The sequence below is a fragment of the Psychroflexus sp. MES1-P1E genome (assembly GCF_002836055.1).
In the GTDB taxonomy this organism is placed as follows: Bacteria; Bacteroidota; Bacteroidia; order Flavobacteriales; family Flavobacteriaceae; genus Psychroflexus.
Genome location: NZ_PJBS01000157.1, coordinates 1 through 57,671, shown reverse-complemented (window position 1 = coordinate 57,671; position 57,671 = coordinate 1). Strand labels below are relative to the sequence as shown.

Below are 57,671 nucleotides of genomic sequence, written 5' to 3'. Positions count from 1 at the left end.
TCGTCGAAAGCTAACACGTCCTTTGAATTAAAACCAACTTTAATGGTTTTTCCCAGAACAGACTCATTAGTGACTACCGTTAAATGCTCACCATTGTCTAACTTTAGGAGCAATTGAGAATGAGTGCCAAGAAAAGTTCTCTTTAAAATCTCAGCTTCAGAAACATAGTCACAGTCCTTATTGACTGTAAGATTTTCATTTCTTATCGCATGGCAACAATCTTCTTTTAAGGGACATTTAAAAGCAATTTGTAGTCCCTTATTAAGCTGAATGGTATTTCCAAATAGTGAGGCGACATAGATAGATTGCGGTTTTTTATACAATTCAGAAGCCTCGTCCTTTTGTACCAATTTACCATTTTGTAAAATCAAAATCTCATCAGCAACTGCTAGCGCGTCCTGAGTATCATGTGTAACGAAAATTGCAGTGACCCCTGTTTTTTTAATAATATTAAAAACCTCATTTCTTAAGCGGTACCTCATCATAGAATCTAGATTGCTAAAGGGCTCGTCCAATATTAAAACAGAAGGCTTCGGCGCTAGGGCCCTAGCTAGGGCTACTCGCTGTTGTTGTCCTCCAGATAATTCATGTGGATAGCGTTTTTCATAGCCTTTCAGACCAACGAGTTCTAAGGTATCTAAAGCCGTTTCTTTCTTAGCTTTAGACGTTTTAATCCCATAAACAACATTTTCCAGAACTGAAAGATGTGGAAAAAGAGCATATTCTTGGAAGACCATACCTACATCTCTCTTCTCTGGAGCTATGTTTTTCTTTATCGAGGCCACCAGTTTATTTTCAATATGAATTTCACCAGAATCCAATTCTTCTAATCCTGCAATTAGTCGAATTAAGGTTGTTTTTCCACTCCCACTTTCACCAACAACTGCACAGATATCTCCTTTGTTGACAAAAAAGTTAACATTGTCCAAAGCTTTCACCTTCCCTTGATCGAAGGATTTAGTGAGGTTTTTTATGGTAAGAGTTGTTTGCATTCTTCAAAAGTAATTTATTTAAAAAAATAGCGGGGATTAAAGCCGTTAATATTATTAAAAGAGATGGAAGAGCAGCAGATCTAACCATTTCATCGCTCGCATATTCAAAAGCTTTTACGGCTAGGGTATTTACATTGTAAGGCTTCATTATAAGGGTTAAAGGTAGCTCTTTTAAGATATCTATAAATACTAAAATGAATGCACTGAGTAAACCCGCTCTTATAAGAGGGAATTCTATTTTAAAAAAAGTTCTAAAGTTTCCTTTACCCAAAACTTTGGAGGAATCGGATAAGCTTTTATCAATTTTTAGACTTGAGGATTCTAGAGGTTGATAAGCAACAGCTAAGAATCTTACCACGTAAGCATATACCAAGGCGATAAGAGTCGCATTCAAGACTAGTTTAGACGTAATTCCTTGCTCAATAAGCCATTTATCTAAATAAATACTTGGAATTAGGACACCGATAGCGATAATAGTTCCCGGTATGGCATACCCCATAACGCCCAGTTTTGATGTGGTTTTTAAAAAACTAATTTTATTCCATTTAGAGAAGAATAAGAGGAGGAGGGCGATCAAAACAGTCATTAAAGAAGTCAAGAAAGCGATACCGAAACTCTGTAAGGTTATTCCGATAAAATCTATACTCCATACCTTTGTAAAGGTTTGTGAAACCCAGAAAAGCAATTGTGTTACAGGAAGAAAAAACCCCATAAAAACAGGTAAAAGGCATATAAGGCTAAAGACTATTTGTTTTCTTTTTGTGGGTTTTATTCTTGAATTGTGCTGTTGTTTTGAGGTTTTAGCCGAGGTGAACTTTATGTGTCGTCTTTGCCATTTTTCAAAAATGATGAGTCCAAAGACGATGACCAAAAGTATAGCTGACAAATAGATGGCTGTTTCAGGTTCTCCAAGAGAAAACCAGGATCTAAAAATGCCTGTGGTAAACGTACTGACTCCATAATAGCTTGCAGCTCCATAATCATTTAAAACTTCCATTAATACTAAAACCAATCCAGCAATAATGGCAGGGCGAGCTAAGGGAAGAATTAATTTAAAAAATGATTTAAATTCAGTAATTCCCAGCATTCTTGAGGCTTCAAGTAAATTGGTTGCTTGTGCTAAGAAAAAAGTTCTGCTACTTACGTAGACATAAGGAAATAAAGATATACTTAAGACAAAGGACAAGCCATATATGTTCATGAAGTCAATATTGAAGTTTTCAATACCCAATAGTTCAACTGCGGAAGACAATGGTCCAGAATAACCAAATATTCCAGCATAAGAGTAAGCCATTATATAAGCGGGTATTGAAAGTGGTAATATCAATAACCATTCTAATTGTTTTCTAAATGGAAATTCAAACCTAGAGACCAACCAAGCAGTTGTCACTCCAAAAACGATAACGAATACAGAGCATAAAAGGGAAAGTACAAATGAGTTTATTAAATAATCTACAAGGACATAATCTACAATATGTGTCCAGCTTTCGCCTGGTCCATCAAAAAGTTTAAAGATGACCGTTAATATGGGAATAGCTACTGCTGCAACTATCAAAACCAAGAAAAGAGACCATTGATTAAGGTCTCTTTTAAATTTATAAAATCTGTCAGTTATTTTCAAGGGCTATTTATTTCCAACCTACTTTATCAAATATAATGACAGCTTCTTTATTATTTTCTCCTAATTCATTCAATTGAAGAGTATCTTCTTTAAAAATTCCCCAGTTTTTAAGAATTTTTGCTGGTTCAACATTTCCATTGATAGGGTATTCATAATTTGATCCTGCGAATATTTTTTGAGCTTCTTCCTGCAGAAGGAACTCTATAAATTTTATTGCATTTTCTTTATGAGGAGCGTACTTAGCAACACCAATACCACTTACATTAACATGAGTTCCTGATGTATCTTGGTTGGGAAAAAATATACCTACACTATTTCCAGCTTCTAGTTCACCCTCATCTTCAGAGTTTAATAATTTTCCTATATAGTAGGTATTTACTATGGCAAGGTCTCCTTCGTTATTAGCCACGGCCTTCACTTGATCTCTGTCATTCCCTTTTGGTGATCTAGCCATATTATCAACCAAACCAGTAGACCAATTTTCCGCAAAATCTTTACCACGATTCGATATTAGAGAGGCTAAAAGGGATTGATTATAAATGTTAGAAGAACTTCTCACCAGAATTTTATTTTTCCACTTTTCAGATGTCAAATCTTCGTAAGTTGATAAATCATTTGGATCGACTCTGTCTTTGGAATACACTATCACTCTTGCTCTTTTGGTAAGACCAACCCATTGTTTATCTGTATCTCTCAAGTTGGCTGGGACGATAGAGTCAATAAGTGAATTTGAAATAGGTTGAAGTAAACCTTCGGACTTAGCTCTGTACAATCTTCCAGCGTCTACAGTAATAAGAACATCTGCAGGAGACTGTTTCCCTTCCAATTTCATTTTTTGGATAAGTTCGTCTGCACTTGCGTTGACTACATTTAATTTAATGTCATTTTGCTTTTCAAAAAGTTTAAAAAGCGCCTGGTCCGATTCATAATGTCTATGTGTATAAACGGTAAGTTCTTCAACTTTCTCTTCTTTTGGTTCTGATTTACAACCAAAAACAAAAGCTATCATGATTATAGCATAAAAATAATTCTTCATATCTCTTTTTTTACAAATTTAGATATCTATATTTATTTAGACTCATTATTAATAAAAAATTTGATAAAAAAAATGGCCTCTTCGAATAGAGGCCACTAAACTTTTTGATAACAAGTACTACATTGCAGTAACATGTTTGGTTAACTGTGATTTTAAATTGGATGCTTTATTATTGTGAATAATATTCTTTTTTGCCAATTTATCAATCATAGACATGATTTGTGGAAGACTTTTGGTCGCCTCAGATTTATCTTCTGTAGATTTTAATCTTTTGATAGCATTACGAGCTGTTTTGTGTTGATAGCGATTTCTTAGTCGCTTAGCTTCGTTGCTTCTTATTCTTTTTAATGCTGATTTATGATTAGCCATAATTTTAAATATAAAATTTTAATAGTAGTCCGTAGGGGAATCGAACCCCTGTTACCAGGATGAAAACCTGGCGTCCTAACCCCTAGACGAACGGACCGCGTTAATAATGATTAATGAACTTATGTTGTAGTCCGTAGGGGAATCGAACCCCTGTTACCAGGATGAAAACCTGGCGTCCTAACCCCTAGACGAACGGACCTTAATTTAGCGAGTGCAAAAATAACTAATTATTTAAATTGAACAAATATTTTTCCTGAAAATTAATAAGCTTTTGCAAATAAAACGCGTTGCTTGGATTCTTTTCCTGAAAACACACACTTTCCAGTCTCTTTTGTTTGCTCTAGAGGAATACATCTAATGGTAGCTTTAGTCAGTCCTTTAATCTTCTCTTCGGTCTCCGAAGTCCCATCCCAATGGGCAAAGAGGAAACCTCCTTTAGAATTTAAAACATCTTTAAACTCTTCAAAAGTATCTACTTTAGTGATATGATCGTCTCTAAAAGTCTCAGCTTTAGAAAATAAATCGTGTTGAATATCTTTCAAAAGATTTTCTATAACCACTGTTAAACCTTCCTGATTTTCAAAAGTTTTGGATAATGTATCTCTTCTGGCCAGTTCTACAGTTCCTTTTTCTAAATCTTTAGGTCCAATAGCTATTCTTAACGGAATACCTTTTAATTCATATTCAGCAAATTTCCAGCCTGGTTTATGCGTCGTTCTGTTATCAAATTTCACTCGAACTCCTTTTGATTTAAGATCATTTGCTATGAGATTTGCCTTTTCGCTAACGAGTTCTAATTGCTCTTCATTTTTGAAAATAGGGACGATAACGACTTGGATAGGTGCTAAGTTGGGAGGTAACACCAGCCCTTTATCATCGGAGTGGGTCATGACCAAAGCCCCCATAAGACGTGTTGAAACTCCCCAGCTTGTTGCCCATACATATTCTTGTTTGCCTTGATCTGAAGTGAATTTCACATTAAAAGCTTTTGCAAAATTTTCACCTAAAAAATGAGAAGTTCCTGCTTGTAAAGCTTTTCCATCTTGCATCAAGGCTTCTATACAATACGTTTCCTCAGCACCGGCAAATTTTTCACTTTCAGACTTTATTCCCTGTATGACTGGTATCGCCATAAATTTTTCAACAAAATTTGCATAAAGATTATTGATGAGTTCAGCTTCTTCAACAGCTTCTGTTTTGGTAGCATGAGCTGTATGACCTTCCTGCCAAAGAAACTCTGTCGTTCTTAAAAATAAACGAGTTCTCATTTCCCATCTTACAACATTAGCCCATTGATTGATTTTTAAAGGTAAATCTCTGTAAGATTGTATCCAACCTTTAAACGTATTCCAAATAACGGCCTCAGAAGTAGGTCTTACAACTAACTCTTCATCTAGTTTAGCTTCTGGATCTACTCTTAATTTTCCAGGACGATCTGGGTCACTTTGTAATCTATAATGGGTTACAACTGCACATTCTTTTGCAAAACCTTCAGCATTTTTTTCTTCAGCCTCAAATAAAGATTTAGGGACGAAAAGAGGGAAATATGCATTCTCGTGACCAGTATCTTTAAACTTAGAGTCCAGTTCAGCTTGTATTTTTTCCCATATGGCATATCCGTATGGTTTTATCGTCATGCAACCTCTCACTGCAGAATTTTCTGCGAGATCAGCTTTTACAACCAATTCATTATACCATTTAGAATAATCTTCTTCTCTTCGTGTTAGGCTTTTTCCCATTTTATTTCATTTGGCACAAATGTTGCACCCGTGTTAATAGTTATAATAGTTAGCGCAAAACTAACTAAATTTGATAATAGAAATTACAAAAACCGCAAGTTATGATACAATCAAGCAAATTTTTTAGCCCATTTTTATTAGGAATGCTATCTGTGGTTTTCTTGACTTCGTGTTCGTCTTATAGAAATGTAAATTCTTCTAGTGACGGAATTTATGGATCTAGCGTCCCTTCAGAGACTAGAAGGTCAGTTTCTAATGAGAATTTACAACAAAAAAGAATTAATCCATCAAATGTTACGCAAAATACATCTGATACATATTCAAAATTTTTTTCTGATCAAGGTCAGATGATATCTGAAGCTAGGAACTCCAACAATGAAGTTTTTACAGACATAGATAATTATTCCTCAGATACCATAACTTACCCTAAGGAAGAGCGATATTATGAAGAGCCTATTTATAACGAAAATAATGCAGGTTGGGGAACCAATCCTTCATCTGTAACTATAAATTACATCGACAACGGATTTAACGGAATGGGTATGGGAGGTTTTGGTTTTGGAAACCCTTTTTTTGGAGGAGGATTCGGTGGATTTGGAGGAGGATGGGGAGGATTTTACGGCCCAGGTTTTGGCTTCGGTAATCCTTTCTTCGGGGGTTTCTATGGAGGTTTTGGTGGTTTTTATGGCCCTGGCTTTGGTAATCCTTTCTTTGGCGGTTTTGGCGGCTTTTATGGTAGAAACTATGGCTATGCCAACTCTTATAGAGGTAACTCAAGATCACGGAACTTATCTAGAAGTAATTATGCTAATAATAGATCTAATATCTCTCGAGCAAATTCAAGTAGATCGAGATCCAATGTGACTAGAGCATCGTCCAACAGGTCTAACGTAGGCAGAATTTCTAGATCCAATTCTTCTAGATATTCTAATAGAGTGAACAACCCTAGAAATGTAGGGGCTAGAAGCTCTTCCAATTATTCTAGAGTTGGAATCCGAAACTCAAATAATGTGAATGCAGGACGAAGCTCTACGTATAGGAACTCATCCTCTAGATCTACATCAGATAGAAGTGTAAGATCCTCAGGAAATTCTTCTCGAAGTTCTGGAGTAAATAGAAGCTCGGGTTCATCTAGAAGTTCTGGTGTGAGAAGCTCCGGTTCATCCAGAAGTTCTGGAGGAAGAAGTAGTGGGGGCAGAAGCTCTGGTGGTCGAGGTGGAAGAAGATAATGTAAAATTCAAAAACAATCAATGATGAAATATTTTTTAGTCCTTTTTATGCTTTTGAGTTTCAGTATAATGGCTCAAGATATCACAGATGCTCTTAGATTTTCCACTCAGGAAGTAAATGGAACCGCTAGATATACAGCTATGGGTGGAGCTTTTGGGGCTTTGGGAGGAGATATCTCAGCTATCAATATCAACCCTGCAAGTTCCGCTGTTTTTTTAACTAATAAATTTTCAGGGTCTGTAGATTTTACATCAATTAATAATGATTCCTTCTACGGAAATAATTCAATCCTCAGTTCTACTAGTGAGACTGATTTTGATTTAAATCAAATTGGAGCTGTATTCGTATTTGAAACCAATAATGAGAATGCAGTGTTTGATAAACTAACCTTAGGATTTTCTTATAATAGAACCAATACTTTTGATGATGAGTTGAGATTTCAAGGGAATAATTCTGAAAGTATTTCAGATTATTTTTTGAATAGAGCACAGGGAGTTCCCTTGGATTTATTAACACCTAGATCTGGAGAGAGCGTCGCTGAACTTTATCAGTTTTTAGGCGAGGATGAAGGGTTTGGCGCCCAGCAGGCTTTTTTAGGTTATGAAGCTTTTTTAATCAATGCAGAAGATCCACTAGATTCTCAAAATACAAGTTATTTGTCTAACGTTTTTGGTAATAATTTTAGTCAAAACTATTTTGAACAAACCAGAGGTAATTCTGGTAAATATACCCTTAACGGTGGAGGTCAGATCGGCGATAGAATTCATCTAGGAGTTAACTTTAATATTCACTTTTTGGACTACAGAAGATTAACTCGTCTCGATGAATTTAATTCAGAGTCCACAGGAATTAATGATATATTTTTTGATAATGAATTGAGAACTCGTGGGAGCGGAATTTCCCTACAAGTAGGAGGGATATTTAAAGTTACTGAGGGGTGGAGGCTAGGATTCACTTACGACACGCCTACTTGGATGAACATTTCTGATGAGCTTTCACAAAGATTAGAAACGCTTAGCGCTCGTCAAGATGTAGCCATCGTAGATCCAAATGTGATAAATATTTATCCAGATTACAATTTTAAAACACCAGGACGTGTGTCTTTAAGCACAGCTTATGTTTTTGGAGTTTCGGGCTTACTTAGCTTCGACTATAGCTATAAAGATTTTTCCGCTATGGAATTTACTTCCGACGGTTTTGATATTCAAAATCAAGATATTACAAACCTGCTAACAGGCGCTGCTACTTACAATTTTGGTGGGGAATATAGGATTCTTAATACTAGCCTTCGTGCAGGATACTTCCTACAAGAGAGTCCATATAATAATAAGGCACTTTTGGACGATACGGTTGGATATTCGTTTGGTTTAGGCTTTTCTTTAGGGAATACGACTTTAGATCTATCTTATCAACGTATGGAACAAGACAGACAAAATATTTTGTATCAAACTGATTTTTCTCAAGAAGCACAGGTTCAAAGTGTTTTTAATAATTATATGCTTACGCTCACGTTTGATTTATAAATTTCATAATATCAAAACTATTTTTTCTAGAGCATATCTTACAAAATCTTATTTTCGCTAAAAAATATTTTCAATGGACATTTTTTTAGTGATAATAGGATTAATCCTTTTGGTAATTGGTGGGGAGTTTTTAGTGAGGTCATCTGTTGCTTTGTCTTTTAAATTCAACATTTCAAAAATGATAATTGGACTCACTGTAGTCTCTTTTGCTACATCATCTCCTGAGTTATTAGTGAGTTTGCAAGCTGCGTTGTCCGGCTATTCTGATATCTCCCTTGGGAATGTCATTGGCTCAAATATTGCAAACATCGGTTTGGTATTGGGGTTGACTGCTATCATTTCGTCTATGGATACCGACACTGACTTTATAAAGTTCAATTGGCCGGTCATGATGATCTTAACAGGAATGATGTATCTCTTTTTATATACTGAAAAGAATATTTCAAGACTAGAAGGAGGGGCTCTTCTTCTAGTTATTATAGTTTTCCTAGGGGTACTCATTAAAAAAGCAACAACAAAAGGCGCTAAATCCGAAAGTGAAGTCGATCCAAGCCTAGAACAGACCTCTGGATTTAAAATTATATTGTGGTTGCTTATTGGAGCTGCTGGGCTTTATTTTGGATCAGAATGGCTTGTAGATGGTGCAGTAGGTATAGCTGAATCTTATGAAGTAAGTGAAAGAGTCATCTCGGTAACCATGATTGCAATTGGGACAAGCGTACCAGAGCTTGCAGCTTCCGTAATTGCTGCTTTAAAGCAGGAAAAAGGTTTATCATTAGGAAACCTAATAGGGTCCAATATCTTCAATATTGGTTCTGTTATTGGGCTTACTGCGATAATTCAGCCTATTTTTCTTCAGTCTGAAGAAGTTCTGACCAATGATATTTTTTGGATGATAGGCTTTTCACTTATTCTTGTCCCCTTGATTTTTATACCACCAAAAAAAGTTATTTCTAGATATAAAGGTGTTATACTATTTTTAGCCTACATTTTATTTATTCTACTAGCCTTTCGTTCTTAATAAAAAACAAGGGGTACGTGATGGTTTTAATTAGTTTAAGAGATTACCCCCCTTATTTTTGATATGGTAATTGAAAATTAATTACTTTTGGTGCGTAAAAATCAAAAACGTATTATGGCTATTTTAAGATTCAATGCATTAAAAGAAACACTTCATAGAACTCCTGTTAAGATTCAAGAGGACGAGAGACGTTCAGATATGTTTGGTAGAAACGTCTTTAATCAAAAGGCAATGCGTCAGTATTTAACTAAAGATGCTTATGAAAGCCTAAAAAACGCTACCGAGAATGGTCAAAAAATAGACCGGTTACTTGCAGAAAATATTTCTGCGGGTATGAAAGAGTGGGCGATTTCAAAAGGAGCTACACATTATACACACTGGTTTCAGCCACTTACGGGTTCTACAGCTGAAAAGCATGACGCTTTTTTTGAAACCACAGAGGATGGTGGTGCTATGGAAAAATTTAGCGGTTCTCAATTAGTTCAACAAGAACCAGATGCTTCTAGTTTACCAAACGGAGGAATTAGAAATACTTTTGAAGCTAGAGGATATACTGCTTGGGATCCTTCATCTCCAGCATTTGTTTGGGGTCCAACTTTATGTATTCCAACAATATTCGTGTCCTACACGGGAGAAGCTTTAGATTATAAAACACCTTTATTGCGTTCGGTTTCTGCTTTAGATAAAGCAGCCACAGATGTCGTGAGGTACTTTGATAAAAAAGTCAGTAAAGTCATAACGACATTAGGCTGGGAGCAAGAGTATTTTTTAGTAGATTCTGCCTTAGCTTCCACAAGACCAGACTTGATGATGTCTGGTAGAACACTTCTTGGTCACTCTCCAGCAAAGGGCCAGCAATTGGATGATCACTATTTTGGATCTATTCCGAGTCGCGTGCTCAATTATATGAGAGATTTGGAAAGAGAATGTATGCTTCTAGGGATCCCTGTAAAAACAAGGCATAACGAAGTAGCACCAAATCAATTTGAATTGGCGCCTATTTTTGAAGAAGTCAACTTAGCTGTAGACCATAACTCCTTATTGATGGACGTCATGGACAAAGTTGCAGAACGTCATTACTTTAAAGTTCTTTTCCATGAAAAACCATTTCAGGGAGTTAACGGGAGCGGAAAACATAACAACTGGTCTTTAGCAACCGATTCCGGTTCAAATTTATTGAGTCCAGGTAAAACCCCTATGAAAAACATGAGGTTTCTTACTTTTTTTATAAATACAATTAAAGCATTTTATGAAAACGAGGAACTTATAAGAGCAACAATAGCTTCAGCATCCAACGATCATAGGTTAGGAGCTAACGAAGCTCCACCTGCTGTGATGTCGGTTTTTATAGGCTCTCAACTTACAAAAGTACTTGATGAACTGGAAAAAGTAACAAATGGTAAATTGTCGCCAGAAGAAAAAACAGAACTTAAGTTAAATGTTGTAGGAAAGATACCAGAGATACTTCTTGATAACACAGACAGAAACAGAACTTCTCCTTTTGCTTTTACAGGAAATAAATTTGAATTGAGAGCGGTGGGTTCTACAGCAAATTGCGCAGATCCAATGACAGTTCTAAACGCTATTGTCGCTAAACAATTGATAGAATTTAAAGTTGAAGTCGATGGTCTTATCTCTGATAAGAAAATGAAAAAAGACGATGCTATTTTCAATGTTCTCAGAGAGTATATTAAATCTTCTAAAAAGATTCGCTTCGAGGGTGATGGATATGGAGATGCTTGGCAAAAAGAAGCAGGAAAAAGAGGTTTAAGTAACCATAGAACCACTCCTGAAGCCTTAAAAGCTAAAATCTCTAAAAAGGCTATTGATTTATTTGGTGGATTAAATATCATGAATGAGATCGAAGTCAAAGCTAGATATGAAATTGAAATCGAGGATTATTCAAAACACATTCAGATAGAAGGACGGGTCTTGGGGGATATTGCAAGGAACCACATTATTCCTACAGCTATTAAGTATCAAAATATCCTTATCGAGAATGTGAAGGGCTTAAAAGAGATTTACGGATCTAACTTTAAGGGTCAAGCAAAACAACAGATGAATATTATTGAAGCTATTTCAGAACATATTGAAAAAATCAATGAAGAAGTAGACCAAATGATAAATGCAAGAAAACAAGCAAATCTCATAGAAGATCCAACTGAAAAGGCTTTTGCTTACTGTGATAATGTGAAGCCTTATTTTGATGATATTCGTTACCATTGTGATAAGTTAGAGCTTTTGGTTGATGATGAAATTTGGCCATTGACAAAATATAGAGAGCTCTTATTTACTAAATAAGAGGAGATAAACTTTTTTTTAAACCCAGTGTTAGATATCTAATAACACTGGGTTTATTTTTTATAAATTTGCAACAAATTTCCTAAAATGAGTGATCAAGCAAGATATGCCAAGCGTGGAGTCTCTTCTCAAAAAGAAGATGTTCATAAAGCTATAGAAAATATTGACAAAGGCCTGTTTCCAATGTCATTTTGTAAAATCATACCAGATTATCTTGCGGGAAGCCAAGACCATTGTGTCGTGATGCACGCCGATGGGGCTGGTACAAAATCATCTCTAGCCTACTTGTATTGGAAGGAAACAGGAGACCTTAAGGTTTGGAAGGGAATTGCTCAAGATGCCCTTATTATGAATGTTGATGATCTGCTATGTGTTGGAGCTACAGATAATATTTTAGTCTCTTCCACTATTGGTAGAAATAAAAATGTAATCTCTGGAGATGTTATTGCTGAAATCATCAACGGTACTGAATCTATTGTTGAAGATTTGAGAGATCATGGTATTTCTATTCATACTACAGGAGGCGAAACTGCAGATGTAGGTGATTTAGTGAGAACAATTATTGTAGATTCTACCGTAACAGCAAGGTTAAGAAGAGATGAGGTAATCGATAATGCTAATATAAAGGCGGGTAATGTTATTGTTGGGCTTTCCTCTAGCGGACAAGCCTCTTATGAAACAGAATATAATGGCGGTATGGGTAGTAATGGACTTACTTCAGCTAGGCATGACGTCTTAGCTAATTACTTATCTGAAACTTACCCAGAGTCTTTCGATCCTAAAGTTCCAAAAGACCTGATCTACTCTGGCTCTAAAAGATTAACCGAAAAAATCTCAGAAGATCTTCCAGATGTTGGAAAAATGATTTTGTCTCCTACTCGGACTTATGCACCTATTGTAAAAAAGGTGTTTGCAAAATTGGGAAGGGCTTCCATTGATGGAATGGTTCACTGTAGTGGAGGAGCACAAACAAAAATCCTTCATTTTATAGAGAACCTTCGCATAATCAAGGATAATATGTTTGAACTTCCTCCGTTATTCAAGCTTATACAAGATGAAAGTCAAACCGATTGGAAAGAAATGTACCAGGTTTTTAATATGGGGCATAGGATGGAATTTTATGTTGATGAATCCATAGCTCAGGAGATTGTAGATATTTCTAAGTCCTTTAATGTAGATGCTAAAATTGTAGGGAGAGTAGAAGCTTCAGAATCAAAATCTCTTTTAATCTCTTCAGTTTATGGCCATTTTGAATACTCATAAATAAAATGAAAAGAGTTCTACTCCTTTTTTTACTCTCATTATTTATTTCGAAAAGTTTTGGGCAATCCTTTGGTGAGATCCAGAAGATCGAATCTGTTGGTGAAACTCTGGATCCTAATGGGCCTATGCCTTTAATCAATACTAGTTTCGATGTCTCGGGTAACTATGTATTTACCTATAATCAATTGATTCCTCGAAATGGTAGAACGAGCTTTTGGGAGCAAGTGAATGAATTTACGTTAGATGTAAGCGAAGTAGCTTTTGTAAATTGGAATGCAGGAGGAACAAACTCTATATCTGGAATGTACGGAATGAATACAGTAAGAACTTATAGGAATAAGGGGTTTAGATGGGATAATCAATTTCGGTTTAGATATGGAATTAACCAGCAAGAAGGTCAGGAGTTAATAAAAACGGAGGACGATTTGGAACTTATTTCTTCTTTTGGTTATGAAGTTTCTAAAAATTCTAATTGGTTTTATTCAGGTAAATTTAGTTATAAAACTCAAGTTTCAAGAGGTTTTAATTATCCAGATACTGAGGTTTCCATCTCGGAATTTATGGCGCCAGGCTATATTTTCCTTGGTATTGGAGCCAAGTATGCTCAACCCGACGAGAGCTTTGAACTTTATTTATCTCCAATCACCCAAAAATCCACCTTTGTTTTAAATCAGCGATTAGCCAATGATGGTGCGTTTGGTGTAAGAAGTGCAGTTAGGGATAGTGATGGAAACATTATAAGAGAGGGGAAGACCTCTAGGAATGAGTTTGGTATACTAGTCACCAATGAATTTGAGCAAAAAATTTTTGAGAGTGCGGTTATCGTAAACAGGATAAGTCTATATTCAGATTACATCAATAATTTTGGTAATATAGATATAGATTGGGAGCTAGTTTTCAATTTTAAAATCAATAATTTCATGCGTGCTACTATAGGTGCTCATATTAGATACGACGATGATATCAAAATTAGAGAGGAGGCTACTGATGGTACTATAGTTGTAGGTGGTTCTAGAATTCAGCTTAAGCAGCAGCTTGGCATAGGAATCGCTCTACAGCTTTAATCTATAGTCTTAGATTAATTGATTTTTATGACGGCTTCTGTTAAAAAAAATCCCCTCAAATACCCTAAATTTGCGATACATTAAAACCTTATGCTAGATAAACTAAACTTTATAAAACAAAGATTTGACGAGGTGAGTGATTTGATCATTCAGCCTGATATCATGTCCAATCAAAAGCGGTATATAGAACTATCAAAAGAGTATAAAGACCTCAAAGCTATTATGGATGAGCGTGAGGTTTATGTAGAACTCACCGATAACCTTAAGGAAGCCAATGATATTATTTCAAACGAGTCTGATGCTGAAATGGTGGAAATGGCAAAACTTCAATATGACGAGGCCAAAGTTGAATTGCCTAAGCTAGAAGAGAAGATACGTATGATGCTTATTCCTAAAGACCCAGAAGATGCAAAGAATGCCGTAGTAGAAGTAAGAGCAGGAGCAGGGGGTGATGAAGCTAGTATTTTTGCAGGAGATATTTTTAGAATGTTAACCAAATACTGCGAACATAAAGGCTGGAAAGTAGATGTTGTAGATTATAATGAAGGGACCAATGGAGGATACAAAGAAATCCAATTTGAAGTCTCGGGGGTTGACGTGTATGGAACATTAAAATATGAAGCCGGTGTTCACCGAGTTCAACGTGTACCACAAACTGAAACTCAAGGTCGTGTCCACACTAGTGCTGCAACAGTAATGGTTTTTCCTGAAGCTGAAGAATTTGATATTGAGGTCAATCCAAAAGAGGTAAGAGTAGACTATTTTTGTTCTTCTGGACCAGGAGGGCAGTCTGTAAACACAACTTACTCCGCAGTAAGACTTACTCACGAACCTACTGGAATTGTAGCTCAATGTCAAGATCAAAAGTCACAACATAAAAATAAAGAGAAAGCTTTTAGGGTTTTAAGGTCTAGACTGTATGAAATGGAGCTGGCCAAAAAGCAAGCTGAAGATGCTGAAAAGCGAGGCTCTATGGTGACTAGTGGTGACCGAAGTGCTAAAATTAGAACTTATAATTATTCACAAAGTCGAGTTACCGATCATAGGATAAACCTCACGCTTTATGATCTCGATAATATCATAAACGGGGACTTAGAGAAAATAATCAATGAGTTAAAACTCGTCGATAATACAGAGAAACTCAAAAATATTTCTGACGACCTATAATCAATTATGCAACTTCAAGAGCTTATTGAACAAATTCAAAAGAAAAAATCCATGCTTTGCGTGGGATTGGATGTTGATTTAGAAAAAATACCTAAGCATTTATTAGAGTTTGACGATCCTATCTTTGAATTCAATAAGGCCATTATTGAGGCTACCCAAGAGTATTGTATAGCTTATAAGCCAAACATAGCTTTCTATGAAGCTTATGGATTAAGGGGCTGGCAGGCACTTCAGAAAACGATTAATTATATTAACGAACATTATCCAGAGCAATTTACCATTGCAGATGCCAAGAGGGGAGATATCGGCAACACCTCAAAGATGTACGCTAAAGCTTTTTTTGAGGACTTAAATTTTGATTCTGTTACTGTAGCTCCATATATGGGAAAAGATTCTATAGAACCTTTTCTTCAATTTAAAGATAAGCATGCTATTATGCTTGGCCTTACATCCAATGAAGGAGCTAAAGATTTTCAATTTTTAGAAAACAAGGGAACTTTACTTTTTGAAAATGTTTTAAAAACTTCTCGAACATGGGTAAATTCAAGGCAGTTGATGTATGTTGTTGGGGCCACTAAGTCTAGCTACTTAAAAAAAATAAGACAAATCTTACCAGATAGCTTTTTATTAATTCCAGGGGTAGGGGCTCAGGGGGGAAACCTAAAGGAAGTCTGTGAGTATGGCTTAAACTCGACTTATGGATTGATCATTAATTCTACCAGGGGAATTATATACGCTTCACAAGAAGAAGATTTTGCAATTCAGGCAGCACTTAACGCTAAAGCGCTACAGGAGCAAATGGAGCCTTACATAACTTAAAAAGCTTATACATTTTACTGTATAAGCTTTTTATAAAGTTTTTAGAATAAACTAAGACTTACATTTCTTCTTTAGTAGCTTCTTCCATTTCTTCAGCACCTTCTTCCATAGTTTCAGCACCTTCCTCCATTTCTTCAGCACCTTCTTCCATAACCTCTTCAGTTGCCTCTTCCATAGCGTCCCCAGTCTCTTCAACTGCATCACTAGCAGTGTCCATAGTTTCTTCTACATCGTCTGCCGTTTCTTCAGCATCGCCTTTCTGTTCTCTACAGCTTACTACACCTAAACCTAGTAAAGCAGCCATCGTGATTGATAAAATTGATTTTTTCATTTTGTTTTGATTTTTGATTAAGTTTCAAAAGTATAGATTTTTCTTAAATATATTAAAAATTACTAGGATTTTTTATTATTTCTTTTGATCGGCTGATATGGTGACCTAAAGTTTCTTTATTCATCTTTTTTAATAGACTCATCATCATGTTCATGCGATGATTATTTTTGAAATGCTCTTGTTTCTCGTGAAGAAAATTCCAATAAAGATTATTGAAAGGACAGGCATCCTCGCCTTCTTTTTTACTAACAGAATACTGGCAGGATTTGCAGTAATTCCCCATCTTATTGATATAACTTCCACTAGAAACATAAGGTTTTGTGGCTACAATTCCGCCGTCTGCAAATTGACTCATTCCTCGAGTGTTGGTAAGTTCTACCCATTCTATGGCATCGATGTAGACCCCTAGATACCAGGCATCCACTTCATCGGGATCGGTCATAGTTAGCAAAGCAAAATTCCCTAAAATCATAAGGCGTTGGATATGATGTGCATAAGCATCGTCTAGACTTTGGTTTACCGAATGTTTCAAGCAATTCATTTTCGTATCACCAGTCCAGTAGAAGTCAGGAAGTTTGTTGGTATTTTGGAGCTCGTTCTTGGATTTATATTCTGGCATTTCTTGCCAGTAAACCCCTCTCATGAATTCTCTCCATCCGAGAATTTGTCTTATAAACCCTTCGATTTGAGAAATATCAATTTCTTCTTTGTGATCGTAGTAATAATCTAAGGTGGTTTCTATAACCTCTCTAGGAGAAAGCATTTTACTATTCATAGCAAACGATAGCCGAGAATGGAACAAAAACTTCTCATCTGTATGTAAAGCATCTTCATAATCTCCAAAGTGGATTAAAAGATGAGTACAGAAGTAATCGAGTACCTCTAGGCATTCTTTTCTTGATGTTGGCCATGGAAATTTTTCTTGGTCAATTCTACCCATAGTCTTTATGCCCATGGTCTCAATTTGTTTTAAGACCTCCTCAACATTTTTATCAAAGCCCTTAAACTTGGGGATTGGCGGTTTACCAGTCCATTTTTTGCGATTGCTTTTATCAAAGTTCCATTGGCCACCTTCTGGTTTCTTATCGTTAAGCATCATAATCTCATGCTTTTTACGCATGTCCCGATAAAAGTATTCCATCGTCATTTCCTTCTTTCCCTTGTAGAAGTTCTCTACATCATCTCTTTTGGTAAAGAAATGTTCTGAATCTTTAGCTTGACTTGAAATACTAAGGTTGTTGCAAATTGTTTTCAGATTTATATCCAATCTATACTCGTCTGGGTAGAGGTATTCAAAATGTTCTATCTCTTCCTCCTCAATAATCTTATTGATATTATCAGATAAGCTTTGTCGATTGACTTTATCATCGATTTGAAAGTAAATCACTCGATGTCCTTGGGATTCTAGGTCTCTTTTGAAATTCCTCATCGAAAGAAAAAAGGCTACCACTTTTTGAACGTGATGCTTTACATAACCGGTTTCTTCTTGACTTTCGGTCATGAAATAAATCACATCTTCAGATTTATTTTTAAACCAAGAGTGATTGAGGTTGAGTTGATCTCCAAGGATTAATCGTAAGGTTTTTTTCATTGTACTTTTTTTTCTGAATTTTATCTTCATCATCTTAACCCATCGAAAAGGTTTCAAAATTTCATAGCCCTGATAGAAGCGTTATCCTTGACGGAAGTAGTGCTTTAGCAATGGTTCTAGACAAAAGCGACTGCAAAGAAGCTTCTGGCTAGATACATATTGCTAGTGCTACGAGATCAAGATAAAGCTGATAGCAGGTTCTCGGCTATTAAAATAAACTATCCTGTAACCATGTTCGTTGGTATTTTCCACCACTATCGTAACGGTCGGCTTGATTTTTAATGTTAAATTTTCGATCTCGTGGATCATTGCCTACACCAGAGTTATACATCCAGTTGCCCCAATTGCTATGCACGTCGTAATCTACGAGCATAGATTCGAAATAGGCAGCTCCAATGCGCCAATCCTGTTTCCATTCTTTAGCCCAATAGCTATTTACGTTCTGGCGACCGCGGTTACTCATAAAGCCAGTTTTCTTAATTTCTATCATATTGGCATTTACAAAATCCTCTGGTGTGTTTCCATGTATCCAGTCTCTCAGGGCCTTTTTGTTATTTCCCCAATCGTAATCCTTATTTAATACACCTCCAAGCTGAAAAATTTTGTTGCCGTGTTTAAGTGATATATATTTAAAATAATCACGCCAGATCAGCTCAAAAATTAGCCAATAGGTATCTTGGTTTTTCTTCACTTGCTTCTCAAATGCTCTAACCTCGTGGTAAATGGAAACGGCTGAAATAGAGCCATTGCCCAGCCAGGCTGAAAATTTTGAACTATAGTCTGTGCCCAAAAGACCGTTACGAGTCTTTTTATAGTACTGTAACTTTTTGGTGTCCCAGAAATAATGTTCAATACGCTTCCAAGCTTCATTTTCTCCCCCTTTAAAAGGAAATGCCGATCGTGGATCGGTTTCAAAGTCTTCCAAACCTAAATCTGATAGATTGGGTGCTTGGTTTCTTTCTTCTAATAAATCATGGGTAGGTCGGGGTTGAGGGGCTGGAACTTCTGGTCTTACCTCACTTTGCTTTTCACATTTTTTTCTGAAGTTGGTATAGACTTCCGGTATGTCTTGGAAACTATCATAAGGCAAGTCTTCTGGGTGAAATAAAAATTGATTGTAGTTTTCTATAAAATCTGTGTTTGGAAGAGCTAATTTGACTTTTGCCTCAACTCTCTTCTCTTCTCGGGTCCATTCAGTTTGGTAAAAAACAGATGTAATCACATACCGTTCAGAGAGTTCTTTAAATACTTCAGAAGGATGCTTGTGTGCTATGTGAAGACTTATGTTTAAGTTTTGAAGGTTATTTGATAGTTGCTCAACACTTTCAATTAAGAACTTAGCTCTGTATTTTTCAGTCTTTTTAAAACCATACCGGGTTGTTTCAAAATGACTTGGATCAAAACAGTAGACGCCAAGAACAGCGTTTTCATTTTTACAAGCATCGTAAAGAGACTTTTGATCTCGAGTTCGTAAATCGTTTCTAAACCAAACAAGTGTTATTTTTTGTTTCTTCTGCATTTTTCGCTACAATATTTTACGTTATCCCAATTTTTCTCCCATTTTTTCCTCCAACTAAAAGGTAATCCACAAGTAGGGCAGATCTTTTCGGGTAAATTTGTTTTCTTGTGTGCCATGTTTAATTTAAGGCTTTAATATCTTGACCTGGTCTTGCATAGGCAAAACGTTCCATAAGTTCTGTACTTAAATATCCGTCCAATCCAATAATTCCTGCACTTTTTGCTTTAGATAAATTTAATAAGCCATCTTTTTCTTGGATCTCACTAGGGAAAAGGAGGTGTTGAATTTCTCCAATAATCAATCGACATCCATTTTCTTCGATGAAATATTCATTGATGAATTTGCAACCCATTTTAATGAGAGATTCTTTTACAAAAGGGGCTTTGAAATCTTTAATATATTCTTCAGATAAACCAACTTCTTTAAATTCTGAAATCCCCTTGTCATAATTGGCTGAGGTTTGGTGAGCTTTGTCTACAAAGCTTTCGTGAATATGGTTTACTGTAAACTGTTTGGTATCCTTGAGATTTTCGTAAGTATCCCTATCTACAGTTATAGGACGCAACATAAAGCTAAGCATAGGGGGGGTGCTGCCAAGGTGTATAACCGAATTAAAAATAGCTAAGTTAGTAGTTCCTTCTTGGGAAATAGTGCCTATAAGATTGCCAGATTTCACTCCTCCACAACTATTAATAAGGTGCATGCGTTCCAATTTCGGGAGTTCACTAATGTTTTTTTTGGTAAAATGAGTCATAAAAAAAGGTCGATGATTAGTCGACCTAAATTTAGATATTGTTAAACCTTTTAGTGTTAAAAATTAAACAAAATTAAGATACTTTTTCTTGATCTAATTTTGGATAATCGGTGTACCCTTTTTCACCTGGTACATAAAAGGTATCTCGATCCCAGTTTTGAAGCTCTGCATTTTTTTCAAAACGAAGGGGTAAATCTGGGTTAGAGATAAATAATCTACCATAGGCTACCATATCGGCATTGCCATCTTCAATTACTTTATTGCCACTTTCTTGATCAAATCCTGCATTAATCATCAGGTTTCCTTTATAAAGAGGTCTAAAGTGCTCGGCAATATTAGTAACTAGAAAATCTTTATCACTTACATCGTTAAAAGGTTCAGATAAATGTAAATAGGCTAGATCGTAGTCATTAAGTTTTTCGACAATATATTCAAAAGTTGGAATTGTTTCTTCGTCTGCTTCGGTACCAAAAACACCGTGCAAGGAAGGATTTAATCTCACTCCAATTTTATTTTCTGGAAAGAATACTTTTGTAGCTTCGATGATTTCAAATAAGATTCGAGCTTTATTTTCTTTCGAACCTCCATATTCATCTGTTCTGTGGTTAGATGTATTATTGAAGAACTGATGGATTAAGTAACCATTTGAGGAGTGAATTTCAATACCATCAAAACCAGCTTTCACAGCATTTTTTGCAGCTCTTTTAAAGTCTTGCACGGTTTCTTTCACTTCTTCAGTAGTTAATGCTCTTGGTTCTACGGTGTCCATAAAACCTTGGTAAGTGTAAGCTTTATCATTTGGATTCACTGCGCTTGGTGCTACAGGTTTATTACCATTATGAAAATCAGGATGGGACATACGTCCGACATGCCAAAGCTGTATAAATATTTTGCCATCTTCTTTATGCACAGCATCGGTTACTTTTTTCCAACCTTCTATTTGTTCAGGCGTATAGATCCCAGCTGTATTAATATAACCAATCGCTTCAGGAGACACTTGAGATCCTTCACTTATAATTAGACCTGCGCTAGCTCTCTGTGTATAATATTTGACATGCATGTCGGTTGGAGTATTGTATTCATTGTCGGCACGACTGCGCGTCAAAGGTGCCATGATAACTCTATTTTTCAATTCCAAATCACCCATTTTTATGGGTTTTAATAAGGCTTGTTGACTCATAATTAAACTAATTTGAAGCAAATTTAAGACTAAATTAAAATTTTATGAGTTAATGCCTTTATAAATAAAAGCTACTTTTGTCTGATTCCACTATAGATAAAAACTATAGTTAAACTATATTAAGATGGATACTTTTGAACACAATTTGAGTTGGTCTGATTTTCAAAAAATCGAAATGCGAGTGGGAACTATACTTAAGGCAAAGCCATTTAGACAAGCGATAAAACCTGCTATACAGTTAGAAATTGACTTTGGAGAGATTGGGATTAAACGCTCATCGGCTCAAATTACAGAACTCTATGACTCGGAGGAACTTATTGGAAAGCAAGTGATCGCTGTCCTTAATTTTCCTCCAAAACAAATCGCCACGATGATGAGTGAGTGTTTAATTCTAGCAGCAGTAGATTCTGAAGTAGGTACTTCACTTTTGTCTCCAGATCATAGAGTTAAAAATGGAACTCGGATTTCTTAATTTTCAATTTCAGCGTGCAAGAGAGTTAAGAAGTTGTGTCTACTTACTTCCTCTGCGCCAAGACTTTCGAGGTGTTTGGTATACACCTGACAATCTATAAGGCGAATACCATTTTTCTCCATGTTTTTAACCAAAGTAATAAAGCCGTATTTGGAGGCATTATCTACTTCTGTAAACATACTTTCCCCACAGAATACGTTCTTGTCTTTCAGCAACAGGCCATAAAGTCCGCCCACAATCTTATCATCCTGCCAGACTTCTATAGATTTGGCTATACCAGTCTTATGGAGTCCAATATAGCTAGTAATCATGGCATCTGTGATCCAAGTTCCGTCTTGTTTTTCCCTATTGATGTTAGCGCATTTATTAATGACATATTCAAAATTTTCATTATAAGTGACCCTGAAGGCTTTTTCATTAAAAAGCTTTTTCATGGATTTAGAAACATTTAATTTATTTGGAAAGAGAATCATTCTTGGGTCTGGGCTCCACCATAAAATTGGTTGACCTTCTTCATACCAAGGGAAAATACCATTTTCGTAAGCAACTTTTATCCGCTCTAAGCTAAGATCTCCCCCAAAGGCCAATAGGCCTTTTTCATCGGCAAATTTTGGGTGTGGAAAAATAATATCTGACGTAAGTTTATACATGATTTAAAAATAAAATATTAAAACTACTTCTTATACCAATTTAAACTTATAATATAGCTATAAATCATTTTACCGAAACGAATTCGGCACAGGCTTTTTTCGCTTGTTTCTCATCAAAAATAATTAGCGTAGCTAGGGCTATGCTAATTATTTTTAACTTCAATCAATCAAAAAACCTGTGCTGAGCTGCGTCGAAATATAATTCAATTTATTTATGCGACATTATAAATTTATTTTGGTAAAAATAATGCAAAGGCATTTTGCCTTGTCTGTTTTAAAAGTAAAAAGCTTCAGAGGAATTCTGAAGCTTTTTACTTTTAAATTGAATTAGATTTAGAAAGGTAAATCGTCCTCATCATCATCATTCAAATCTTGAACGGGTTCAAACTGATCTGAAGGTGGAACAGGAGGGGCTCCTGCTGTATTATTCTGCTCTGCATTTTCAATTCTCCAACCATTTAAAGAATTGAAGTATTTGGTTTCTCCCTGAGGGCTTACCCATTCTCTTCCTCTTAGGTTGATTCCAACTTTGACATCTTGACCAACATTATAGCTGTCTAATATGTTGGTTTTATCTTGAACAAATTCAATTAAGATATGCTGTGGATACTGCTCTTCGGTAGTGACCACCATTTCTCTTTTTCTGAAACCGTTACTTCCAAATTCTTTTGTTTCTCCTAAGACTTTAATTTTTCCTTGTACTTCCATAATTATTGTTTTGCGAGTAAAATATGTAAAGCTTTTTCAAGCTCATTTTTTTCTATATAGCTTTGAGCAGAGGCGTGAAGCTGTTCTTTCGAGTTGCTTTTAACCAGATGTTCTAATTCATTTTTGTTGATATAAAATTCATTCTCTTGCTCTGTAGGTAGATATTCTAAATTCCCTAATTGACCTAAATTATTCCCAGTTAAAACAGAGCTTAATCGCACTGATTCTGGAAGCTGATCTACACCAATACCTGTTTTAGAAATAGGTTTTTCAACTTCAAACATTCCTTGATTAGCTCTAGAATACCAGTTGCCACCCATTCTGGAGACCAAATCTATTTTATGTTGATCGATATGCAAGCCCTCATCTAATAAGTCTTCACGAATATGGATTTTAACCACTTCTGCAATGATCAAGTTTCCTGCACCACCTTCTTGACCTAAAGCAATAGTATCGTTTACTTTACATTCAAATTGGACAGGAGATTCTTTCACCCTTGGTGGAGTAACAAGATCTGACTTCAACATGGTCAAACCAGATTTGGTAAACTCATTAATCCCTTGATCGTATTCTGTACTCGATAAAGACATCTGCTGTACCATATCCCAGTTAACGACATTTATCACAACTTCTTTGGTTTGCATTGCATTTTCCAAAGTATGCTTTATGGAATTATCCCTCACTCTTCTCACTGGAGAAAAAATTAAAATAGGGGGGTTTGCACTAAAGACATTAAAAAAGCTGTAAGGTGATAAATTTGGAATTCCATTTTCATCTACTGTACTAGCAAAAGCGATGGGGCGAGGACCTATAGACCCTGACAGCATACCATATACTTTTTTGGTTTCTAATTCAGAAGGTAAAAAACTTTTCATATTTAAATTTTTTCCAAAGGTAATTAATCTCTATTGAAATTCTTTAAATAAGCACTAGGTTAGATCGCATTTCTAATATTTATTTTTCCATTTCGAAGAAACTAAAAACAGAATTACCATAGCGACGGTGTTCTTGAAAACTCTTTATGTGGTCAAGTTTAGAATGTTTCGAGTGCTCTATAATAAGAATTCCATCTTCATTCAAGAGTTTTCTTTCTCTTACTGCCGTTTCTATAGCCTCAAAATTTTCTAGAGATAAATCGTAAGGAGGATCTGCAAAAATAAGATCTGCTTTAAGTGGCGTTTTTTGTAAATAGTCAAAAACATCACTTTTAATAACATCTAAGGCCACCTCAAGTTCATCAGCAGTTTTACTTAAAAACTTAATACAGTCGTAGTTTTTATCAATAGCGGTGATTCGTTGAGTGCCCCTTGAAGCAAATTCAAACGAAATACTTCCAATTCCTGCAAATAAATCTATAACTTCTATGTCTTGAAAGTGAATTCTATTATTCAATATATTGAAAAGCCCCTCTTTAGCCATGTCTGTTGTAGGTCTTACGGGGAGTTTTTTGGGAGCAATAATACGTCTACCCTTTAGATGTCCGGATACTATGCGCATAAGTTAGATCAAATTATAATGTTCATTAAACCCTAGTTGATTTTCAAAATTATACGGAGTTTTTTTATTTGAAAACTCCATGGTTTTAATGTAGTTGGATAAAATTTGATAAGCTTTATTATCTTGAGACTTATCAAAATTACCTGTAAAATCTAGAATGAGTTCCTTTCTGTTCAAGTTTAATTCTTCAATGGTAAATAAAGCATAATATGCAAAATCTTCAGCAGTTTCGAAAGTAAAAGCGTTGGAAAGTATAAGTTGTTCATTTCTAAAAGCAGCAAGATAAAACATATGCTTTGTTGAATGAAGTAAAAGATACTCATTGCTGGTTTTACTATTTATAAGTCCTTTTTCTATAAGACCTGAAAGAAGGTGAGTAAAGGTAAAGGTTCCAAAAATATCGAAAAGATAATTGTTGATATTAATATAGGGAATATAAACTGTATTGGCCTTAGCTGAAGAAATTTCATCGAACGCAAAATCATCTCCCTCTATCAATTGACTGCTGTATTTCAGATAATGCGGTAGGTAATTTTGGTCAAAAAGGTCTTGAGGGACTATAGTAAATTGAGAATTTCCATAGATAACATCTACAGATTGGATGTGCTCTCTCTCTATAAAAGCCGTATTGATACAGGGCTTAATGAGATTAAGTAGTTCTGAAGTTGAAGACATAATCGGAAGCTGAAATACGTTATACTCCAAAGGAATTTGGTGTTCATCTAGAATTAAAAAAGAAAATCCATCTTGTAAAATGAAGATGGATAAACTTTTATAAATATGTTTTGAGTGACCACTCATTTAATTGTCACCAAAGTTTTTTGGCCAGTTTCCATTTGTATTTACTTGTTTCATAGAACCAACTTGGATAAAAGCACCGTCCACACCATCTACAGATTTTATTTGTTTTTCTTGAATAACTAAATCTATATCTTGGTCTGCAAGAATAACATCCTTAGAAGCTTTCACCTCAAAAACTGGGATTCTATTTTCATTTTCCTCAATATATCCAGCGCTCATCTCAAACTTTATATTATCGGTGTGTGGGATATACATAATATTTTTATATCTGTCTGAACTTCCAAAAATAGAATCTTTTACGGAAGCAAAGCTGAGGGTGTCTATCACCACATCTTCTTTATATTTATCTACTCCGTAGATTTCTCTGTATTCTTCATCTAGAAACGTAGTGTCTCTTCTTTGAGTAATCACAAATTGTGCTGTATCGACAAATTTCAATAGATCATCGAAATTACCGCCGTAGTTTCCTTCGATATCTCTATGCGCTAGTTGGAGATCGCGAATGTCTTTCATTCTTTCTACAACATCTATGTAGCGTCTATCTCGAGTTTTGTTGAATTCAACAGGGCCATAAACAGCTTGATAAGTAAAATAACCTAATACTCCAATAACAACCCACAAAACAATTCGTATTACAATCTTCATAACTTAAAATTAAGAATTTTTGATATTAGCAAACTTACACCTTTTTTTCAATCACAAAAGTATAGCACATAAAAATCGTCCTTATATTTGAAATTTAAGTTTTACCTCAATTTATATGGATAATCAAGAGTTTTATAAAGCATTACGATCAGATTTCGGGCATACCCCCACGTCAAAGCAAGATCTCACACTCCAACTTTTATCTAAATTTGTCTTAGAAACGTCTGTAGATCGTATTTTTTTATTAAAAGGGTATGCTGGAACTGGTAAGACAACCATTATAGGGACTCTTGTAAAGAATATCTGGAAAGTGAAAAAGAAAGTAATTCTTGCAGCGCCAACTGGTCGGGCGGCTAAAGTGATAACTAATTACAGCAAACAATATGCACAAACGATTCATCGTAAAATTTATCAGCCTAAAAGCACTTCTGGTGGAGGTGTCGAATTTGTTCCTCAGGTAAATAAACATAAAGACACCATTTTTATAGTGGATGAAGCTTCTATGATTCCAGATTTTCCAAGTGGAGATCAACTCTTTAATCGAGGTTCTGTTTTGGATGATCTTATGGAATATGTGTACTCAGGCGATAATTGTAAATTGATTTTTATAGGAGATACAGCGCAGTTGCCACCGGTAAAATCTAATCTGAGTCCAGCTCTAGACGAAAAGACCTTGTCTACACATTACCAGATGGACGTGATTCCCGTTGAACTTGATGAAGTCGTCCGCCAGCGTTTTGAAAGTGATATTCTTTTAAATGCGACCCGGATTCGAGAAACTATCGAAACAGAAGACTTTGAGGATTTCAAATTTAAATTGACCAACAATACCGATATGGTAAGGCTCATAGATGGTCATGAAATCCTCGATGCCATCAACGAAGCCTACGATAATCTTGGTCACGAAGAGACGGCTATTATCGTAAGGTCTAATAAACGAGCAAATCTTTATAACCAACAAATACGGAGTCGAATTTTAATGAGAGAGGATGAGATTGCGCCAGGCGATTTTTTAATGGTGGTCAAAAATAACTACTTCTGGGTCAAGCCTAAAAGTGAAGCTGGTTTTATAGCCAATGGAGATATCGTAGAAATTCTAGAAATTTTTGGATTAAAGGAATTATACGGTTTTAGATTTGCCGAAGTAAAAGTCCAACTGGTAGATTATCCCAAGATGAAACCTTTTGAGACGGTGATCATGTTAGATACGTTAAGCATGAATTCTCCATCTTTACCCTACGAAGACTCCAACAAACTCTATCAAGAAGTGATAAAAGATTACGAGGACATCACTTCAAAATATAAAAAATTCATGAAAGTGAAACAGAATAGCTTTTTTAACGCTTTACAAGTTAAGTTTAGTTATGCCATTACTTGCCATAAATCACAAGGTGGGCAGTGGGATACGGTATTTGTTGAACAGCCTTACTTACCAGATGGTGTTGGAAAAGATTACTTAAGATGGCTCTATACAGCCTGTACTAGAGCAAAGGAAAAACTTTACTTAATAGGATTTAAAGATGATTTTTTTGAAGACAACTAATTATAAGTTCATATAAAACCCATAAAACATGTTCAAGAACTTTAGAGCTATAGCCATGATTCCAGCCCGTTACGAGGCCTCACGATTTCCAGGAAAACTCATGCAAGATTTAGCGGGGAAAACGGTGATTGTTAGAACATATGAGGCCGCCAAATCAACTCAACTCTTTGATGAGGTTTATGTGGTGACCGATTCTGAACTTATTTTTTCTGAAATTGAAAAAGAAGGTGGCAAAGTGATTATGAGTCAAAAAGAACACTATTGCGGGAGTGATCGCATCGCTGAAGCAGTGCGAGACATGGAGGTAGACATTGTGGTGAATGTTCAAGGGGACGAGCCTTTTATCAATGAAAAAGCTTTGAGTTTACTTTTAAAAGAATTTGAAAATGATGCTGATGGTCTTATTGATTTAGCCTCTTTAAAAGTTAAATTAACAGAGGAAGATGATATCCAAAATCCGAACAACGTCAAGGTGATTACTGACTTAAAGAATTTTGCGCTTTACTTTTCTAGATCGCCAATTCCTTTTCATAGAGCAAAAGAGATAGAAGTTGATTACTTCAAGCATGTCGGTATTTATGCGTTTAGAAAAAAGGCGCTGACAGATTTTTATAATCTGCCGATGAGTCCGCTTGAGGCTGCAGAAAAAATTGAATGCATTCGCTATCTAGAGAATGGTAAAACCATAAAAATGGTAGAGACGTCAGAAGTTAGCATAGGGATTGATACTCCTGAAGATTTAGAAAAAGCGAGGCAAAAATTTAATTAACGACTCCCTCTTAAGGTGTGTCGTTTTAAGATTTTCTTTCCCTCGATTTTAGATTTTTGCGATTGAATAATTTTCCAAATTGAATCTGACGCATGTTGGCGAGTGGTAGCCATTTCTATGATAGGTCTTGGATAATCTTTTCCTAATTCAAAATTATACATGCTTTGTTCCATTGCGGTAAGTTTCCAAGGTTCATGCACAAACTCTAACGGGATCCCTTTCAGACAGGGGAGGTAAGTCAAAATAAATTCTCCGTCAAGATCATGCTTATATGAATTTTTGACAGGATTGTATATTCTTAAGGTGTGAATTCCCGTAGTTCCAGCTTGCATTTGTAATTGTGGATAGTGAATACCAGGCTCAAAATCTAAAAATAGACTTGCCAAATGCGAAGAGGCCTCTTGCCATGTTTGCCAAAGTAAGTGTGTAAAAAAAGAGACTAAAAGGGCCCGCATTCTAAAATTTAAATAACCTGTTTGTATCAAGCACTTCATACTAGCATCTACCAACGGAAAACCGGTTTCTCCTTTTTTCCAAGCTTCTGCCAAAGCTTTGTTGTAGGGCTTTTCAAGAACATTAAAGGCACTATTGAAATTTTGAAATTCTGCGTGGTATTCCATTTCAAATTTCTGAATAAAATGAGCTTGCCACCTAAGCCTGGATTGAAATTGGGAGAGTGCTTGCTTGTGTTTAGTTTTATCTTGAATCTCTATACTAGCTTGAATGACTTCTCTCATAGACAAGACTCCCCACGCGATGTAAGGAGAGAGTCGACTACAGGATTTTCTTGCCAGTAGTGGTTTTGAAATATTTTTTTGGTAATTGGTATAGCGATCTTGCAAAAATCCTTTGAGATAGCGAAGGGCTGTAGGTCGACCCCCTTTCTGAAAGTTCAGGTTTCTTTCTGTAGATAAATCTACTTGAATTAGCTGACCCTTCAAACTATCAATTTGATTTTGATTTTCAAACTGACCTAAACTTGCAGAAAAATACAGCAGGTCTTGAGACATGAAATTTTCCCACAAATTAATCCATGTTTTTCTGTTTTGTAGACCTCGAATCACACCATTATTTATGAACTCTTTCCACTGTATGCTAAGAGACTTGAACAGGAGCTTTAAGCTTTTATCTCTTTTAAATGTGATCTGAAGACCTGTTTCTTGGTGTGAAAAGACAGATTTGATCGTAAGTTGTTGGTGTATGGTTTTAAAAACATCTTCAGCCTTCCCTTCAACAATTAAAACTTGGGTGTGATAAGCTTCCAATTGTTTTTGAAGATCCTTTAGTGATTCTTTAATAAACCTAAAATGGCGTTCGCTATAGTGAGAATCCTTGAGAAGTATAGGCTCAAAGATATAAAGTAGGAGGACAGGCTGTCTTTCTTGCAAAGCTAAATGAAGAGGCGCATGGTCTTGCAACCTCAAATCTCTTTTAAACCATACTACATTTACCATACTATCCTATTAATAAAACATATCTAAGACTTAACTGCTTCTTTGTAAGTTTCTAAACAACGTTCCCTAGCCATTTTATGCTCTACCATAGGTTTAGGATACCGATCTGTGTTTAATTCTGGAATCCATTTTATGATGTATTTCTTATCTTTATCAAACCGGTCGGTTTGAGAATAAGGATTAAATATTCTAAAGTAAGGTGCGGCATCTACTCCAGAGCCAGCAACCCATTGCCACCCACCCACATTGGATGACATTTCATAATCTAGAAGTTTTTCAGCAAAATAAGCTTCGCCCCAGCGCCAGTCTATTAAGAGATGCTTACATAAAAAACTGCCAACAACCATTCTCAAACGGTTATGCATCCACCCCGTTTCATTCAATTGCCTCATTCCAGCATCTACTATAGGATAGCCAGTCTTCCCTTTTTTCCATTTTTCAAATTCATTTTCATCATTTCGCCATTCGATGCGATCATACTTAGGTTTGAAGGCACTGTTTTGGGTTTTGGGATGATTATAGAGGATGGCTTTATAAAATTCTCGCCAAATAAGTTCATTTAAAAAAGTCTCGTTTTTGACGGATAATGCTGCTTGAATGAGTTTTCTATAACCAATCAATCCAAATCTTAAGTAAGGGCTCAATCTTGAAGTTCCCTCAATGGATGGGATATTACGTGTATCCTCGTAATGCTCAAGTAAATCCTTTGTAATATTATAGTCTGGAACTTGAATAGAAGATTTTACAAACCCCATATCCGATAAGGATACATCGGGCAACATAGAATTCTTATATGTGTTGTCAAGATGATCTTCAGAAGGGAAAGTTTTTAAATTAATGTTTTCAAATTCCTTCTTCCACTGTCTCATATAGGGGGTAAAGACCAAATACATTCCACCATCATTTTTTTTAACTTCATTTTTTTCAAAGATGACTTGGTCTTTAAAATCGTGAAATTCTATCCCTTGGTTTGCTAATAAGATATTGATTTTAGAATCTCTTTGGTGAGCGTAAGGCTCATAATCTCTGTTGGTATAGACAGCTTCCACTTCAAAATCTTTAAGGAGTTCATGAAAAGCCTCTTCTGGAGTTGAATGATACGTAGCGATTGATGATCCATAATGGTCTTGCAAATGCGATCTCATTTTTTGTAATTGTTCAAAAATGAAGCTTATCCGGGCATCGTCTTTTTGGAGTTCGTCAAGAATATTTTTGTCGAAAATAAAGAGTGGCACAACTGGAAAAACTCCTGATAGAGCATGATATAGCCCTACGTTATCTTCTAGTCTCATATCTCTTCTGAACCAAAATACTCTTACCTTATTTTTCATTTTGAACTGTTTTTTAAAACCTTTTTATAAATTTAAAAATCTTCTTACAAGTTGAGTGACTTGCAAGAAGATTTCTTTAAAATTATTTTACATCAAATTAATTTGCTGTTGTAGGGATCTAGCTTACATTTAAGCTTCCCATGCCACCGTCAACTCCAATAACTTGTCCTGTCATCCAAGTAGAGTTATCCGACAATAAGAAACTTGCCATTTTACCAATGTCTGAAGGTTCACCAACTCGTTTTAAGGGGTGTCTTTCGTCCATCTTTTCTTTCTTCTTATCGTTTCCTAATAATTTATTAGCCAAAGGTGTATTCACAAGTGATGGTGCAATAACGTTTACTCTAAATGTAGGCGCATATTCTGCGGCTAAAGATCTAGCAAATCCTTCTATAGCTCCTTTAGCTGCCGCAACACTTGTATGATAAGGCAAACCTGTTTGTACAGCTACAGTACTAAAATAAACAATACTAGCTTGTTTTGAATTTTTCAATTTTGAAATAACTCCATGTGTAGCCTTCATTAAACTCATAAAGTTGATTTGCATATCTTGTTCAAAAATTTCTGGCTTCATCATTTTAAAAGGTTTCAAATTGATGCTACCTGGGCAATATACAAAGCCATCTAAGGTGTCTGGTAAATCTAATTCAGATATATCATCTGTTAATGCATCAAACATGTGATGCGTTACATCATAATCAGATAAATTTTCATCAGATCTCGAAGCAACAATAATATTGTGATCTGGACTAAGTTCTTTTACGATTTCTAGTCCAATTCCTTTCGTTCCTCCAATTAATAAAATATTCTTTCTCATCAGTTATAAATTTAAATTTAATATTGACCAAATTTTTCGACCATTTTAGCTTCGCGAGCCTTAAATATTTCGTTTAATTTCGGTTTAACTAGTATAGGGTGCATCATTCTTCCTAAAATTCCAAAGGGAATCTTATAATGCACAAGATCTTCAATTTCAACTCCTCCTTCAATTTCATGAATAAAATGTTTATGATGCCATAAAGCATAAGGACCATACAATTGGATATCCACAAAATAATCTGGTTTTTCTACGTGAGTAATTTCAGTAACCCAATTGGTCTTGAATCCTGGTAGTGGTGTAACTTTATATTGCAAGAGTTGACCTGTAAACATTTTACGATCTGCGCCAGACATGATTTCGAAACCCATTTCGTCTGGCATTATTTTCTTTAAATTTTTAGGATCGGATAGAAAATCCCAGGCTTCTTGCTTAGAAATAGGGAGTTTTTGGAGAGTATGAATTTCATATATCATGGTTCAAAAATAGAGATTTTATTGTTTAATAAAATAGGTTTGTAGTTAAACAAAAGTTATTGTTAGTGCTTTGGGTTTTGTAAAACTGATAAATTATTGTTTAAACCTTCAGTGCTTAAATTAAGTATGCCTTCATTTGCACAAGAATATATTTAGAATGAAATATTTTACCCTTTTGGTTGTTATCCTACTTGCGGCTTGCAAAAGTTCTCAAACGGATTTACCATTACTTCAAGAGTGTCCTGGTGATGGAGATTGCGAAGTTGAAGTCTTTAAGGAGTCTAGACTTATTTTAAAAGAAGACAATACCGGAATAACCGAAGTTACCTTGGAACAGGATAAAGACTTTCAAGTGGTATTTATTAAATACAAAGATTCTACCAATAAAGGCTACAGTGAAGAGGTTTATCTTCAAATACCCTTGAGGTTTAAAGAAATTCATTCAGAAAATCACAGCTTGAAAAATCAAAAAGTTATGTTTGGAAAATTATGTGATTGTCCAGATAAAGGTTTTGAAAAAATAAATTCTGGAGTCCTTAAGCTCATCAACTTGAATGACTATATTTCCTTGCATTTAGAGATAAAATCAAATAAATCTCAAGTTGTACAAACTATAGACTTAGATATTTAATTATCGATGACATCTCCTGCAAATGGGGGTATGCCAGGAGTAGAGCTAGGTTTTTTAGAATCCTCTTTATCTTTGCCTAACTCTATAATGTTATAGGGAAAGTTTTTACTTCTTATCTTCTCTCTCTTTTTACAATCCAAATCTGAGTAAATAACCTGATATTTTTCTTCCGAATAAGCATCCCAAGCATACAAATATACTTCCCTAACATATCTTAAGATAAGGTCATAATTTTTGTGTTTGCCATAAGATCCTAAAGCTATGATAGCCTGCTTGGGAGAGTCTGACTTAGTTTTTACACTCGATGGGTTTGATAAAAAATCATATACCAATTCTTTAAACTGTATTTCTGAAAGGCCTTCTTTCTTTTGTCCGTTCATTAAAAGCTTCCCTTCTTGATCTATAATCAGCGTTAAAATATTATTGGATTGAGCTGAAGTATATTCCTCATTGGTTATTTCATTCTCAATTTTACAAGTAGTATCAAGCCATTGCTGTCCAAAGCTTAGATTCGATAAAAGTAAAATTAAAAAAAAAGGGAGTAAGGTTTTCATCTTAAGTGATTTAGTAAATGCAAAGTTAAGAATTTATCTGATTATTTTTTCTGAAGTTAAATTATAAATTTAAATGCATTCATTTTATAGAAACGTACAAATCTAACAATTAGCTGGAGTATTCTAAAATTTGAAGCATTCCTTTTTAGGATTTATAAGCATAAATTAGACATAACAAAAAGTTGCGTATTTAGATTTCTGAGTCATCCTCTCAAAAAAAACAAGAACTGTATAAATGTCGATTTTAACAAAATATATACTTAAGAATAGTGTAATTACTGGTTATCTTCTTTAAAATTAACTAGTTTTAATAAATTATTCTTATATAAATTTTAATCAGAGCTTATGAAGAGAAATTCGTTATACGATCCTAGTTTTGAACATGATGCTTGCGGAATCGGAACAGTTATAAATATTGACGGTAAAAAAGAGTTTAAATTAATAGATGATGCTTTAACCATGTTGGAAAATATGGAGCATCGAGGAGGAACTGGTGCAGATCCAGAAACTGGAGATGGGGCAGGGATACTGTTACAAATTGATAAAGACTTTATCAACTGGATATCAAAAGAAGCTAATGTCAGTTTAGACTCAAAAAGACCAGTTGGGGTGGGGATGTTGTTTTTTCCTAAGATGCCAAGCGTCGCTGAGCAATGTGAAGACATCCTTAAAGAACACGCAGAGGATTTAGGCCTTGATATTTTGGGGTATAGAGAAGTGCCCACTGATCCTAAAGTTCCTGGAGTTGGCGCTAAACCCTCAGAGCCTCTCATAAAACAAGTCATCATACAACCTAAAACTGAAATGTCTAATGACGAATTAGAACGAAAGTTATTTGTCCTTAGAAATTCTGTGACACATTATATTGGTCACCATCTTAAAGGAAATAATAAAGCATTTTATGTTTGTAGTATGTCTACAAAAACGATGATCTATAAAGGTCAATTAAGGACTAATCAGTTAAGAGCTTACTTTGAAGATCTTAGAAATACTAAATTTAAATCAGCCTTTGCAATTATCCATTCTCGATTTTCGACCAATACTTTTCCAAATTGGAAGTTAGCGCAGCCTTTTCACTTTACCGCTCATAATGGCGAGATCAATACCATTCGAGGTAATGTGACGAAAATGAAGTCGAAAGAAGCAAATTTCAAATCTAAAGTTTTCTCAGATTCAGATTTAAAACGTTTGTTACCAATCACAAATCCAGAACATTCAGATTCTGCTAATTTGGATGCCATGGTAGAGATGTTAGTATTAGATGGACGCCCATTGGAGCATGCAATGATGATGCTAGTCCCAGAGGCATGGCAAGACAATGTCTCTATAGATCCAGAGCGTAAAGCCTTTTACAAATACCATGCTTCTATTATGGAACCTTGGGATGGTCCGGCGGCTCTAATTTTTACAGATGGAAAACGGGTTGGTGCTACATTAGATAGAAACGGTTTAAGGCCTTCACGATATTGCATCACCTCGACCAACAGACTTATAATTTCTTCTGAAGCTGGAGCACTTCCAGTAGATCCAAGTGAAATCATTAAAAAAGGAAGACTACAACCAGGTCGTATGGTTCTTGCAGATCTAGATCAAAATAAAGTCCTTTTTGATGATGAAATCAAACACAGGATTGTAAAAGATAAATCCTATTCACAGTGGATCAAAAATCAGAGAATTAAGCTTAGACATCAGCCAGTTCCAGAATTTGAAAAACAAATCCTCTCCAGGAAAGACCTTCTTCACTTACAGAATGCTTACGGGTACACTTCAGAAGAATTGAAAATCATTTTAGGCGATATGGCTGTAAGAGCTACAGAGCCCATCGGTTCTATGGGAGCCGATACTCCGCTTGCTATTTTGAGTAAACAAAGTCAACATATTGCTAATTACTTCAAGCAACTTTTTGCCCAAGTGAGTAATCCTCCTATTGATCCTATACGTGAACGTATGGTAATGTCATTATTTACAAGGGTGGGAGAAAGTCTTAATATTTTAGATGAAACAGAATTACACACTAAACAAATACATATTTCTCAACCTGTATTGCTAAATTCTGATATAGAAAAGTTTAAGTACTTAAAGGAAAAAGGTTTCGATTATGCTTTTATCAACTGTGTTTTTGAAGCGGATGGCAAGACAGATAGTTTGGAAAAAGCCATTGATTTGGTTTGTAAAGCAGCAGAGAAAGCTGTAGAATCTGGTAAGAAAGTTCTGATACTTTCAGACAAAGCTATCGATATAGATCATGCTCCTATCCCTTCTTTACTCTCTACAGGTGCTGTTCACCATCATCTCGTAAAACTCAATTTAAGAACTAAGGTAGGAATTGTTGTTGAAGCAGGAGATGTAAGAGAAACACATCATTTTGCTACTTTAATCGGTTATGGAGCAAGTGCGGTCTATCCCTATCTAGCTATTCAATCTATTGAACATCTTCAAGAAGAGGGTAGGTTGGATGCAGATATTACAAAGGAAAAGGCAGTTTCGAATTATCAAGAAGCGATTGGGTACGGTTTATTAAAAATCTTATCCAAAATGGGTATTAGTACCTTACAATCTTACCAAGGGGCTCAAATTTTTGAAGCTTTAGGGTTGCATAATACAGTGGTAGAAAAATGCTTTAAGGGTACAATTTCGAGAATTGAAGGCATCGATTTTGATGGACTTGCCAAAGAAGTTTTGGTTAGACATCACAAGGCTTATCCAGATAATAAAGGGGTAAAACAGAGTCTCGAAGTGGGCGGAGTGTACCGATGGAAACAACGTGGTGAAAAGCATCTGTTTAATCCACAAACTATCCACTTGCTTCAACATTCTACAAAAACAAATAATTTTGCGCTTTATAAGAAGTTCGCTAACGAAGTCAACGATCAGCTTAAAGAGTCGCTGACACTTAGAGGTCTTTTTGAATTTAAAAAAAGAACGCCTATTCCAATATCTGAAGTAGAACCTGCCAAAGATATTATGAAACGTTTCGCAACGGGAGCGATGTCCTTTGGCTCAATTTCCCATGAAGCGCATTCTACATTGGCTATTGCTATGAATCGGATTGGTGCAAAAAGTAACAGTGGAGAGGGAGGCGAAGACGAAGTTAGATTTGATGTAAAATCCAATGGAGATTGGGAGCGATCTGCTATAAAACAAGTGGCTTCAGGGCGTTTTGGCGTCACAAGTTATTACCTTACCAATGCAGATGAGTTGCAAATTAAAATGGCACAAGGCGCTAAGCCTGGAGAAGGGGGACAGTTACCTGGCCATAAAGTGGACGAATGGATAGGTAGAGTAAGACATTCAACCCCAGGAGTTGGATTAATATCCCCTCCACCTCACCACGATATTTATTCTATAGAGGATCTAGCTCAACTTATTTTCGATTTGAAAAATGCAAATCGTGCTGCTAGGATAAACGTTAAGTTGGTCTCTCAAGCAGGTGTAGGGACTGTGGCTGCTGGAGTAGCTAAAGCCAATGCAGATGTAGTTTTAATCTCTGGCGCTGATGGCGGGACAGGCGCTTCACCCTTAAGCTCTATTCGCCACGCGGGTTTACCTTGGGAATTAGGGCTATCTGAAGCACACCAAACGCTTGTCAAGAACAATTTAAGAAGTCGGATTACAGTTCAAGCAGATGGACAAATGCGAACAGGAAGGGATTTGGCTATTGCTACCCTTTTAGGAGCAGAAGAATGGGGTGTTTCCACAGCAGCTTTGATTGTAGAAGGTTGCATTATGATGAGGAAATGCCATACCAATACATGTCCAGTAGGAGTGGCAACTCAAAATCCAGAATTGCGGAAATTATTCACTGGAAAACCAGAACATGTGGTGAATTACTTCAATTTTTTAGCTGAAGACCTTAGAGAGATCATGGCCCAACTTGGTTTTAAATCTGTTAGTGATATGGTTGGTCATTCTGAAGTCATCAACATGAGAAAAGAAGTTCCCTTTTGGAAACTCAAAGATTTGGATTTAAGTCCGATTTTATATCAAGAAAAAATCTCAGAGCAAGTTGGTGTATACAAACAAATAGAGCAAGACCATCAAATTGATAAGGTGTTGGATTGGGAGCTTTTAGAAAAGGCAAAACCTGCTTTGGAACATCATACTAAGGTAAAGCATGCTTTTTCTCTCAGAAATGTAAATCGTGCTACTGGTGCAATTTTATCTAATGAGATAAGTAAATTATATAAAGCTGAAGGTCTGGCGGAAGATACTATTCATTATAAATTTAACGGATCCGCTGGGCAAAGCTTTGGTTGTTTTTTAGCGAAAGGAGTCACTTTTGAAGTAGAAGGAGAGTCTAATGATTACTTCGGAAAAGGACTATCAGGTGGTAAATTGATTATTTACCCACCCCAACCGTCTGGATTTAAATCCGAAGAAAATATTATCATTGGTAATGTTGCTTTCTATGGAGCAACTTCAGGATACGCCTATATTAATGGAATGGCAGGAGAGCGTTTTGGAGTCAGAAATTCTGGAGTAAATGCTGTGGTTGAAGGTGTTGGAGATCATGCCTGCGAATACATGACAGAAGGTAGATTGGTCATTTTAGGAGAAACAGGCAAAAACTTTGCTGCAGGGATGAGTGGAGGTGTCGCCTATATTTTTGATGAAAAAAACACGTTTAGATCCAATTGTAACAAAGCTATGGTGGGATTAGAATCCCCTTCCAAAGACGATTACAAAGAACTAAAGACCTTAATTGAAAATCATTATCACTACACTAAAAGTGAAAAAGCAAAATCAATACTAGATCGTTTTGATGAGATATACACTCAATTTATTAAAGTGATACCAACTGATTACAAGCGTGTTTTAGAAGCAAAAAAACAAGAAGAACAAAATAAAAAAATAGTAGCATAATGGGACAACATGATGGATTTATGAAATATGATAGGGAGCTTCCAAATACAAGGAATCCCAAGGATAGAGTTGGAGATTTTAAGGAAATTTTTGAGCCTTTTCCAGAGGATAAAACCAAAACTCAAGCTGCAAGATGTATGGACTGTGGAGTTCCATTTTGTCATTCGGGATGCCCCTTAGGAAATATTATACCAGAGTTTAATGAAGCTGTTTACGATGAAAATTGGGAAGATGCGGTTTCGATATTGTATTCTACCAATAACTTTCCAGAATTTACAGGTAGGATTTGCCCTGCTCCTTGTGAAGCTAGCTGTGTGTTAGGCATTAATAAATCTCCAGTAGCCATAGAACATATTGAAAAAACAATAGCTGAAAAAGCCCATGAACTGGGGTTTATGACCTCCAATACACCAGAAGTGAGGACAGAGAAAAAAATTGCAGTAATTGGATCTGGTCCTGCAGGCCTTGCTGCTGCAGATCAACTTAATAAAGCAGGACATTGGGTGACTGTTTTTGAAAGAGAATCTAAAATTGGAGGATTGCTTCGTTATGGAATTCCAGATTTTAAACTCGAAAAATGGGTAGTGGATAGACGAATTCAAATTATGGATGATGAAGGTGTCCGTTTCAAAGTCAATGCAGAAGTAGGCAAAAGTATCAATCCTGAAATGCTTAAGGAAGATTTTGATGCGATTGTCGTTTGTACGGGGTGTACTGTACCTAGAAATTTACCTATTCCTGGACGCGATTTAAAAGGTATCCATTATGCAATGGATTTTTTAACGCTTCAGAATAAAGAAATCTCAGGGATAAAGTGTGATAATAAACTATCTGCTGAAGGTAAAAATGTAGTTGTTATTGGTGGTGGAGATACAGGCTCGGATTGTATAGGAACCTCTCATCGACAAGGTGCTGCTTCGGTACTTCAACTTGAGCTTATGCCCAAACCACAAAGCAAACGAGGCGAAAAGGACCCTTGGCCTATGTGGCCTATGACTTTAAGAACGTCCTCTTCTCACGATGAAGGTGGTGAACGTAAATGGAGTACTTTGACCAAAGAATTTGTAGGGAATGATAAGGGAGAACTTGCTCATATCAAACTCGTTGATACCGAATGGGTAAACGACCGAGGTAGACAACAAATGAAAGAAATTGAAGGGACAGAGCGATTACTACCTTGTGCGTTGGCTTTGCTAGCTGTAGGATTTACACAACCAGAAAATGCTCTTCTAAAAAGTTTAGGCGTAACGCAATCTAAGGCAGGAACTGTTGAAGCTAAAGAGTATAAAACTAGCGTAGAATCGATTTTTGCAGCAGGAGATGCTCGAAGAGGGCAGTCTTTGGTAGTTTGGGCGATTTCTGAAGGAAGAGAAGCCGCTAGAGAAGTAGATGAATTTTTAATGGGGAGTACAGAATTACCCTCTAAAAACGATTCTTTTTTAAATCTTGAAGTCTAAATTTTATTTAACTTTGATCCTATATGGAACATAAACCCTACGCCGTTATTGATAATTCTGCTTTTCCAATAGTGAAAGTTAGCTTTACAGGAGAGAAAAGTACAGATTTGAATTTTCATCACTACTTAAAAGCCCTTAAAGAATGCTATTCTCATCAACAACCTATTGCTATTATTTTTGAGGCGTCTAAAGCGGTTACTCCTAAATTCTCTCACCAAAATCAACAGGCTAATTGGATAAAAGAAAATTGGACACTTATCCAAAATCAGTGTCAGGGAACTGCTTATATAATTCCAAGTCTCATTATTAAAATAGCATTAAAATCGATTTTACTACTTCAGAAACAACCAGTTCCTTATAAGGTGTTTTCAATTGAAAAGGATGGTAAAGACTGGTTAAAATCATTGTTATAAACTTTTGTTTATTATAAATTATAACCTTTATCGAGTTGTATTTTTGCACTATAACCTGAAACCTTTTACAGATGAATTACCAACTCAATACCGTTTCTTTAGAGGAAGCGGCTTCAAAAGTAAAATCTGGAGATAGAGTATTTATACAAGGTGCTGCCATGACTCCGTACAAACTGATTACTGGTTTGGTATCCCGTTATGAATCCCTTAGTGATGTTGAAATTATTCATCTTCATACTGAAGGTCGAGCTGCTTATACAGAGAAACCTTATTCTCAGGCTTTTAAAATGAATAGCGTTTTTGTTGGATCCAACGTAAGGCAATCTGTGAAAGAGGGACACGGGGACTATATACCGATTTTCTTAAGTGAAATACATCTGCTGTTTAGGCGATCCATATTACCATTAGACGTTGCCTTTATCCAAGTTTCACCACCAGATAGTCATGGTTACTGTTCTTTAGGGACATCAATTGATATTACCATTCCTGCTATCCAAACTGCCAAATTGGTGATAGCACAAGTGAATCCTCGAGTGCCTAGGACCCACGGAGATGGGTTTATTCATGTGAGTGAGCTCGATTTTGCAATTGAAGAGGATGCTCCCATTTATGGTCATGAACTTCCTGTTGCTTCAGAAATTGAAAATAAAATAGGGGCTAACATAGCCGGTCTTGTCGAGAATGGCGCGACCCTACAAATGGGTATTGGTGCCATTCCTAATGCTGCCTTGGAAAACTTAGGGAGTCATAAAAATTTAGGTATCCATACCGAAATGTTTTCAGATGGTATTTTACCTTTGGTAGAAAGTGGTGTGATCAATGGAAGTCAAAAGGAAGTAAAAACAGGTAAGATCGTGACTTGCTTTGCTGTAGGCTCACAAAAGTTGTATGATTTTATGGATAATAATCCGTTAGTCCACATGAAAGAGGCAGCATATACAAACGATACAGCCATTATAAGACGAAATCCTAAAGTCACCGCGATCAACTCCGCCATCGAAATTGATTTGACAGGTCAAGTTTGTGCTGATACTATTGGGCAAATGCAATTTTCTGGAGTGGGTGGTCAAATGGATTTTATTCGTGGAGCTTCGCTGTCTGAAGGCGGAAAAGCGATTATTGCTATGCCCTCGGTTACTAAAAAAGGAATTTCAAAAATCACCCCGTTTTTAAAGGAAGGTGCCGGAGTAACAACAACCCGTGCACACGTTCATTATATAGTAACAGAGTATGGTGTGGTGGATCTGTATGGTAAAAACTTAAAACAGAGAGCAAAAGCTTTGATATCAATTGCTCATCCTAATCATCGTGAGAGTCTAGAAAAAGCAGCTTTTAAACGTTTTAACTCTCACTAATTTTATCTTTGTATAAAGTTAAGTTTAACCAAAAAATAGTGAATTATGAGTCAAAAATTTAGCGATTTGATTGAAAGTGAAACTCCAGTTCTTGTTGATTTTTTCGCAGATTGGTGTGGACCTTGTAAAGTGCTTGCTCCTATCTTAAAAGAGGTAAAAAGTGAATTGGGGGATATTATCAAAATCATTACAATTGACGTTGATAAAAACGAAAAGCTAGCCGCAAAATATCAAGTGAGGGGAGTGCCAACTATGCTTATTTTTAAGGGCGGCGAACAAAAATGGAGACAGAGTGGAGTGCTACAAAAACAAGACATAGTTAATATCATTAAATCACATTCATAACTAAAAAAACACCTAATACCAAATTATAGGTTTAATTTGGTATTAGATTGAATTGGTTTCTTTCGAAGTATTTTAGAAGAGTCTACTTCGAAAGAAACCAATTCAATTTTCAAATCTTGAATTGGATGGTATTCTTGGTCAACAAGAATACCTTTTATGATAATTACAGTATTATCTTCTACAGCAGAACATCCTAAGACTAATAGGATTAAAATTATTGATAGCATTATTCTTTTCATACTTTAAAAAAAGTACTATTTAAGATACCTAAATCTTAAGAGTAAGCACAGGAAGTTCAGAATGATTAACTACATCTTCACCTACACTACCATTAAAAAAATGAGAAATTCCTTTTCGACCGTGTGTAGGAATAATGATGAGGTCGGCTTTTAAAGATCGTGCTCCATTTAGAATTCCTTCTCCCAGAGAATAATCATTATAAATCTCAATATTTTCAAAACTAATAGGGACTTCCACCTTATCCAGAAAGTTTTTTATATGATCTTGAATTTCAATAGTGCTATAAAATTTGTTTCCAGGTAAATTTATATACAAAAGTTGCATCTTAGCCTTAAAGCTGTCAACAAAAGCTTTTGCTGTTCGAAACGCCTCCATACTCTCAAAATTAAAATTTGATGCAAAGACAGCATTTTTAAAACTGATATCTTCTAATTCCTTCTTAATCACCATGACAGGCACTTCAGAAAAACGCACTACTTTTTCTGTATTGGAACCTACTATAATTTCTTCAAGGCCAGAAGCCCCACTAGACCCCATAACAACCATGTCGATGCCATTTTTTTCAACGACATTTCTTATAATTCTTGAGGTGGATCCTGGTTCTACGTGTTCTATAATTGAAATATTTTTGAGATAATTCTTGTCTAAAAATTCAGCAAATTTCTTATTGGCCATCTTCATGAAAAATAGTATTTGCTCATCATTAACGTTAAATTGCTCAGTACCGAAAAGCGATTCAGCTAACTCAATCACATGAAGAATATGGAGCTCAGCCTTGTTTTTTATGGCCAGCTTAGCTGCAACTTTTAGTGCATTTTCTGAGGGAATTGAAAAATCGATAGGAACTAATATCTTCTTCATGAATTTAGATTTTAACGGGTTATTGAAACTGCTTTATTAAAATGACTTACTAGAGAGCCTCAGTGTAAGCTCTGAAAGCTTCAACTCTATGGCATTAATTACAAACCTCAAAGCGAACTTAAAGTTAATATTTTTTTCCGAATCTTTAAAGTGAATTATGAAAACTTGAGGTGAATCGCGTAGACAATTCTGGGTTTTATAAAGCTTGTTTTAAGTAGAATATTAACTTTGAAAAAAAGGAATTATGCTAAAGTTAAAAGACGTTGTCTTAGTGATTATTCAATTTATAGGTCTCATAAGTTTTTTTCTAAATATCACCTGGTTTAAGATAGAGGTCTTAGAGCATTTTGTTTGGTTTTACATAGGTCTAGTTGGAGTAGTTCTAATCGTCATTGCCTTGCTTCAACTAAATATAAACTTATCTCCATTTCCTCCTCCAAAAGCAAATTCCAAATTAATAATCACCGGTGCTTTTAAATACATAAGGCACCCCATCTATTCGGGGATACTCCTATTTATGTTTAGCTTTTCTTTATGGCTTGGCGATGGGTTTAAACTGTGTATAAGCATAGTGACACTTTTACTTTTCTATTATAAATCTAGTTACGAAGAATCGCTTCTGGAGACTGCTTTTGAAGCTTATGGTGGATATAAAAAAAGGACAGGCCGGTTTTTACCAAAATTTTATAGACTAGTGTGATAAATGTTACTGAAAGTGAAGGCTCTAAATTTCAATTTTGTTTTTAATTATGGAAAAGTATAAAGACATATTTCTGAATTCCTTTAGTGGTTATTTCAATTATACCAAATTAAATTTATAATGTCGTATAAATAAATTGAATTATTTTTTGATTGATTGAAGTTAAAAATAATTAGCATAGCCTTAGTTACGGTAATTATTTTTGATAAAAAGCAGGCGAAAAAGAAATGATTTATTGCGACATTATAGGTTTAAATTGGTATTACTTAGTTAACGAAATTCAAAACCCTTCCTTGACTAATTATTTTTGGTGGCTAGTTGGCCTATCTCTTCTAGTCTTGTCTATGGAAATCATTAGTCCATGGAGGAAAAATCAGAAAATAATAAGAAACGGATTTTGGTTAGATCTCTTTTATGTGTTCTTCAATTTCTTCTTATTTTCTCTAATGGGTTACAATGCCGTTTCCAATATCGTCGTTGAGCTGTTTAATGATGTTTTAGGACTTATAGGCATAGAAAACCTTGTGGCTTTTCAAGTTCAGAATTTCCCTATTTGGTCTCAATTTCTTATCATATTTCTGTTGGCCGATTTTATTCAATGGAACATTCATATTCAGTTGCACAAGCAACCTTGGTTATGGAAATTTCATAAGGTGCACCATAGCGTAAAAGAAATGGGCTTTGCTGCACAATTTAGATTTCATTTTATGGAGACTGTTATTTATAAAGGAGTGCAGTATATTCTTTTGGCGTTAATAGGGTTTGGTATCCAAGAGTTTTTTATAGTCTACACGTTTGGATTTTTTGTAAGCCATCTTAACCATGCCAATGTGGGCTGGGACTATGGTCCACTGAGGTATATTTTTAATAACCCAAAGATGCACATCTGGCACCATTCCAAAGCATTACCAGAAAACCAACCTTACGGAATGAATTTTGGTTTATCGCTAAGCGTTTGGGATTATATATTTGGAACGGCACACGTTCCTGAAGACGGAAAACATATTGAACTTGGTTTTGAAAAGGATGAAGAGTATCCTCAAGATTTTTGGAATCAACTCAAAGAACCCTTTAAAGAATGAATTTATTTATTCATCAAATAAGGCTTTTACAATAGTTCGAATTCCCTTAAATATAAAATATCCTGCTGCACTACTTAGCAAGATTCCTCCTATAAGAATAGGCCAATAAAGAGGTTTGTCTTGATTGTTAAACGCACTGAAGATAACTGAAGGTCCAATAAAAATTAGGGGTATGGCTCCAGCCATAAATTTCACTCCTTTTGCTAACGTATCTTTATTGGTGCGTTTCATGTTCAATAGCTTTTCTAACACTTCCGTGTTGTTTTAGGAGTTCTATGGCTTTTTGATCAGAAATCCCTAAGGCTTTAGAAATTAGAGAGCTTCCACGTTGCTTCAGTTTATCATTACTCAATTGCATATCGACCATCTTATTGTCTTTTACTCTTCCGAGTTTTATCATCACAGAGGTGGATATCATATTCAAGGTTAGTTTTTGTGCAGTGCCTGCTTTCATTCTAGAACTTCCCGTTAAGAATTCAGGACCTACGATCACTTCGATAGGATAATCTGAAACTTTAGAAATATCTGTATTGGGGTTACAGACCATACAGCCTGTCGTTATATTTTCTAACAGGCATCTTCTTAGACCTCCAACAACGTATGGGGTGGATCCTGAAGCTGCGATTCCAACAACAACATCTGCCGAGTTAATGTTATGGGTTTGCAGGTCTTTCCAAGCTTGTTCGGTATCATCTTCAGCATGTTCAACTGCTTTTCTAATGGCTTGGTCTCCTCCAGCGATAATCCCGTTGACCATATCTGGTGAAACCCCAAATGTAGGTGGGCATTCACTAGCATCCAAGATGCCTAAGCGTCCACTGGTGCCCGCTCCAATATAGAAAAGTCTACCGCCTATCTTCAATTGTCCTACAATAACATCTACTAGCTTTTCAATGGATGGTATTTGCTTTTCAACGGCTAACGGAACACTCTGGTCCTCACTATTGATAGTTTTCAAAAGCTCTGAAGTTGACATCTTTTCTAGGTGTCTGTAGTTTGAATCTTGTTCGGTTATTTTTGAAAATGGTTTATTCATTCTTCAATGGTGTATAGGACTTCATTGACTTCTGACAAACTAAAGTAACCAAAAATTAATTCATCTTCATCTGCAGCATTGCTAATATTACCTCTAACAGTAGCAGGCTGAGTTTCAAAGGGTCCACCCGCACTTCCAGCTTGAGCTAATAGTATATTTAAAAAATTATAGTAAGCCTGAGAAACCCCGTGATTTTCTATGACGATATCCATTCCAGGCTCTAAATCTTCATCTGAATATAAACCGAAAATAGAATTTCCATCATTGAATTCATCATCGTAAATTTCGAATTCTGGGAAGGCCCTAAAAGGAACGAAAAACTTAAAGAGGTAGTAGTTTTCTACGTCTGCTGGATCTGTGTAAAATGCTTTCAGTTCAATGTCTTCACCACTAAATCCTCCTTCATTATTTTGTTGTATTGAGTCTATGGAAACAACGGGTTTTAAGGTCTCTTTAGCAGTATAGAGCTGGTTATCGACTTCTACAGATAAGGTATAATCCATATCGATTTCTGGTATAAAATTTTGAGTTCTATATTCACCTGGATTTTGTTCTTCAAAATTAAATGCAGTACCATTAGCATCGACCACTGTTATATTCGCATTACTAACAGTGACAGGTTCTTGTTCAAAAAAACCTCTTGTTCGGCTAAGTTTTATCGTTTGTTCTTCCCCTGTTGTTCCTTTCTTCCACTGCAAAGCAGCATCCACGACTAGTCTTGGTTGAGCTTCTTCTAGATTTATTTCCACAACATCTTCACAAGAGATAAGAAGAAGGGCTAGGCACAGAAATGTTAGTATATTTTTCATGCTCAAAATTTAAAATTATAACTCACAGAGGGTACTATCCCAAAAATTGAAAATCTTACGGCTTCATTTTGACCCGAGGTGGGGTTTTGCTCAAAATTCAATGAAGCGGCATTCCTTCTATTGTACACATTATAAATACCAAAATTCCAGGAGGTAGACCAATTTTTGTTTTGCCGCTCAGGGGTGTAAGTTGCAGAGATATCTAATCTGTGAAAACTGGGTAACCTATTTAAATTCCTGCCTTCAAAAACAGGAATGTTGAGATCTTGAAATTCAAATTGTCCCACTGGAAAATTAACAGGTCGCCCTGTTTGAAGTACAAAATTGGCATTTAACTGCCACTTGGGGTTAAGTTCATAACTGCTAGTCAATGAAATGTCATGTGTTTTATCGAATCCATTCAAATACCAATTTCCGTTATTTACACCGATTTCATCAGGGGTTCTTCCTGGGGTTCTTTGCTCGCTTCTGGATAAAGTATAAGATAGCCAACCCGTAAGTCTACCCGTATTTTTCTTTAGATAAAATTCCAATCCATAGGCTCTTGACTCACCATTTAGAATAGAGCGCTCTATAGCATCATTGGCTATTAAATTGGCACCATCTATATAGTCAATTCTGTTGGCAATGCTTTTATAAAATAGTTCAGTTTCAAAGGTAAAAGGTGAGTTTTCAAAATCTTTAAAAAACCCTAAAGCATATTGATCTAATTTTTGTGGCTTCACATAAGCTCCGCTGGGAGTCCACACGTCAAACGGAGTGGGAGAGGACGTATTGGAAAGCAGATGTAAATTCTGAACCATACGATTATAGCTCGCCTTTATAGAGGTATAATCGTCTAGGGCGTAAGAAATCCCTAGGCGAGGTTCAAAATTGATAAAACTTTCACTGATGGATGAGGTATTGCCTTCTCGTGTATCTATGGGTTGAGCTTCTACATAGATATCTCGAGTTTCGTCATATAGCAATGGATTATCGTTGGCATATACATCTATGGTCTCATCCTCCATTCTTAAAAACGCACTGACCCTCAATCCGTATTGAATATTGACATTATCGGTTAAAGATTGATTCACAGAAATAAAGGCGGCATTGTCGAAGGCATATTTATTATCTAAATCTCTAGAGTTGATACCAGAGTCTGCGCTGGTAGGTACAATTTCTCCTGGATCGATGGTGTACTGAATGCTGCTCAATCCATAAGTTAGACTCAATTCTGAATTGATCTCGTGATTGATCTTATAGCTTAAATCGAAATTGGATATGCTATTTTGAAAATTAAATCCTACTAAAGATAGATCCAATTCATAATTATATCGACTAAAAGAGAAGTTTAATTTTGAATTTATAGTATCATTAAATTCATGTCTCCAGTCTAAAATTCCAAAAGCATTACCGTAGATGTTGGTAAAACTATCGTTGATATTGACATAATCACTTCCGTAATACCCTGAAAAACTCAGCGTGTTTTTATCATCAATATTGAAATTTAATTTGGTGTTTAAATCGTAGAAATAGGCAGAATTTTGGTTGTCTGCTAATTTTAGAAATAAATGTGCGTAAGTCCCCCGACCACTTATTAGAAATGAACTTTTATCTTTTTGTATAGGGCCTTCTAAAGTTAATTTACTAGAAATAATACCAATACCACCCTCGCCTTTTAAAGACTGGCTATTTCCTGTTTTTTGCTGAATATCCAGTACAGAAGAAACTCTTCCACCATAATTAGACGGAATACCTCCTTTGTAGAGTTTTAGATTTTTGATTGCATCTGGGTTAAAAATGGAGAAGAAGCCAAATAAATGAGAGGAATTATAAATAAGAGCATCATCAATAAGAATTAAGTTTTGATCTGTAGATCCACCCCTTACATTAAACCCTGAAGCCCCTTCACCTGCATTAGAAACGCCTGGCAATAGGAGTAGAGATTGGATGACATCTACTTCTCCAAAAACCACAGGTATTTTTTTAATACTAGACGCATCGAGTTTACTTACACTCATTTCTGGATCTCTAATATTGATACCTTCAATATTATCTGTGATTAAAATTTCATCGAGGCTTTCAGTTTTAGAAAGGAGGGTCAAATCTATGATTTTGTCACTGGTCAATTTCAGCTCCATTTCGATATTTTGGAAGCCCACATAAGAGACTTTCAGTCTATAAGTCCCTTTTGCAAGTTGAAGTGAGTAGTCTCCATTTTGATCTGAAACTACTCCTCTATTTGGATTAATGATCTGGACAGTTGCTCCAAAAACTGGTAAACCAGCATCATCGGTCACTTTACCAGATAACTTATAGCCTTGGCTAAATAAAAATTGGGTAATGAAAAGCGTAAAAAATAGTATGGAAGGCTTGATAGTTTTTTTTTAGCCAAATATATTTAACCTATTTGTCTTAAACTCATTTTAACTTTTAAATAAAACCAAAAACTTTTATCTTAAAGTATCAGCGTTTTCTAGATAGGGTAAGACCGTCTCTAATGGGAAGCAAAACAGTTTCTAGTCTTGGATCGTCCTTTAAAACTTTATTGTAGGCCAATAAGGCTTTGGTATCTTCGTCTTTTGGATGCAGGGTTTCAATAACTTTACCACTCCAAAGTACATTATCGGATAAGAGTAAGCCTCCTGGTTTTAACTTATCAATAATCAGTTCAAAATACGTTGGATAGGACTTTTTATCTGCATCCATAAAGATCAAATCAAACTGCATATTCATCTTCGGAATGATACCTCTGGCATCTCCTGTGTATTGAATAATTTGAGGACCGAAACCACTTATATCAAAATACTTACGTTGTAAGTCGTATAATTCTTCATTGCGATCTACGGTGTGGATTTTTCCTTCTTTTGAAAGACCTTCTGCTAGACTTAAAGCTGAGTAACCTGTGTAAGTTCCAATTTCTAATACTGATGTTGGTTGGATTAATTTTGAAATTAAACTCAATAAACGGCCTTGGAAATGGCCGCTTAACATTCTAGGTTGTAAGACTTTCTGCCAGGTTTCTTTGGTTAACTGCTGAAGTAATTTAGGTTCCAGTTCTGTATGGGATTCCGCATACGCTTGGAGCTCTGATGGGATGAAATCCATTAACTTATTATTTTTTTGACTAACTTTTCTTTTTCAGCTTCATCATCCCCAAATAGCCATTGTAAGACATTATCCGACCAGATTTCATTTTTTTCAGATTCAGTGATAATCTTTTCGTTCAAGGCCAGATCTAAGATTTTGCCAGGATAAGAAGATTGAGGTTCACTCTCCATTTCACCCAAAGGATATGGATCGTCCAAGCCTGCCAAAATTTGAGAACTGTTTTGATTTTCTAACAATAACTTTAAAGATCTGGTATCATGAACCAGCGTGTCAAAAAAGATATTTTTATGCCCTACCGACTTTCTTGGGTGGACTTTACCTTCAAACAAATCTGGTCGACCATCAAAGCCTTGAATTCGTCTTCCTAAATTGATTTGTGCCAATTGCCCACCATGAGCAAAACAGACCCGCATATTGGGGTATTTGTCGGGATATCCATTTAGGGTTAAGAAATGGTAAGCGTCTGCACATTGAGCCAACATCCAGATAAGATGAAAACGCCAAGAGGTATTTTCCAACTTGATGAATTTTTCACCATCGTAAGGATGAATCTCAACAGCTAGATTATATTTACTCGCCAGTTCAAAAATAGGTTCGTTTTCTTCATCAAAAATACATCGCCAGGTCCCAATGGTGTCCATGTAATGAGTGGGAAGGCATAGCAATTTTAAACCTAGCTCCTCTACGCACCGTTCTATTTCCCACAAAGCTCCATTTACAAAGCCTGGGTGAACCACAAAGCCGCAGGTGAATTTCTCTGGATGATTTTGTTGAACTTTAGCATTAAAATCATTTTGAAAGCGCAAAGCTTTCTTCATTTCCTCTACACGTAAGCCATTGCCATAAAGTTGAGACAAATTTAGAACTACTGCATGATCAATCTTGTAACGCTCCATCCATTCTAGTTTTTCTTTTAAGAAAAAACTAGAATCGGTGACGGGACGTTTCCACCCTTTCTGCAGCATGAATTTTCTATCCTCATCTATCCAAAAAATTTCTTTTTCCCTCATAAAATCAGGGATCTCTTCAGGATAGGGAAGTAGGTGAGAATGTCCGTTTATTCTAAGATTTCTTTTCGTCATCACTTTTGGTTTAAACAAACTGAGCTATAACCTTTATAAAAAAGAAATGCTCAGTCTTTCGGTAGAACTACCGCAATCTAATTATAAATTAAAGTATTTTACCCTTAACAAGCTTACTAAAATTAAGGTTTATTTTGACTTCGTAGGACTAGTTCAATCTGAGTAATAGCAAAAAAGAAATCAGACTTCAAATAAGAGTTCCCCCTCTAAAACCTGTTGACTTACTTTTTGAATCAGTGTAAGCTGGTCTCTTAAACTTTGATCTCCATTCAATTTATGGTGCTTTAAGAGTCCCAAAATGGCTTTATCCTGAGCGCGGCCTTTGTCCATAGCCTCTTTGTAGGAGACTTCTTCACTAAAGGTAACTAGAGAATATTTAGAAAAATACTCCTTAGGAAATTCTTTTTCTAGAGCCAGTTCAAGCTTTCGCTTTTCCAAAAATAAATCTTGAGCCGTGTGGGATTTCATTTCATGAAAATTATCCAAAGCCAAGTCAGCAATGGCATCTGCATTTGGTTTTCTAGAGTCACTAAACGCCTTAAAAGCAGCTTTTAAATCGAAATTGGTTTCCTGTAAAATATCATCAAATTCCACAACATCTTCAAAAGAGGCATTCATACCTTGACCGTAAAACGGAACAATTGCATGAGAGGCATCTCCCATAAGAAGTGCTTTTCCATAAGTCCACGGATCACACCTCACTGTACCTAAAGGCGCCGTAGGATTTTCAAAAAATTCAGTCCCCAAATTGGGCATCAAAGCCAGGGCGTCTGGGTAGTCGGTTTTGAAGTAGTCTTCAACGCTTTCTGCAGTGGTTAAGGAATTAAAATTATTCAGCCCACCTTCATAAGCCAAGAATAAGGTGACTGTGAAGCTCTTGTCTTGGTTAGGTAAGGCAATCAACATATTTTCTCCTCTTGGCCAAATGTGCAATGCTCCTTTTTCTGCAGCATACTCACTTTCAGCACTGGGAGGAAACGTCAATTCTTTATAGCCATGAGTCAAGAAATCTTGAGAATGACTGAACAAGAAACCTCGTTCTTTTTCCATTTGCTGCCTCACGACAGAGCCAGCACCATCAGTACCAAAAATCACATCTGCTTCTATGGTATATTCTGAATTGGAATCCGCTGTCTTAAAACTCGCGTGGGCCTGCTTCAAGTCTACATGAACACAAGAGTGATTGAATTTAAGATCAACATTTTTGAAGGTATCCAACTCATCCAATAGAATTTTATTGAGACCGCTTCTGGAAATGGAGTTGATATACTCTCCATCTCTTCCGCTGTATTTTGAAAGCTGAGTATGGCCTTCTTTATCGTGAAGCATACGTCCTAACATAGGAATGCAATAGGCTTCAATTTTATGTTCCAAGCCTACCCGTTTTATACCTTTTAGGCCCCTATTTGAAAGGGCTAAGTTGATAGAGCGACCTGCAGATAAAGCGACAGTTCTCATGTCTTCTCGTTTTTCGACTAAAGTCACTTGGTAGCCATGTTGAGCAAGGCGAAGAGCTAGCAGCGATCCGCAAAGACCGGCACCTATAATAAGTACAGATTCAGTTTTAAGCATATAAGCAGTTTTTTAAAATTTGTACAAAGGTGAATACATCCGTATAAGAATTATAGAGTGGAGCAGGAGCGATCCGGATCACATCAGGTTCTCTCCAGTCTGCCACCACACCTTTGTCCATCAATTGATGGAATAGTGATTTATTAGCATTTTTGACTTGTATAGACAATTGGCAACCTCTTTCCTCAGGAGATCTTGGGGTTAAAATTGAAATCTCCTCCATGTCTAAATCATCGATGAGAAATTCCAGAAAACCAGTTAAAAGCACAGATTTTTTTCTGATGTTGTCAAAGCCTGCTTTCTCAAAAAGATCCAAAGATGATCGAGTCCCTGCTAAAGATAGAATTGGCGGATTGCTCAATTGCCATCCGTCAGCGGTTGGAATAGGGTCGAAGTCTACCCGCATATTAAACCGCGAGTCTTTGTTATGTCCCCACCATCCTACGAAGCGATTGATATGCTCATCGGCAATATGCTTCTCATGTATAAAACAACCGCCTAAACTCCCAGGCCCAGAGTTGAGGTATTTATAGGTACACCACACGGCAAAGTCGGCACCAATGTCGTGCAAATTGGGTTGGATGTTTCCAGCTCCGTGCGCCAAGTCAAAACCAACGGTGATATCCTTTGTTTTCGACACCTCTGTAATTCGTTTTAAATCATAAGATTGACCAGAATAATAATTGGTACTGCCTATCATCACCAAAGCAACCTCATCGCCGTGTTCCTCGATAATTTGTTCAAAATCTTCTGTTCTGCAGAGATGCTCACCAGGTCTCGGTTTCCATAATAGCAGTCCCTCTTTAGGATCTATATTATGAAATTTCAATTGAGATTCTACGGCATATATGTCAGACGGAAAAGCATCGCTTTCTATGACGATCTTAAACCTTTTGGGAGTAGGCTTATAAAAAGAAACCATCATGAGGTGTAAGTTCACCGTGAGGGTATTCATAATGACCACTTCTTGGGGTTGAGCACCAACTATTTTAGCCATTGATCCAGCGAGGTCCTCATTAGAAGTCATCCACGGATGTGTTGCATCGCTATGACCTTCTACGCCTAGATTTGCCCAATCTTGTAATTCTTGTTGAATAAAAGCAGAGGTTTGTTTAGGTTGGAGTCCTAGCGAATTCCCACACAAATAAACTTTTGTAGACCCATCTTTTGCCTTAGGAAAAAGAAACTCAGATCGATAGGCTCTCAGGGGATCAGCCTCGTCTAGTTGTTCTGCAAATACTTTAGTGTTTAGATATTTCATATATTAATTAACACTGATGTTTGTAAAATACAATCTAAAATTGCCGTCTTTGGTCTTATGATTTTTGGCCAATTGTAAACCTTTAAAATCTTCGTAATCTTCCCAGGTAGTCACCAATACTGGTTTTTTACTCCCATTTGGAATATAAGACCACTCTTGAATTCTCATGGCATCATCCAAATAGATTTTATAGGTATCTCCTGGTGTGTAGCCTGCTGCCTCTGAATACATTACCGTGACTTCTGTTAATTTTTCTTTAGAAATAGGAGCTTCTACATTTTCTTGAGTTTTGAAATCAAAATTTTCATCCCAAACCAACTGAAATGGAAAGACTAGCCAATATTTATCATTGATAAAAGCTTGATCTATCGACTTTAATTCTTCCGTTATTTCACTTCTTTTGTATGTGGCAGTTGTGTCTTTGGTCGTCATACTCACTTGGTCGGTTTTTGGATTCCATTCCCAAGACCGTTCAGAGTGGTTTTCTCCAGCATCTACGTTAAAGGTATATTTAAAAGTCTCTACATTCGACCAGTTGCTATAGCCATTGGCATTGGCAATTTCTTCAAGTAAACTAGACTCTTCCATTGAGGTTTCACCAGTTTCTGGGGAAGACTGATTTTCTTCTTTTTTATCTTTCTGAGATTGGCAGCTCCAAAGGACTACCGATAATAGAATAAATGTAAAGATTTTCATGGTTTGTTTTTTACAAAGTTAAACTTTTCAATGAGCCTCTACAAATTATGTCTTTTGGAAGTCTTATTTATTAACATTTGTAGGATGTAAAAGCACAGGACTTCCTAAAGACTTTTCCATAAACTCAGTTATATCCCTAAAAAACGTCAATCTCTAGGGTTTTTCACCGACAGTTATAAAATCCACTAACCAAGACCAATCATCGCACTCCCTTTCAAGAAGCGACTACACGGATTAAATTCAATATTAGTAGTTCTATAGAAGAATATTAGCTGACATGGGAAAGCAATCAATCCCACCTTCATCTAAACTTTTAAAAATATCAAATGAGTAGAACAACACCTGTTTTTAGTTTAGGGTCTGTTTTGAAATAAAAGGCCTGAATTACACGAGGTTATTTTGTTTGGCAGTATGGCGGAAAACACAGACATCCCCGATAGCTGTCGGGGATGTCTGTGTTTTATATTTTCAACGTAGCTGACGAGCAAAAGAACAAGTAGAAATAGGTAGGTTATTTCATCACAGACCCTTAGTTCACTACTCTTAGTTATTTATATAAATTGGCGATTCCGACTTTTCTATGAGTTCTCCTATCGGTTCTGCAAAAAGCCCCTTACTTTTTAGAATCGATTCAACTTTTTTAGAAGCCTCTTTTTTGACAGCAATTAATAATCCTCCACTGGTTTGTGGATCACATAAGATATGTCGTTGCTTTTCATCTTCGATATTAAGCTTGTGACCGTAACTTTCCCAATTTCTCAGCGTTCCACCGGGGATGCATTTTTTGTCTAGATAGCCATGAATCTCTTCGAAAATTGGCACTTTATCATAATTAACAATGGCAGATACATCACTAGCTTCACACACTTCAAGTAAATGTCCCATAAGTCCAAACCCAGTGACATCGGTTAGAGCTGTTACTTCGTTAATCTCTGAAAGATCCATTCCAACATCATTTAGAACCATCATCGAGTTGGCAGCAATATCTTTATGGTCCTCCTCTAGAACACCTTTCTTTTGTGCTGTAGCCAAAACACCAATACCTAGAGGTTTGGTTAGATAAAGAATGCTTCCTGCCTCTGCTTTATCATTTCGCTTTAAATTAGAAATGGTGACCGACCCTGTAACTGCAAGCCCAAAAATAGGTTCTGGATTATCAATACTATGGCCACCTGCAAGCAATATTCCTGCATCAGAACAGGCTTTTCTTCCACCTTCCATTACTTGAGCAGCAACTTCAGGAGCTATTTTATCAATGGGCCATCCTAGAATTGCAATCGCCATTAATGGCTTTCCTCCCATGGCATATACATCGCTTATAGAGTTGGTGGCCGCTATTCTTCCAAAAGTAAAAGGGTCGTCCACAATGGGCATGAAAAAATCTGTGGTACTTATAATACCAATTCCACTTCCCATATCGTATACCGCAGCATCGTCTCTAGTATCGTTACCCACTAGAAGACGTGAATCTTCAACTTGAGGAGAGCTAGACGCTAATATGGTAGTTAATACCTTAGGTGATATTTTACAGCCACAGCCTGCACCATGACTAAAACTTGTTAATTTAATACCTTCGTTCATTTATTTAATTTGTTAAGCTCATTAAAAAATTTGCTATTTCATTAGGGTTCACTGTCGGAATCTCAAATTTTAAAATTGAAGATTCTTCACGCTTTTGTAATCCTCCTAAGTAAGCTTTGTCGTAATAAAAAAGTGTGATCTCTACAACTTTATAATAATCTCTGCTTTCAAGTGCCTCTAAGGCGAATTTGGCTTTATCGTATCCAAGCCTTTTAGTTATTTTACTAATGGCCTCTTGTAATTTATCATGGGTTAAACCTGCATACGTATCCACAAGGTGTTTTGTTCTTTCCTGAAAAGGAACATCTAAAAAATAGACAGGCATAGTTCTTATTTTAAGATAAAATGCATCAGGAATTATCACCTTTCCTATGGACTTACTTTCATCTTCAACCCATATTGGTAGCTTAGGATTTAAACCTTGTACTACTGAAAACAGATTATTTTGAAATTGCTCTGTAGTTGGTTGAGGTGGAAGGTCTATACCTCCAAAAGCAGAACCTCTATGGTTGGCTAGCCCTTCTAAGTCGATTATCTGTTGTCCTTTCTGTTCTAAAGAGTGTAGTATTTCAGTTTTTCCAGAACCGGTATACCCACTTAAAATCTTGAGGTTTAACGGGTGTTCAAAAAATTGGAGCACATAATTTCTAAAAGCTTTGTATCCTTTTTCAATAACATACACCTTTTCAAAATTATTATCGATAAGATGATCGGCAAAAGCATTACTTCTCATTCCTCCACGCCAACAATGTATCACAACTTCCTTTTCAGGGGCGATCTCAATAGACTTGCTTATAAAATCATTTAGTTTGGGTTTTACAAATTCATACCCAATTTCAAACGCCTTTTCTTTTGACTGCTTTTTATAGGCCGTGCCGACTACGGCGCGTTCTTCATCAGTAAATAATTCAAGATTATTAGCATTGGGAATATGTCCTTTCTCAAATTCTCCAGGGGATCTGACATCGATAATTGGTACATGCTTTAGATTTTGAAAGTAGAAGTCTACGGTAATAATTTGTTTCATCTTAACATCTATATAAAGTATTAAAAGTAAACTCACAACATAACATTGGCTGTTATATTTAGATGAGTATACTCAATAGTTTTTTAATTAACAGAATAGTCTTAGCAGTAGAATTAATATGGTTTTAATGGAACAAAAGTACAGCTAATCTATTAGTTATTTAAACCACTTAACATTAATATCTATAAATACTGTACAACAATTGTATACTTATTATTCATCCATTTTGTTTAAGTATTGTGTGGGTTTAATATATCTTAGGTATTGAATCTCACCAGTTGTATTTTTAAAAAAGGAAATATAAACGACCTTTAGTTGAACTTTCTAAAA

Annotated in this window: 54 protein-coding genes and 2 tRNA genes (1 of these 56 running past the window's edge); 19 read left to right on the top strand and 37 right to left on the bottom strand. The window is 35.9% G+C overall.

Annotated features, from left to right (window positions below):
* The 7 genes from CXF67_RS06155 to proS all read right to left on the bottom strand — a co-directional run.
* On the bottom strand, positions 1-992 hold the 5' portion of the coding sequence (locus CXF67_RS06155; RefSeq protein WP_102087951.1) for an ABC transporter ATP-binding protein. 4 nt of this gene lie to the left of the window's left edge; the window shows 992 of its 996 coding nt (coding positions 1-992); its start codon is at positions 990-992; the stop codon falls past the left edge of the window.
* Positions 958-2,613 carry an ABC transporter permease gene (locus CXF67_RS06150; RefSeq protein ID WP_102087950.1) on the bottom strand — a complete coding sequence of 552 codons (1,656 nt, stop codon included), beginning with the start codon at positions 2,611-2,613 and terminating at the stop codon, positions 958-960. The genes CXF67_RS06155 and CXF67_RS06150 overlap by 35 nt, the downstream gene beginning before the upstream one ends.
* 7 nt (positions 2,614-2,620) lie before the next feature.
* Positions 2,621-3,649 (bottom strand): Fe(3+) ABC transporter substrate-binding protein, encoded by a 1,029-nt coding sequence (locus CXF67_RS06145; protein WP_102087949.1) that lies wholly within the window; start codon positions 3,647-3,649, stop codon positions 2,621-2,623.
* Between the two features lie 117 nt (positions 3,650-3,766).
* Entirely contained in the window at positions 3,767-4,018 is a 252-nt protein-coding gene (gene rpsT / locus CXF67_RS06140; RefSeq protein WP_102087948.1) for a 30S ribosomal protein S20, read from the bottom strand.
* A 25-nt stretch (positions 4,019-4,043) separates the two neighbouring features.
* A tRNA-Glu gene (locus CXF67_RS06135) sits at positions 4,044-4,115 on the bottom strand.
* A gap of 30 nt (positions 4,116-4,145) precedes the next feature.
* Positions 4,146-4,217: transfer RNA gene (locus CXF67_RS06130), tRNA-Glu, on the bottom strand.
* A 61-nt stretch (positions 4,218-4,278) separates the two neighbouring features.
* Positions 4,279-5,757: a proline--tRNA ligase gene (proS, locus tag CXF67_RS06125; protein WP_102087947.1), complete on the bottom strand. Its 1,479-nt coding sequence runs from the start codon at positions 5,755-5,757 to the stop codon at positions 4,279-4,281.
* 101 nt (positions 5,758-5,858) lie between these two features.
* On the opposite strand from proS, the gene CXF67_RS06120 reads away from it, so the two are divergent.
* From CXF67_RS06120 to pyrF, 8 genes are all read left to right on the top strand, one after another.
* Positions 5,859-6,986 carry a hypothetical protein gene (locus tag CXF67_RS06120; protein WP_102087946.1) on the top strand — a complete coding sequence of 376 codons (1,128 nt, stop codon included), beginning with the start codon at positions 5,859-5,861 and terminating at the stop codon, positions 6,984-6,986.
* Between the two features lie 24 nt (positions 6,987-7,010).
* Complete coding sequence (locus CXF67_RS06115) at positions 7,011-8,510, top strand: OmpP1/FadL family transporter (protein WP_180957908.1); 1,500 nt, start codon at positions 7,011-7,013, stop codon at positions 8,508-8,510.
* 73 nt (positions 8,511-8,583) lie between these two features.
* Positions 8,584-9,531 carry a calcium/sodium antiporter gene (locus CXF67_RS06110; protein ID WP_102087944.1) on the top strand — a complete coding sequence of 316 codons (948 nt, stop codon included), beginning with the start codon at positions 8,584-8,586 and terminating at the stop codon, positions 9,529-9,531.
* A gap of 114 nt (positions 9,532-9,645) precedes the next feature.
* Complete coding sequence (locus CXF67_RS06105; protein WP_102087943.1) at positions 9,646-11,832, top strand: glutamine synthetase III family protein; 2,187 nt, start codon at positions 9,646-9,648, stop codon at positions 11,830-11,832.
* Positions 11,833-11,919: 87 nt separating this feature from the next.
* Positions 11,920-13,095 (top strand): AIR synthase related protein, encoded by a 1,176-nt coding sequence (locus tag CXF67_RS06100; protein ID WP_102087942.1) that lies wholly within the window; start codon positions 11,920-11,922, stop codon positions 13,093-13,095.
* A gap of 5 nt (positions 13,096-13,100) precedes the next feature.
* The gene (locus tag CXF67_RS06095) at positions 13,101-14,159 is read left to right on the top strand and encodes a DUF3078 domain-containing protein (protein ID WP_102087941.1); all 1,059 of its coding nucleotides are present in this window, start codon (positions 13,101-13,103) and stop codon (positions 14,157-14,159) included.
* 90 nt (positions 14,160-14,249) lie between these two features.
* Positions 14,250-15,326 carry a peptide chain release factor 1 gene (prfA, locus tag CXF67_RS06090; RefSeq protein WP_102087940.1) on the top strand — a complete coding sequence of 359 codons (1,077 nt, stop codon included), beginning with the start codon at positions 14,250-14,252 and terminating at the stop codon, positions 15,324-15,326.
* 6 nt (positions 15,327-15,332) lie between these two features.
* Positions 15,333-16,145, top strand: coding sequence for an orotidine-5'-phosphate decarboxylase (gene pyrF / locus CXF67_RS06085; protein WP_102087939.1), 813 nt, complete (start codon positions 15,333-15,335; stop codon positions 16,143-16,145).
* A 58-nt stretch (positions 16,146-16,203) separates the two neighbouring features.
* On the opposite strand, the gene CXF67_RS06080 is transcribed toward pyrF, so the two are convergent.
* The 6 genes from CXF67_RS06080 to CXF67_RS06055 all read right to left on the bottom strand — a co-directional run bounded on the left by CXF67_RS06080 (position 16,204) and on the right by CXF67_RS06055 (position 21,520).
* Positions 16,204-16,476 carry a hypothetical protein gene (locus CXF67_RS06080; RefSeq protein WP_102087938.1) on the bottom strand — a complete coding sequence of 91 codons (273 nt, stop codon included), beginning with the start codon at positions 16,474-16,476 and terminating at the stop codon, positions 16,204-16,206.
* Between the two features lie 52 nt (positions 16,477-16,528).
* Positions 16,529-18,067: a cryptochrome/photolyase family protein gene (locus tag CXF67_RS06075; RefSeq protein WP_102087960.1), complete on the bottom strand. Its 1,539-nt coding sequence runs from the start codon at positions 18,065-18,067 to the stop codon at positions 16,529-16,531.
* Between the two features lie 208 nt (positions 18,068-18,275).
* The gene (locus CXF67_RS06070; protein ID WP_102087937.1) at positions 18,276-19,586 is read right to left on the bottom strand and encodes a DASH family cryptochrome; all 1,311 of its coding nucleotides are present in this window, start codon (positions 19,584-19,586) and stop codon (positions 18,276-18,278) included.
* Positions 19,565-19,702: a DUF2256 domain-containing protein gene (locus CXF67_RS06065; RefSeq protein WP_003436321.1), complete on the bottom strand. Its 138-nt coding sequence runs from the start codon at positions 19,700-19,702 to the stop codon at positions 19,565-19,567. The genes CXF67_RS06070 and CXF67_RS06065 overlap by 22 nt, the downstream gene beginning before the upstream one ends.
* Before the next feature lie 2 nt (positions 19,703-19,704).
* Positions 19,705-20,340: a flavin reductase family protein gene (locus CXF67_RS06060; protein ID WP_102087936.1), complete on the bottom strand. Its 636-nt coding sequence runs from the start codon at positions 20,338-20,340 to the stop codon at positions 19,705-19,707.
* A 73-nt stretch (positions 20,341-20,413) separates the two neighbouring features.
* Complete coding sequence (locus tag CXF67_RS06055) at positions 20,414-21,520, bottom strand: alkene reductase (RefSeq protein ID WP_102087935.1); 1,107 nt, start codon at positions 21,518-21,520, stop codon at positions 20,414-20,416.
* Between the two features lie 124 nt (positions 21,521-21,644).
* On the opposite strand from CXF67_RS06055, the gene CXF67_RS06050 reads away from it, so the two are divergent.
* Positions 21,645-21,992 carry a tRNA-binding protein gene (locus tag CXF67_RS06050; RefSeq protein ID WP_102087934.1) on the top strand — a complete coding sequence of 116 codons (348 nt, stop codon included), beginning with the start codon at positions 21,645-21,647 and terminating at the stop codon, positions 21,990-21,992.
* Here the strand turns inward: CXF67_RS06050 and aat are convergent.
* From aat to CXF67_RS06020, 6 genes are all read right to left on the bottom strand, one after another.
* Positions 21,989-22,642 carry a leucyl/phenylalanyl-tRNA--protein transferase gene (aat, locus tag CXF67_RS06045; protein WP_102087933.1) on the bottom strand — a complete coding sequence of 218 codons (654 nt, stop codon included), beginning with the start codon at positions 22,640-22,642 and terminating at the stop codon, positions 21,989-21,991. The genes CXF67_RS06050 and aat overlap by 4 nt on opposite strands.
* A 333-nt stretch (positions 22,643-22,975) precedes the next feature.
* Entirely contained in the window at positions 22,976-23,350 is a 375-nt protein-coding gene (locus CXF67_RS06040) for a DUF3127 domain-containing protein (protein ID WP_102087932.1), read from the bottom strand.
* 2 nt (positions 23,351-23,352) lie between these two features.
* On the bottom strand, positions 23,353-24,225 hold the full coding sequence (locus CXF67_RS06035) for a flavin reductase family protein (protein WP_102087931.1): 873 nt from the start codon (positions 24,223-24,225) through the stop codon (positions 23,353-23,355).
* A 79-nt stretch (positions 24,226-24,304) separates the two neighbouring features.
* Positions 24,305-24,847, bottom strand: coding sequence for an RsmD family RNA methyltransferase (locus CXF67_RS06030; RefSeq protein ID WP_102087930.1), 543 nt, complete (start codon positions 24,845-24,847; stop codon positions 24,305-24,307).
* Between the two features lie 3 nt (positions 24,848-24,850).
* On the bottom strand, positions 24,851-25,648 hold the full coding sequence (locus CXF67_RS06025) for a DUF3822 family protein (RefSeq protein ID WP_102087929.1): 798 nt from the start codon (positions 25,646-25,648) through the stop codon (positions 24,851-24,853).
* Positions 25,649-26,293, bottom strand: coding sequence for a hypothetical protein (locus tag CXF67_RS06020; RefSeq protein ID WP_102087928.1), 645 nt, complete (start codon positions 26,291-26,293; stop codon positions 25,649-25,651).
* Between the two features lie 115 nt (positions 26,294-26,408).
* Here CXF67_RS06020 and CXF67_RS06015 point away from each other — a divergent pair, with 115 nt between their 5' ends.
* Both CXF67_RS06015 and kdsB read left to right on the top strand, forming a co-directional pair.
* Positions 26,409-27,836 (top strand): ATP-dependent DNA helicase, encoded by a 1,428-nt coding sequence (locus CXF67_RS06015; protein ID WP_102087927.1) that lies wholly within the window; start codon positions 26,409-26,411, stop codon positions 27,834-27,836.
* 28 nt (positions 27,837-27,864) lie between these two features.
* On the top strand, positions 27,865-28,605 hold the full coding sequence (gene kdsB / locus CXF67_RS06010; RefSeq protein ID WP_015025174.1) for a 3-deoxy-manno-octulosonate cytidylyltransferase: 741 nt from the start codon (positions 27,865-27,867) through the stop codon (positions 28,603-28,605).
* Here the strand turns inward: kdsB and CXF67_RS06005 are convergent.
* From CXF67_RS06005 to CXF67_RS05990, 4 genes are all read right to left on the bottom strand, one after another.
* Positions 28,602-30,059, bottom strand: coding sequence for a cryptochrome/deoxyribodipyrimidine photo-lyase family protein (locus CXF67_RS06005; protein ID WP_102087926.1), 1,458 nt, complete (start codon positions 30,057-30,059; stop codon positions 28,602-28,604). The genes kdsB and CXF67_RS06005 overlap by 4 nt on opposite strands.
* Positions 30,060-30,082: 23 nt before the next feature.
* On the bottom strand, positions 30,083-31,390 hold the full coding sequence (locus CXF67_RS06000; protein ID WP_102087925.1) for a cryptochrome/photolyase family protein: 1,308 nt from the start codon (positions 31,388-31,390) through the stop codon (positions 30,083-30,085).
* A 118-nt stretch (positions 31,391-31,508) separates the two neighbouring features.
* Complete coding sequence (locus CXF67_RS05995; RefSeq protein WP_102087924.1) at positions 31,509-32,207, bottom strand: SDR family NAD(P)-dependent oxidoreductase; 699 nt, start codon at positions 32,205-32,207, stop codon at positions 31,509-31,511.
* 17 nt (positions 32,208-32,224) lie between these two features.
* Positions 32,225-32,683, bottom strand: coding sequence for an SRPBCC family protein (locus tag CXF67_RS05990; protein WP_102087923.1), 459 nt, complete (start codon positions 32,681-32,683; stop codon positions 32,225-32,227).
* Positions 32,684-32,840: 157 nt separating this feature from the next.
* Here CXF67_RS05990 and CXF67_RS05985 point away from each other — a divergent pair, with 157 nt between their 5' ends.
* Complete coding sequence (locus tag CXF67_RS05985; protein ID WP_102087922.1) at positions 32,841-33,314, top strand: hypothetical protein; 474 nt, start codon at positions 32,841-32,843, stop codon at positions 33,312-33,314.
* Here CXF67_RS05985 and CXF67_RS05980 read toward each other — a convergent pair.
* Positions 33,311-33,868, bottom strand: coding sequence for a hypothetical protein (locus tag CXF67_RS05980; protein WP_102087921.1), 558 nt, complete (start codon positions 33,866-33,868; stop codon positions 33,311-33,313). The genes CXF67_RS05985 and CXF67_RS05980 overlap by 4 nt on opposite strands.
* A 345-nt stretch (positions 33,869-34,213) precedes the next feature.
* Between CXF67_RS05980 and gltB the strand changes: the two genes are divergently transcribed.
* The 5 genes from gltB to trxA all read left to right on the top strand — a co-directional run bounded on the left by gltB (position 34,214) and on the right by trxA (position 42,301).
* A complete protein-coding gene (gene gltB, locus CXF67_RS05975) occupies positions 34,214-38,731 on the top strand; it encodes a glutamate synthase large subunit (protein WP_102087920.1) in 4,518 nt (1,505 codons plus the stop codon).
* The gene (locus CXF67_RS05970) at positions 38,731-40,188 is read left to right on the top strand and encodes a glutamate synthase subunit beta (protein ID WP_102087919.1); all 1,458 of its coding nucleotides are present in this window, start codon (positions 38,731-38,733) and stop codon (positions 40,186-40,188) included. Before gltB ends, CXF67_RS05970 begins: the two co-directional genes overlap by 1 nt.
* A 23-nt stretch (positions 40,189-40,211) precedes the next feature.
* Positions 40,212-40,601, top strand: coding sequence for a hypothetical protein (locus CXF67_RS05965; protein ID WP_102087918.1), 390 nt, complete (start codon positions 40,212-40,214; stop codon positions 40,599-40,601).
* A gap of 71 nt (positions 40,602-40,672) precedes the next feature.
* Positions 40,673-41,956, top strand: coding sequence for an acetyl-CoA hydrolase/transferase family protein (locus CXF67_RS05960; RefSeq protein WP_102087917.1), 1,284 nt, complete (start codon positions 40,673-40,675; stop codon positions 41,954-41,956).
* Between the two features lie 45 nt (positions 41,957-42,001).
* Entirely contained in the window at positions 42,002-42,301 is a 300-nt protein-coding gene (gene trxA / locus CXF67_RS05955; protein WP_102087916.1) for a thioredoxin, read from the top strand.
* 23 nt (positions 42,302-42,324) lie between these two features.
* Here the strand turns inward: trxA and CXF67_RS05950 are convergent, their stop codons facing one another.
* Positions 42,325-42,540 carry a hypothetical protein gene (locus CXF67_RS05950; RefSeq protein WP_102087915.1) on the bottom strand — a complete coding sequence of 72 codons (216 nt, stop codon included), beginning with the start codon at positions 42,538-42,540 and terminating at the stop codon, positions 42,325-42,327.
* Between the two features lie 28 nt (positions 42,541-42,568).
* Complete coding sequence (locus tag CXF67_RS05945) at positions 42,569-43,402, bottom strand: universal stress protein (protein WP_102087914.1); 834 nt, start codon at positions 43,400-43,402, stop codon at positions 42,569-42,571.
* Positions 43,403-43,646: 244 nt separating this feature from the next.
* Between CXF67_RS05945 and CXF67_RS05940 the strand changes: the two genes are divergently transcribed.
* The gene (locus CXF67_RS05940; RefSeq protein ID WP_102087913.1) at positions 43,647-44,102 is read left to right on the top strand and encodes a methyltransferase family protein; all 456 of its coding nucleotides are present in this window, start codon (positions 43,647-43,649) and stop codon (positions 44,100-44,102) included.
* A 227-nt stretch (positions 44,103-44,329) separates the two neighbouring features.
* Positions 44,330-45,184 carry a sterol desaturase family protein gene (locus CXF67_RS05935; RefSeq protein WP_102087912.1) on the top strand — a complete coding sequence of 285 codons (855 nt, stop codon included), beginning with the start codon at positions 44,330-44,332 and terminating at the stop codon, positions 45,182-45,184.
* 6 nt (positions 45,185-45,190) lie between these two features.
* On the opposite strand, the gene CXF67_RS05930 is transcribed toward CXF67_RS05935, so the two are convergent.
* The 11 genes from CXF67_RS05930 to mnmH form a co-directional block, all read right to left on the bottom strand.
* Entirely contained in the window at positions 45,191-45,415 is a 225-nt protein-coding gene (locus tag CXF67_RS05930) for a DUF6095 family protein (RefSeq protein WP_102087911.1), read from the bottom strand.
* The gene (murQ, locus tag CXF67_RS05925; RefSeq protein ID WP_102087910.1) at positions 45,399-46,220 is read right to left on the bottom strand and encodes an N-acetylmuramic acid 6-phosphate etherase; all 822 of its coding nucleotides are present in this window, start codon (positions 46,218-46,220) and stop codon (positions 45,399-45,401) included. The genes CXF67_RS05930 and murQ overlap by 17 nt, the downstream gene beginning before the upstream one ends.
* The gene (locus tag CXF67_RS05920) at positions 46,217-47,029 is read right to left on the bottom strand and encodes a DUF4249 domain-containing protein (RefSeq protein WP_102087909.1); all 813 of its coding nucleotides are present in this window, start codon (positions 47,027-47,029) and stop codon (positions 46,217-46,219) included. Before CXF67_RS05920 ends, murQ begins: the two co-directional genes overlap by 4 nt.
* A 2-nt stretch (positions 47,030-47,031) precedes the next feature.
* Positions 47,032-49,311, bottom strand: coding sequence for a TonB-dependent receptor (locus CXF67_RS05915; protein WP_102087908.1), 2,280 nt, complete (start codon positions 49,309-49,311; stop codon positions 47,032-47,034).
* Between the two features lie 166 nt (positions 49,312-49,477).
* A complete protein-coding gene (locus tag CXF67_RS05910; RefSeq protein ID WP_102087907.1) occupies positions 49,478-50,119 on the bottom strand; it encodes an O-methyltransferase in 642 nt (213 codons plus the stop codon).
* On the bottom strand, positions 50,119-51,204 hold the full coding sequence (locus CXF67_RS05905; RefSeq protein ID WP_102087906.1) for an amidohydrolase family protein: 1,086 nt from the start codon (positions 51,202-51,204) through the stop codon (positions 50,119-50,121). The genes CXF67_RS05910 and CXF67_RS05905 overlap by 1 nt, the downstream gene beginning before the upstream one ends.
* A gap of 180 nt (positions 51,205-51,384) precedes the next feature.
* On the bottom strand, positions 51,385-52,776 hold the full coding sequence (locus tag CXF67_RS05900) for an FAD-dependent oxidoreductase (protein WP_102087905.1): 1,392 nt from the start codon (positions 52,774-52,776) through the stop codon (positions 51,385-51,387).
* Positions 52,769-54,037 carry a kynureninase gene (gene kynU / locus CXF67_RS05895; RefSeq protein WP_102087904.1) on the bottom strand — a complete coding sequence of 423 codons (1,269 nt, stop codon included), beginning with the start codon at positions 54,035-54,037 and terminating at the stop codon, positions 52,769-52,771. Before kynU ends, CXF67_RS05900 begins: the two co-directional genes overlap by 8 nt.
* 3 nt (positions 54,038-54,040) lie before the next feature.
* Positions 54,041-54,733 (bottom strand): hypothetical protein, encoded by a 693-nt coding sequence (locus CXF67_RS05890; protein WP_102087903.1) that lies wholly within the window; start codon positions 54,731-54,733, stop codon positions 54,041-54,043.
* A gap of 543 nt (positions 54,734-55,276) precedes the next feature.
* Entirely contained in the window at positions 55,277-56,314 is a 1,038-nt protein-coding gene (gene selD, locus CXF67_RS05885) for a selenide, water dikinase SelD (protein WP_102087902.1), read from the bottom strand.
* Positions 56,315-56,318: 4 nt separating this feature from the next.
* The gene (mnmH, locus tag CXF67_RS05880; RefSeq protein ID WP_102087901.1) at positions 56,319-57,341 is read right to left on the bottom strand and encodes a tRNA 2-selenouridine(34) synthase MnmH; all 1,023 of its coding nucleotides are present in this window, start codon (positions 57,339-57,341) and stop codon (positions 56,319-56,321) included.
* Positions 57,342-57,671: the final 330 nt, after the last annotated feature.

Bases quoted from the DNA above. Each gene is read 5' to 3' on its own strand.
- kynU (WP_102087904.1), bottom strand. From the start codon at position 54,037: ATGAAATATCTAAACACTAAAGTATTTGCAGAACAACTAGACGAGGCT.
- murQ (WP_102087910.1), bottom strand. From the start codon at position 46,220: ATGAATAAACCATTTTCAAAAATAACCGAACAAGATTCAAACTACAGA.
- CXF67_RS06060 (WP_102087936.1), bottom strand. From the start codon at position 20,340: ATGACTCATTTTACCAAAAAAAACATTAGTGAACTCCCGAAATTGGAA.
- kdsB (WP_015025174.1), top strand. From the start codon at position 27,865: ATGTTCAAGAACTTTAGAGCTATAGCCATGATTCCAGCCCGTTACGAG.
- CXF67_RS05980 (WP_102087921.1), bottom strand. From the start codon at position 33,868: ATGAAAACCTTACTCCCTTTTTTTTTAATTTTACTTTTATCGAATCTA.
- CXF67_RS06100 (WP_102087942.1), top strand. From the start codon at position 11,920: ATGAGTGATCAAGCAAGATATGCCAAGCGTGGAGTCTCTTCTCAAAAA.
- CXF67_RS06000 (WP_102087925.1), bottom strand. From the start codon at position 31,390: ATGAAAAATAAGGTAAGAGTATTTTGGTTCAGAAGAGATATGAGACTA.
- CXF67_RS06015 (WP_102087927.1), top strand. From the start codon at position 26,409: ATGGATAATCAAGAGTTTTATAAAGCATTACGATCAGATTTCGGGCAT.
- CXF67_RS05940 (WP_102087913.1), top strand. From the start codon at position 43,647: ATGCTAAAGTTAAAAGACGTTGTCTTAGTGATTATTCAATTTATAGGT.
- CXF67_RS06020 (WP_102087928.1), bottom strand. From the start codon at position 26,293: ATGAAGATTGTAATACGAATTGTTTTGTGGGTTGTTATTGGAGTATTA.
- CXF67_RS06050 (WP_102087934.1), top strand. From the start codon at position 21,645: ATGGATACTTTTGAACACAATTTGAGTTGGTCTGATTTTCAAAAAATC.
- CXF67_RS06075 (WP_102087960.1), bottom strand. From the start codon at position 18,067: ATGAAAAAAACCTTACGATTAATCCTTGGAGATCAACTCAACCTCAAT.
- prfA (WP_102087940.1), top strand. From the start codon at position 14,250: ATGCTAGATAAACTAAACTTTATAAAACAAAGATTTGACGAGGTGAGT.
- CXF67_RS05920 (WP_102087909.1), bottom strand. From the start codon at position 47,029: ATGAAAAATATACTAACATTTCTGTGCCTAGCCCTTCTTCTTATCTCT.
- CXF67_RS06055 (WP_102087935.1), bottom strand. From the start codon at position 21,520: ATGAGTCAACAAGCCTTATTAAAACCCATAAAAATGGGTGATTTGGAA.
- CXF67_RS05950 (WP_102087915.1), bottom strand. From the start codon at position 42,540: ATGAAAAGAATAATGCTATCAATAATTTTAATCCTATTAGTCTTAGGA.
- proS (WP_102087947.1), bottom strand. From the start codon at position 5,757: ATGGGAAAAAGCCTAACACGAAGAGAAGAAGATTATTCTAAATGGTAT.
- CXF67_RS05990 (WP_102087923.1), bottom strand. From the start codon at position 32,683: ATGATATATGAAATTCATACTCTCCAAAAACTCCCTATTTCTAAGCAA.
- CXF67_RS06070 (WP_102087937.1), bottom strand. From the start codon at position 19,586: ATGCAGAAGAAACAAAAAATAACACTTGTTTGGTTTAGAAACGATTTA.
- CXF67_RS05970 (WP_102087919.1), top strand. From the start codon at position 38,731: ATGGGACAACATGATGGATTTATGAAATATGATAGGGAGCTTCCAAAT.
- CXF67_RS06110 (WP_102087944.1), top strand. From the start codon at position 8,584: ATGGACATTTTTTTAGTGATAATAGGATTAATCCTTTTGGTAATTGGT.
- CXF67_RS05965 (WP_102087918.1), top strand. From the start codon at position 40,212: ATGGAACATAAACCCTACGCCGTTATTGATAATTCTGCTTTTCCAATA.
- pyrF (WP_102087939.1), top strand. From the start codon at position 15,333: ATGCAACTTCAAGAGCTTATTGAACAAATTCAAAAGAAAAAATCCATG.
- CXF67_RS05900 (WP_102087905.1), bottom strand. From the start codon at position 52,776: ATGCTTAAAACTGAATCTGTACTTATTATAGGTGCCGGTCTTTGCGGA.
- rpsT (WP_102087948.1), bottom strand. From the start codon at position 4,018: ATGGCTAATCATAAATCAGCATTAAAAAGAATAAGAAGCAACGAAGCT.
- CXF67_RS06115 (WP_180957908.1), top strand. From the start codon at position 7,011: ATGAAATATTTTTTAGTCCTTTTTATGCTTTTGAGTTTCAGTATAATG.
- CXF67_RS06005 (WP_102087926.1), bottom strand. From the start codon at position 30,059: ATGGTAAATGTAGTATGGTTTAAAAGAGATTTGAGGTTGCAAGACCAT.
- CXF67_RS06040 (WP_102087932.1), bottom strand. From the start codon at position 23,350: ATGGAAGTACAAGGAAAAATTAAAGTCTTAGGAGAAACAAAAGAATTT.
- gltB (WP_102087920.1), top strand. From the start codon at position 34,214: ATGAAGAGAAATTCGTTATACGATCCTAGTTTTGAACATGATGCTTGC.
- CXF67_RS05960 (WP_102087917.1), top strand. From the start codon at position 40,673: ATGAATTACCAACTCAATACCGTTTCTTTAGAGGAAGCGGCTTCAAAA.
- CXF67_RS05985 (WP_102087922.1), top strand. From the start codon at position 32,841: ATGAAATATTTTACCCTTTTGGTTGTTATCCTACTTGCGGCTTGCAAA.
- CXF67_RS05905 (WP_102087906.1), bottom strand. From the start codon at position 51,204: ATGACGAAAAGAAATCTTAGAATAAACGGACATTCTCACCTACTTCCC.
- aat (WP_102087933.1), bottom strand. From the start codon at position 22,642: ATGTATAAACTTACGTCAGATATTATTTTTCCACACCCAAAATTTGCC.
- CXF67_RS06145 (WP_102087949.1), bottom strand. From the start codon at position 3,649: ATGAAGAATTATTTTTATGCTATAATCATGATAGCTTTTGTTTTTGGT.
- CXF67_RS05995 (WP_102087924.1), bottom strand. From the start codon at position 32,207: ATGAGAAAGAATATTTTATTAATTGGAGGAACGAAAGGAATTGGACTA.
- CXF67_RS06080 (WP_102087938.1), bottom strand. From the start codon at position 16,476: ATGAAAAAATCAATTTTATCAATCACGATGGCTGCTTTACTAGGTTTA.
- CXF67_RS05935 (WP_102087912.1), top strand. From the start codon at position 44,330: ATGATTTATTGCGACATTATAGGTTTAAATTGGTATTACTTAGTTAAC.
- CXF67_RS06030 (WP_102087930.1), bottom strand. From the start codon at position 24,847: ATGCGCATAGTATCCGGACATCTAAAGGGTAGACGTATTATTGCTCCC.
- CXF67_RS06035 (WP_102087931.1), bottom strand. From the start codon at position 24,225: ATGAAAAGTTTTTTACCTTCTGAATTAGAAACCAAAAAAGTATATGGT.
- mnmH (WP_102087901.1), bottom strand. From the start codon at position 57,341: ATGAAACAAATTATTACCGTAGACTTCTACTTTCAAAATCTAAAGCAT.
- selD (WP_102087902.1), bottom strand. From the start codon at position 56,314: ATGAACGAAGGTATTAAATTAACAAGTTTTAGTCATGGTGCAGGCTGT.
- CXF67_RS05930 (WP_102087911.1), bottom strand. From the start codon at position 45,415: ATGAAACGCACCAATAAAGATACGTTAGCAAAAGGAGTGAAATTTATG.
- CXF67_RS05890 (WP_102087903.1), bottom strand. From the start codon at position 54,733: ATGAAAATCTTTACATTTATTCTATTATCGGTAGTCCTTTGGAGCTGC.
- CXF67_RS06105 (WP_102087943.1), top strand. From the start codon at position 9,646: ATGGCTATTTTAAGATTCAATGCATTAAAAGAAACACTTCATAGAACT.
- CXF67_RS06095 (WP_102087941.1), top strand. From the start codon at position 13,101: ATGAAAAGAGTTCTACTCCTTTTTTTACTCTCATTATTTATTTCGAAA.
- CXF67_RS06120 (WP_102087946.1), top strand. From the start codon at position 5,859: ATGATACAATCAAGCAAATTTTTTAGCCCATTTTTATTAGGAATGCTA.
- CXF67_RS05945 (WP_102087914.1), bottom strand. From the start codon at position 43,402: ATGAAGAAGATATTAGTTCCTATCGATTTTTCAATTCCCTCAGAAAAT.
- trxA (WP_102087916.1), top strand. From the start codon at position 42,002: ATGAGTCAAAAATTTAGCGATTTGATTGAAAGTGAAACTCCAGTTCTT.
- CXF67_RS06025 (WP_102087929.1), bottom strand. From the start codon at position 25,648: ATGAGTGGTCACTCAAAACATATTTATAAAAGTTTATCCATCTTCATT.
- CXF67_RS06065 (WP_003436321.1), bottom strand. From the start codon at position 19,702: ATGGCACACAAGAAAACAAATTTACCCGAAAAGATCTGCCCTACTTGT.
- CXF67_RS05910 (WP_102087907.1), bottom strand. From the start codon at position 50,119: ATGGATTTCATCCCATCAGAGCTCCAAGCGTATGCGGAATCCCATACA.